The sequence below is a fragment of the Paralimibaculum aggregatum genome (assembly GCF_030270585.1).
GTDB classification, from domain to species: Bacteria; Pseudomonadota; Alphaproteobacteria; order Rhodobacterales; family Rhodobacteraceae; genus Thermohalobaculum; species Thermohalobaculum aggregatum.
The window spans coordinates 1-55,932 of record NZ_BSYI01000033.1 but is presented as its reverse complement, the minus strand read 5'-3'; the positions used below and the strand labels follow the sequence as shown (position 1 = coordinate 55,932).

Sequence of the window (55,932 nt, the reverse complement as noted above, 5' to 3'; positions counted from 1 at the left end):
GTCGCAGCGGAGAGCGTCATGCCATTACCTCACGGGATGGGGAAAGCCGATCCGGCAGCCCATAGCCCCATGACGCGGCGCGCGCAAACCATTTGCCCTCATGGGCCCATGCAATATGGTAATGGATCATGCCCGGCCCGCCCCGACGCCTGCTGCCCTCCACCAGCGCCCTCGCGGCCTTCGAGGCGGTGGTGCGGCTCGGCGGCTTCACCGCGGCGGCGCGGGAGCTCTCGCTGACCCAGGGCGCGGTGAGCCGGCAGGTCGCCGGGCTCGAGGCGCTGCTCGGCACCCGGCTGCTGGAGCGCTCGAGCCGCGGCGTGGCGGCGACCGAGCTCGGCCGCGCCTATGCCGCCGAGATCGCCGCGGCGCTGGAGACCATCCGCAACGCCTCGCTGGCGGCGATGACCGACCGGCACTACCAGACCCTCAACCTGGCGATCCCGCCCACCTTCGGCACGCGCTGGCTGATGCCGCGGCTGCCGCGCTTCGTCGAGCGCCACCCGGAGGTCACGCTCAACTTCATCACCCGGATCGGGCGGGTGGAGTTCGAGCAGGAGCGCATCGACGCGGCGATCCATGTCGGCCGGCCGGACTGGCCCGGCGCCGAGTTCCTCGAGCTGATGCGCGAGACCGTGGTGCCGGTGGCCAGCCCCGGTTTCCTCGCCGAGCACCGGATCGGCGCGGCGGAGGACCTGCTGCCGCTGCTGCGCCTGCACCTGGCCTCGCGCCCGGAGGCCTGGGCGGAGTGGTTCGCCAGCCTCGGCATCGCCGCCGGCCCGGGCGCCGGGCCGCGCTTCGAGCAGTTCGCCATGGTGGCGCAGGCCTGCGGCGCGGGGCTCGGCGTGGCGCTGCTGCCGGAGTTCCTGATCCGCTCCGAACTCGCCTCGGGCCAGCTCGCGGTGGCGCTCGACCACCGCGCCGAGAGCGCCAGCGCCTACTGGCTGGCGACGCCGGCGGCGCCGCGCCTGCGCCCGCAGGTGGTCGCGTTCAGAAACTGGCTGGCGGCCGAGGCCGCGGCGCCGGGCGGGGCTGCCTGAAATTTCGGCCTTGACAATTGCAGGGCATCTCGCAAATCGTTTGTGTGCTAATAAATTCGGCAAACACGGGTGCGGTGCAGCATATTGCATCGCAACGGGAAAACGGAGAGATGCCGCCGCGGCGGCCGGGAGGCGGGACATGAGCTTCATTCGCGATTGCTGGTATTGCGCCGGCTGGTCGGCCGGCTTCGGACAGGCGCTCGAGACGCGGCGGATGCTCGGCGAGGATCTCGTGCTGTTTCGCGGCGAGGACGGCCGGCTGCGCGCGCTGGAGGACACCTGCCCGCACCGCTTCCTGCCGCTGAGCATGGGCCGGCTGGTCGGCAACACGGTGCAATGCGGCTATCACGGCATGACCTTCGACGGCAGCGGCGCCTGCGTGCGGGTGCCGGGGCAGACCAACGTGCCGGCCAGCGCGCGGGTGCGCAGCTATCCGGTGGAGGAGCGCTCCGGCATCGTCTGGGTCTGGATGGGCGACCCGGCGCGGGCCGACACCGCGAAGATCTTCGACCTGCCGGAGATGCACGACCCGGCCTGGGCGATGCATCACGGCGACGCGCTGGACATCCGGGCCAACTACATGGCGGTGGCGGAGAACCTCTGCGACCCGGCGCATGTCAGCTTCGTCCACCCGACCACCCTCGGCAATGCCGCCTCGGAGGACGTGCCGGTCGAGACCCGCCGCGAGCAGGGGCCGACCGGCGAGGTGATCGTGACCTGGCGCTGGATCCGCGACGGCGAGCCGATCGGCTTCTTCAAGCGGTTCGGCGGCTTCACCGGCCATGTCGACCGCTGGCACTACTACTACATGCACTGCCCCAACATCGCCGCCATCGATTTCGGCAGCGCGCCCACCGAGGCGGCGCTGCCGGAGGGCGAGCGCAACCGGGGCGTGCGGATCTGGGCGCTGCATTTCTTGACGCCCGTCGATGCGGACCGCACAGTCGACTACTGGATGCACATTCGCAACGCGGCAACCGATGTCGCGGGCGTCGAGGAGCAGATGGACGCGATGTTCCGGACGGCGTTCGACGAGGACAAGGAGATCCTCGAGGCCGTGCAGGCCCGCGAGACCGCGCTGGCCGCGCGGCCGGGCGGCGCGCCGCGCCCGCTGAGGATCGCGATCGATCTCGGCCCCAACCTCTACCGCAAGGCCATCGACCGGCTGGCGGCGGCGGAGGCGGCGGCAGGTCCGGGCTGACCCCGGGCCGCGACAGATCGGCAACGACACGGCAACGAGATCAGACACAGCAGGGGGTCGCAGATGTTCACACGCAGAGGTTCGATCATGGCCGCGGCAGCGGCGGCGATGCTGGGCGCCACGGCGCTCGGCACCGGCGCGCTGGCCGAGGAGCCGATCAAGGTGGGCGAGCTCAACAGCTATACCCGCATGGCCGCCTTCACCGATCCCTACAAGAAGGGGTGGGAGCTGGCGCTCGAGGAGATCAACGCCGCCGGCGGCGTCAGGGGCCGCCCGCTCGAGGTGATCTCGCGCGACGACGACGGCAAGCCGGCGGATGCGGTGCGCATCGCCGAGGAGCTGGTCTCCGAGGACGAGGTGGTGCTGCTCTGGGGCACCTTCCTCTCCAATATCGGGCTGGCGGTGGCCGATTTCGCGGCGCAGCGCGAGGTGCTGTTCGTCGCCGCCGAGCCGCTCTCGGACGCGGTGACGATGGAGAAGGGCAACCCCTATACCTTCCGGCTGCGGCCCTCGACCGGGATGCAGGCGCGGATGCTCGCCGAGGTTGCTGCGAAGCTGCCGGCCAAGCGCTGGGCCACGGTGGCGCCCAACTATGCCTATGGCCAGGACGCGGTGGCCAAGTTCAAGACGGCGCTGACGGCGCTGCGCCCGGATGTCGAGTTCGTCGGCGAGCAGTGGCCGGGGCTCTTCAAGATCGACGCCGCCGCCACGGTGCGCGCGCTCGACGCGGTGGAGCCCGAGGCGATCTACAACGTCACCTTCGGCGGCGATCTCGCCAAGTTCGTGCGCGAGGGCCAGCTGCGCGGGCTGTTCAAGGGGCGTGACGTGGTCAGCCTGCTGACCGGCGAGCCGGAATACCTGCTGCCGCTGGGCGCCGAGGCGCCGGAGGGCTGGATCGTCACCGGCTACCCGGTCGAGGATCTCGGCGACGACCCCAACCACAAGCCCTTCCTCGAGGCCTACCAGGCGAAATGGGGCGAGCTGCCGCAGCTCGGCTCGATCGTCGGCTATGTCACGCTGAAGGCGGTGGCGGCGGCGATCGAGAAGGCCGAGAGCCTCGAGACCGAGGACCTCGTGGCGGCGATGGAGAACCTCACCTTCGACAGCCCGGTGGGCCCGGTCACCTTCCGCGACATCGACAACCAGGCCACGCTCGGCGCCTGGGTCGGCCGCACCGCGCTGAAGGACGGCCGCGGCGTGATGGTCGACTGGAGCTATGCCGACGGGGCCGACTACATGGCCTCGCCCGAGGAGGTAGCGGCCACCCGCCCGGCGGAGTGAGCCCGGCAGCGGCGCGCCCGGCCCTCCGCCCGGCGCGCCGCCTGCACCCGAACCCGAGACACCGACCTACCCGCGCCGGCACGGCATCCGGCGCCCGGCAGGAGTGCCCGCCTTGACCCTCGACCTCGGTTTCCTGCTCGGCCAGTTCCTCGCCGCGCTGGCCTCTGCATCCGCCCTGTTCCTCGTGGCCTCCGGGCTCTCGATCATCTTCGGCGTGACGCGGATCGTGAACTTCGCGCATGGCTCGTTCTACATGCTGGGCGCCTATCTCGGCTACACGATCACCGAGGCGCTGCCGACCGGCGTGCTCGGCTTCTGGGGCGGCACGCTGGTCGCGGCGCTGGCGGTCGGCGTCATCGGCGCGGCGATCGAGATCGTGGTGCTGCGGCGGATCTACCGCTCGCCGGAGCTGTTCCAGCTCGTCGCCACCTTCGCCATCGTGCTGATTATCCAGGACGCGACGCTCTATGTCTGGGGTCCGGTGGAGCGGCTCGGGCCGCGTGCGCCTGGGCTCGACGGGGCGGTGCAGATCCTCGGCGAATACGTGCCGGAATATGACCTCGCGCTGATCGCCATCGGGCCGGTGGTGCTCGGGCTGATCTGGCTGGTGTTCCACCGCACGCGCTGGGGCGTGCTGGTGCGCGCCGCCACCGAGGACCGCGAGATGGTCGGCGCGCTCGGGGTCAACCAGTCCTGGCTGTTCACCACGGTGTTCTTCCTCGGCTCGGCGCTGGCCGGGCTCGGCGGCGCGCTGCAGGTGCCGCGCGAATCGGTCTCGCTGCTGATGGATCTCAACATCATCGCCGAGGTCTTCGTGGTGGTGGTGATCGGCGGCATGGGCAGCGTGCTCGGGGCCTATGTGGCGGCGCTGCTGATCGCGCTGTTCAACGCCTTCGGCATCCTGATCCTGCCGGAGATCTCGCTGGCGGTGCCGTTCATCGTGATGGCGGTGGTGCTGATCGCGCGGCCCTGGGGCCTGTTCGGGCGCCCCGAGAGCGGCGAGCACCAGCAGGCGCTCTCCGAGGAGCCGCTGCGCCCGCTCGGCCTCGCCCGGCGCGCGGCGATCCTGGCCGGCGTGGCGGGGCTGGCCGGCCTCGCCTTCCTCGGCGGGCGCTACGGCGTGGTGCTGGCGACCGACATCGTCATCGTCTCGCTGTTTGCCGCGAGCCTGCATTTCATGATGGGGCTCGGCGGCATGGCCTCCTTCGGGCACGCCGCCTATTTCGGCATCAGCGCCTATGCGGCGGCCTTCCTGGCCACCTATGCCGGGCTCTCGATGCTGCCGGCGATGCTGCTGGCGCCGGTCGCGGCGATGCTGGCGGCGGCCTTCTTCGGCTGGTTCTGCGTGCGCAGCACCGGGGTCTATCTCGCGATGCTGACGCTGGCGGCGGCGCAGATCGTCTGGTCGGTGGTGTTCCAGGCCAGCGAGATCACCGGCGGCGACGACGGCATCCTCGGGGTCTGGCCGGACAAGTGGGCGAAGTCGCGCGAGGTCTACTTCCTGCTCACCCTGGCGATCGGCGCGATGGCGCTGGTGACGCTGCAGCGCATCGCCCATGCGCCCTTCGGCTACGTGCTGCGGGCGGCGCGCGACAACCGCCTGCGCGCCGAGGCAGTGGGGGTCGATACCCGCAACCACCAGTGGGCGGCCTTCGTGGTCTCCGGCGTCTTCGCCGGCATCGCCGGGGTGCTCTTCGTGTTTGCCAAGGGCAGCATCTTCCCGGACGAGCTGGCGATCCCGCGCTCCTTCGACGCGCTGCTGATGGTGCTGCTCGGCGGCGTGCAGTCGGTCTTCGGGCCGCTGCTGGGCGCGGCGAGCTTCACCTATGTGCGCGACGAGATCAGCCGGCTCGAATACTGGCGCTTCATCTTCGGCATCCTGATCATCCTCGTGGTGATCCTGGCGCCGGACGGCATCGCCGGCGGGCTGCAGCGGCTCTGGCGCTGGATCGCGGCGCGGGCCGGCTTCCGCCGCGTAACCCCTGACAAGGCGGAGGGCGCATGAGCACGACTCCAGCGGACGGCCCGGTGCTCGAGGTCTCCGGGCTCTCGAAATCCTTCGGCGGCAACCATGCGGTGCGCGAGGTCTCCTTCGCGCTGGGCGCCAGCGAGCTGCTGGCGCTGATCGGGCCGAACGGCGCCGGCAAGACCACCTGCTTCAACATGCTGAACGGCCAGCTCCGGCCGGATCGCGGGCGGGTGGTGTTCTGCGGCCGCGACATCACCGGGATGCGCCCGCGCGAGGCCTGGCGCCTCGGCCTCGGGCGCACCTTCCAGATCACCGCCACCTTCCCCTCGATGACGGTGATCGAGAACGTGCAGATCGCGCTGATCTCGCACGAGCGCAAGAGCTACGAGCTGTTCTCCGCCGCCCGCCGGCAGGGCCGCGCCGAGGCCGAGGCGCTGCTCGATCGCGTCGGCATGGCCGGGGCGGCGGACCGGCACTGCGCCGAGCTCGCCTATGGCGACCTGAAGCGGCTCGAGCTCGCGGTGGCGCTGGCCAACCGCCCGCGGCTGCTGCTGATGGACGAGCCGACCGCCGGCATGGCGCCCGCGGCGCGGGTCGAGCTGATGGCGCTGGCCGCCCGCATCGTCGCCGAGGAGGGGGTCAGCATCCTGTTCACCGAGCACGACATGGATGTCGTGTTCCGCCATGCCCACCGCATCCTCGTGCTCAACCGCGGCGAGATCATCGCCGAGGGCTCGGCCGAGGCGATCCGCGCCGATGCCCGCGTGCGCGAGGTCTATCTCGGCGGCGGCACGCAGGAACCCGGTGCCGAGGAGGCGCGCCCCCATGCTTGAGCTTCGCGGGATCCACACCTTCTACGGCGCCGCGCATATCCTGCACGACGTCTCGCTCGAGGTCCGCCCCGGCGAGGTGGTGGCGCTGCTCGGGCGCAACGGCGCCGGCAAGACCACCACGATGAAGTCGGTGATGGGGCTGGCCGAGGCGCGGCGCGGCGAGATCCTCTACGAGGGCCGGCCGATCCGCGGGCTCGCCGCCTTCGCGATCGCCCGGCTCGGCATCGGCTATGTCCCCGAGGAGCGGCGCATCTTCAAGCAGCTCACGGTGATGGAGAACCTCGAGGTCGGCCGGCGCGAGCCGCTCGAGGGCGCCCGGGTCTGGGAGCTCGACGAGCTCTTCACGCTGTTTCCCAACCTCGCCGAGCGGCGGGAGAATCTCGGCGGCCACCTCTCCGGCGGCGAGCAGCAGATGCTGACCATCGCGCGCACCCTGATGGGCGCGCCGAAGACCGTGCTGCTCGACGAGCCCTCGGAGGGCGTGGCGCCGGTGATCGTCGAGCAGATGGCCCATACCATCGAGGCGCTGAAGGCGCAGGGGCTCGCGGTGCTGCTCTCGGAGCAGAACGTGCGCTTCGCCGAGCGGGTCTCGGACCGGGCCTGCATCATCGAGAGCGGGCGCATCCAGTTCGACGGCGCGATGGCCGAGCTGGCGGCGCGGCCCGAGGTGCGGGAGCAGTATCTGGCGCTCTGACGGCGCGCCGCGGCGGGCTATTCCAGCTCGCCGAGGGTGCCGAGAAGGCTCTCCACCTGCTCCATCTGGCGGCGGCTGGCGCCGTCGAGCCGCTGCATGGTGAGGAGCGCCAGCAGCCGCAGCACCGCCAGCGCGCCGGCCGGCGAATCGAGCGCCTGCGGCGTGCCCACGGTGCAGCTCAGCGCATGGTCGGCCAGCGCCGGCGCGGTGCGGATGCTGAGATCGGCGAGCAGCACGATCCGGGCGCCGGTGCCGGAGATCGCCCGCATCACCTCGGCAAAGCCCGCCGGCCGGCGCCGCAGGCCGATCACCAGCACCGCGTCCTCCGGCCGCATCGCGGCGATGCCCTCGGCCAGCGTCTGCCCCGGCATGTTGAGCATCGCGACGCCGGGGCGGAACTGCCCGAGCGTCGAGCAGGCGTATTCGGCGAGGAAGAAGCTGTTGCGGAAGCCGGCGATGCGCAGCTGCCGGGCGCCGGCCAGGGTCTCGGCGACGGCGCCGAGGGCGAGCGGGTTCTGCATCTCCAGCGAGGCCTCGACGACCTGCCGCTCGGCCTCGATCAGCCGCTCGGGGCTGAGCGCCCCGGCGCCGGCGCGCGGCAGGTCGTCGGCGAGATAGAGCGGCGAGCCATGCGCCCGCATCGCCCGCGCCGAGCGCCGCGCCTCGTCATAGGAGCGATAGCCGAGCCGCCGCACGAAGCGGGTGACGGTGGCGTTCGAGATCCCGGCCTTGCCGGCCAGTTCGGAGGCCGACCAGAGCGCCAGCTCGCCGGGCCGGTCGAGCACCAGGTCGGCGGCCTTGCGCTCGCCCTCGGGCAGCTCGTCATAGACCCGGTGGATGCGCTCCGTCGGCGTCTCCGCCTCGGCCTCGCGCACCCGCCTCACCATCGCCGCGCCGTATGCATGCGAAAACCTATTTTTGTACTTGCTGGCAAGATGAAAATCCGCTTTCATCAACCGGGTCAAGCCCCGAGATGCCGAAACGGCAGCGCGGGGCAGCGCGGGGCATCGGGGGCATCCGGGCGGCAGACGGAGACGCGAGGATGAGCGACATCGCAGACCGCGCGCGCGGCTGGAGCAAGCGGGTCAACTGGCTGGTTGAGCGGGTCTGCGTGGCGCTGCTGGCGCTGCTGGTGATCGATGTCTGGCTCGGCGTGGTGGTGCGCTATGCGATCCCGCTGCCGATCACCTTCACCGAGGAGCTGGCGCGCTACCTGATGATCTGGATGGCGCTGCTGGCGGTCTCCTCGGGCATCGCGCATCGCGAGCATATCGGGGTCGGCTTCGTGCTGGAGCGGCTGCCGGCGCCGGTGCGGCGCTGGCTGGCGGTGGGCTTCGACGTGATCGGCTTCGTGTTCTTCGCCGCGCTGTTCTGGTACGGGCTCGGCTTCACCGAGCGCGGCTTCTCGCGGCTGACGATGATCTACGCGATCCCCAAGGGCTATGCCTTTGCCGGGGTGCCGCTGGCGGCCTTCGTCGCCTGCCTGCAGCTCGCGCTGATGGGGGTGCATGACTGGTTCGCCGAGCGCGCGCCGGAGGCGCTGGCCAGCCGCACCATCGATCCGGGGGGCGAGTGATGGGAGAGTGGCTGGTTCCGCTGGCGTTCTTCGGGCTGCTGGTGCTGGGCATGCCGGTGGGCATCTCGATCGGCGTCGCCGGGATGATCGGCATCCTCGATCTCGGCCCGCGCTTCATGACCATGGCGCCGGACCGGGTGTTCGCCGGGCTCGACCTCTTCCCCTTCCTCGCCATGCCGTTCTTCATCCTGGCCGGCGAGATCATGAACCGCTCCGGCATCACCGCGGGGCTGGTCAAGCTGGCCGATGCGCTGGTCGGCTGGATGCGCGGCGGCATGGCGCATTCCAACATGGTGGCCAGCGTGATGTTCGCCGGCATCACCGGCTCGGCCACGGCGGATGCCGCGGCCTTCGGCAACACGCTGGTGCCGGCGATGCAGAAGGCGGGCTATTCGCGGCCCTATGCCTGCGCGGTGACGGCGGCGGGCAGCATCATCGGGCCGACCATCCCGCCCTCGACGCTGATGATCATCTACGGCTCGATCATGGGGGTCTCGATCGCCGGGCTGTTCGCCGCGGGGATCCTGCCGGGGCTGCTGATCTGCGCGGTCTGCATGGCGATGATCGCGCTCACGGCGCGGTCCAAGGGGCTGCCGAAGGGCGAGGGGCGGCCCTCGTTCCGCATCGTGCTGGCGGCGCTGCGCGAGGGGTTCCTGGCGGCGCTGCTGCCGGTCTTCATCCTCGGCTCGATCCTCGGCGGCATCGCGACGCCGACCGAGGCGGCGGCGATCGCGGTGGCCTATGCGCTGCTGGTGGGCGGCGTGGTCTATCGCGCGCTGACCTGGCGCGACCTCTACGAGATCGGCGTGCGCACCACCCGGATCACCGGGGTGATCTTCCTGATCATCGCCTCGGCCACCATCCTCGGCTGGTGGATGACCTTCCGCCAGGTGCCGCAGGCGATCGCCGAGGCGATGCTGACGATCTCCGAGAACCCGGACGTGGTGATCGGGCTGATCGTGCTGCTGCTGCTGGTGATCGGGCTGGTGATGGACATCAACGCCACGCTGATCATCCTCGCCCCGGTGCTGGCGCCGCTCACCGTGAAGCTCGGCATGGACCCGGTGCATGCCGGCATCATGATCATCCTCGCGCTCAACGTCTCGCTGATGACACCGCCGGTGGGGGCCTGCCTCTTCGTGCTGGCCTCGGTGACCGGCGAGCGCATCGAGGCGATCACGCGCGAGCTCTGGCCCTTCATCCTGGCGGAGGTGGCGGTGCTGCTGCTGATCGCCTTCTGGGCCGATCTGACGCTGTTCGTCCCGCGGCTGCTGGGGCTCTGAGATGGCGGAGCGGATGCCAGGCCGGCCCCGGGCCCGGACCAAATCGAAACCACACGCACCAAAAACAGGGAGACTGCAGATGAAGACGGCGATGAAGACACTCGGGATCGGGCTCGCGGCAGCCTGTCTCTCGGCCCAGGCGCTGGCGGCGGACGTGACGATCCGCATCGCCCATCTCAACCCGGAGGACCCCTTCGCGAGCCATTCCGGCGCCATGACGGCGGTGTTCAAGAGCCTCGTGGAGGCCAGCTCGAACGGCGAGATCGAGGTCCAGCTGTTCCCCAACGGGCAGCTCGGCAAGGACAACGAGGTGATCGATCAGGTCCGCGCCGGGCTGGTCGAGAGCGCGATCTCCTCCTCCGGCGGCATGGCGCAGCACTACCCGCTGGTCGGGGTCTTCGACATCCCCTTCGCCTTCCCCAACATCGGCGTGGCCAGCCGGGTGATCTCCAAGGAGAGCGCCTTCGGGGAGAAGTTCGTCGCCGATCTCGAGGGCGCGACCGGGCTCGAGGTGCTCGGCCTGATCGATTCGGGCGGCTTCTTCGCCTTCACCAACTCCGAGCGGCCGATCACCTCGGTGGCCGACATGGAGGGGCTGAAGATCCGCACCATGACCCTGCCGACCCATGAGGCGATCATCTCCTCGCTCGGCGGCCAGCCGACCCCGCTGCCCTGGGCCGAGGTCTATACCGCGCTGCAGACCGGCGTCGCCGACGGCCAGATGAACCCGGTGCCGATCATCGCCTTCGCCAAGTTCGACGAGGTGCAGAAATACCTCAGCGTCACCAACCACATCATCACGCCGTATATCTGGACGATGAACAAGGAGTTCTACGAGGGCCTGTCGCCGGAGCACCGCACACTGGTCAACTGGGCCTCCGAGGTCGCCACCGAAGCCGGCCGCTCGATGTCCCGCGTGATCGAGGCCTCCGAGCGCGGCCTGCCGGCGCTGGCCGCCAAGATGGAGGTCAACGTGGTGCCGCCGGCGGAGCAGGCGAAGTTCGCCGAGGCCGCCCAGCCCGCCGTGCGGGCGCTGATCGAGGAGCAGTACGGTGCCGAGGGCATCGCCATGCTCGACGCGCTGCTGGCCTCGATCGACGAGGAAAACGCCTTCTGAGACCGGCCGTTCCGGCGGTGCGTGCCCCCGCGCCGCCGGCCGACCAGACCGACGACCACTGACCGGAACCGGGGCCGGGGCGTGCTGCTCCGGTCCCTCCATGAGGCCGACATGACCGATCCGATCGACCACCGCGATGCCGCCGCCGAGCGGCCGTTCACGCTTGTCGCCAATGCCGGCGCCCGGCGCGGCGCCGCCTGGACCGAGGCGCAGGACGCGATCCTGAGCGATGCCGCGCTCGCCGAGGCGCGCGCCACCATCACCACCTGGCCGGGCTATGCGCCGACCCCGCTCGAGCCGCTGGCCGGGCTGGCCGCCGAGATCGGCGTCGGCGCGCTGCACTACAAGGACGAGAGCCTGCGTTTCGGGCTCAACAGCTTCAAGGCGCTCGGCGGCGCCTATGCCGTGCTGCGCCTGCTGCGCCGGCAGATCGGTGCGGCGCTCGGCCGCGATGTCGCGGCGGAGGAGATCCTCTCGGGCGCGCTGGCGGCGGAGGCGGCGCGGATCACCGTCTGCTGCGCCACCGACGGCAACCACGGCCGCTCGGTCGCCTGGGGCGCGCGGAATTTCGGCTGCGCCTGCGTGATCTTCATCCACGCCACCGTCTCCGAGGGCCGAAAGGCTGCCATCGCGGCCTATGGCGCCGAGGTCCGCCGCTGCGCCGGCAACTACGACGACAGCGTCCGCGAGGCGCAGGAGACCGCGACGCGCGAGGGCTGGTTCGTGGTCTCCGACACCTCCTATCCGGGCTACATGGAGGTGCCGAAGGACGTGATGCAGGGCTACGAGCTGATGGCCTGGGAGGCCTTCGAGGCGCTGGCCGAGCCGCCCAGCCACATCTTCCTGCAGACCGGCGTCGGCGGCATGGCCGCGGCGGTGGCGGCGCAGGCCAAGCGGCGCTGGGGCGCAGGGCGGCCGCTGATCGTGCTGGCCGACCCGGACCGCTCCGCCTGCTGGGTCGAGAGCTTCCGCGCCGGCCGGCCGACCGCCATCGAGGGCGATCTCGACACGCTGATGGCCGGGCTGGCCTGCGGCGAGGTCTCGGCGCTGGCCTGGGAGATCCTGAAGGACCACGGCGATTTCGCCATGGCGCTGCCCGACGATGCGGCGGTGGCGATGATGCGCCGGCTGGCCGGCCCGCCGGCGCCGGACCGGCCGCTGGTCGCCGGCGAGAGCGCGGTGGCCGGGCTCGCCGGGCTCGCCGCGGCCATGGGCGAGCCGCGGGCGCGGGCGGCGCTCGGCCTCGATGCCGGCGCGCGGGTGCTGGTCTTCGGCAGCGAGGGCGACACCGACCCGGCGCTCTATGCCGAGCTGGTCGGCACCGATGCCGCCACCATCCGGGCGCGCGCGGCATGAGCGGCCCGGCCGGCACCCCCGCGATCGACGGCGCCCGGCTGCTGGGCCGCATCCGCCGGCTCGGCACGGTCGGCGCGCTGCCCGGCGGCGGCGTCTGCCGCCTCGCGCTCGGCGATGCCGACCGCGCGGGGCGCGACCTGCTGGTGCGCTGGATGGAGGAGCTGGGCCTTGCGGTCTCGGTCGATGCCATCGGCAACATCTGGGGCATCCGGGCGGGGCGCGAGGACGGCCCGCCGGTGATGCTCGGCTCGCATATCGACAGCGTCGCCACCGGCGGGCTCTATGACGGCGCGCTCGGCGTGCTGGCCGGGCTCGAGGTCTGCGCCGCGCTCGACGATGCCGGGCGGGTGACCCGCCGGCCGCTGGCGGTGGCCGCCTTCACCAACGAGGAGGGCGCCCGCTTCGCGCCCGACATGATGGGCTCGGGCGTGCACCAAGGCGCGCTGGATCTCGAGGAGATGCTGGCGGTGGTCGGCATCGACGGCGCGGTGCTGGGGGCCGAGCTCGACCGCATCGGCTATCGCGGCGCGGTGCCGGTGCGGAGCCTCACGCCGGCGGCCTTCCTCGAGCTGCATGTCGAGCAGGGCCCGGTGCTGGAGCGCGAGGGGCTGAGGATCGGCGCGGTGACCGGGGTGCAGGGCATCAGCTGGACCGAGTTCACGCTGCACGGGCAGTCGAACCATGCCGGCACCACGCCGATGGCGATGCGCCGCGATGCCGGCTGCGCGGCGGCGCGGATCGCGCTCGAGGCGCGCGCCATCGCCGACGATCTCGGCCCGCCGCAGGTGGCCACCGTCGGCGTCACCGAGCTCTCGCCGGGGCTGGTCAACGTGGTGCCGGAGCGCGCCAAGCTGACCGTCGATCTGCGCAACACCGACGATGCGGTGCTGAAGGCGGCCGAGGCGCGGCTGATGGCGGCGGCCGAGGCCCATGCCGCGGCGGAGGGCTGCCGGCTCGAGAGCCGGCGGCTGGCCCGCTTCGCCCCGGTGGAGTTCGACGCGGCGCTGGTCGCCCGGGTCGAGGCCGCGGCCGCGGCGCGCGGACTGCCGGCGCGGCGGATGCCCTCCGGCGCCGGGCACGACGCACAGATGTTCGCGCCGAACTGCCCGACCGCGATGATCTTCGTTCCCTCCGCCGGGGGGATCAGCCACAACATCGCCGAGCACACCGGGGCGGACGACCTGGTGGCCGGCGCAGGGGTGCTGCTCGACGTGGCGCTCGAGCTTCTGGAGGCTGCCGAATGAGCCGGTCCTTTGTCGTCGCCGGGGCGCAGCTCGGCCCGATCGCCGCGGCGGAGAGCCGCGCCTCCGCCGTCACCCGGATGATCGAGCTGATGCGCGAGGCCGCGGCCCGCGGCGCGCGGCTCGTGGTCTTCCCCGAGCTTGCGCTCACCACCTTCTTCCCGCGCTGGTACACCGAGGCGCCGGCCGAGATCGACCGCTGGTTCGAGACCGAGATGCCCTCGGCCGAGACCCGGCGGCTGTTCGAGGCGGCGGAGACGCTGGGGATCGGCTTCCATCTCGGCTATGCCGAGCTGACGCCGGAAGGGCGGCACTTCAACACCGCGATCCTCGTCGACGCGGCCGGCCGGATCGCCGGGAAATACCGCAAGATCCACCTGCCCGGGCACCGCGAGCACGAGGACTGGCGGCCCTTCCAGCATCTCGAGAAGCGCTATTTCGAGAAGGGCGATCTCGGCTTCCCGGTGTTCGACGCCTTCGGCGGGCGCATCGGCATGTGCATCTGCAACGACCGGCGCTGGCCGGAGACCTGGCGGATGCTCGGCCTCGGCGGCGCCGAGCTGGTCTGCCTCGGCTACAACACGCCGCTGCACTATCCGCCGGCGCCGGAGCACGACCACCTGCAGTATTTCCACAACGCGCTCTCGGTGCAGGCCGGGGCCTACCAGAACGGGCTCTGGGCGGTGGCGGTGGCCAAGGCCGGGCGCGAGGAGGGGTGCGACCTGATCGGCGGCTCGCTGATCGCCGCGCCCACCGGCGAGATCGTCGCCCAGGCCAGCACCACCGGCGACGAGGTGATCTCGGCCCGGATCGACCTCGACCGCTGTGCCGAGATCCGGGCCAACGTGTTCAACTTCGCCCTGCACCGCGAGCCGCAGGACTATGCCCTGATCACGGCGCCGCGCGAATGAGCCAGCCCTCGGCGAGGCGGTGCTCCTCGAGATTGGCGCCGGGTCCGATCCGGTCGACCACCGCGAAGAGCCCCGGCCCGCCGAGCGGCGTCAGCACCGCGTGCCAGACCCCGCGGAGATAGGAGACCCCCTGCGTGCCGGAGGCGCGGAAGGCCCGCGGCCGGCCCGGGCGGCCATCTTCGTCGGGCGCCGCGATGGCGAGCCAGGGCGTGCCGCCCATGGGCAGGAAGCTCTGGCTGCCGAGGGGGTGGCGCTCGAGCAGCGCGAGGGTGAAGGGCAGGGTGCGCGGCTCGGAGCGGAACAGGCTGATCCCGGCGCGGCCATCGGCGAAGTCGAGCCGGGCACGGTCGTGCCAGCGGCCGCAGAGCCCCTCGTTGATGAGCCTGTCCGGCGGACCCTCGGCCTCGATCACGTCGCCGAAGCGGGCGAAGGCGCCGGGCTCCAGCGGCTCGACATCGACCATGCGGCTCATCCGGCGCTCCCGGGCTGCCCGAGATGCCCGAGATGCCCGAGATGCCCGCCGAGCGGCATGTGGCGGTTGACGTCCTTGTAGAGCAGGTAGCGGAACGGCCCCGGCCCGCCGGCATAGCAGGCCTGCGGGCAGAAGGCGCGGAGCCACATGTAGTCCCCCGCCTCGACCTCCACCCAGTCGCGGTTGAGCTTGTAGACCGCCTTGCCCTCGAGCACGTAGAGCCCGTGCTCCATCACATGCGTCTCCTCGAACGGGATGGTGCCGCCGGGGGCGAAGGTGACCACCGTGACCGCCATGTCGTGGCGCAGGTCCTCGGGGTCGGTGAAGCGCGTGGTGGCCCAGACCCCGCCGCAGTCCGGCATCGGCTCGGGCGGGGTGCCGGCATCGCTGGCGAAGACCGGCCCGGGCGGGGCGAGCCCTGCGGCGGGCTGCCAGCGCTTGCGGATCCAGTGGAAGCGGGCCGGCGTGTCGCCCTCGGCCGCGAGCTGCCAGGCGGCGCCGGGCGGCAGCCAGGCGAAATCGCCGGCGCCGAGATGATGCGCCGCGCCCGCCAGATCGAGCCGCAGCCGCCCCGCGGTGACGAAGAGCGCCGCCTGCGCCGCCGGGTCGGGCTCGGGCGCGCTGCTGCCGCCGCCGGGGGCGACCTCCATGAGGTAGTGCGCGAAGGTCTCGGCAAAGCCCGAGAGCGGGCGGGCCAGCACCCAGAGCCGGGTGCCCTGCCAGCCCGGCAGCCGCGAGGTGACGATGGCGGTCTGGGTGCCGCGCGGCAGCACCGCATAGGCCTCGGTGAAGACGGCGCGCCCGGTCATCAGCCGCGATTGCGGCGGCAGGCCATCGGCGGCGAAGGCATAGCTCGGCTCGGACATCGGCATCTCCCGGGGCAGGCGGATGGGTCCTGCCGGTATGCCGGGACGGTGCCGGCCGGGCAAGCGGGCCGGGCCGGAAACGCGCTCCGGGCGCGGCCTGAACCGCGCCCGGGCAGGGGTCGGCACCGGGTGCCAGTGCCTTGTGCCAGCGCCTTTTGCCAGCGCCGGATGTCAGCGCCGGGCGAAGCGCGCGACCACGAGACTCGCCACCGCGATCTTCAGCGCGTCGCCGAGCAGGAAGGGCACCACCCCGGCGGCGAAGGCGGCCGCGGGATCGCCGGTGATCGCCGCCAGCCAGCCCCAGCCGAGCGCATAGATCAGCCCGGTCGCGGCGAGGTTGAGCGCGGCGATGCCGGCGAGGCCGGGGACCCCGCAGCGCTCCCGCCAGGCGCCGAGCGCAGCGGCCGCCAGCACGAAGCCGACGAGGTAGCCGCCGGTCGGCCCGAACAGCGCGCCGCCGGCGAAGAACGGCAGCCCGGCGGCGCCGAGGCCGAGATAGAGCGCGCCGCTGCCGAGCGCGGTGCGCATGCCGCCGAACCAGCCGATCAGCAGCACCGCCAGCACCTGCATGGTCATCGGCACCGGCCAGAACGGGATCCGGATCTGCGCCGCGATGGCGAGCGCCGCCGCGCCGGCGGCGATGGGGAGGAGCCAGGCCGCCTGACCGGCGAGCGTGACGCGAGGGGTGGCTACGAGCTTCATGGTTGTTGACCTTTGTCCCAACATTCTGATCGTCAAAATTGTTGACAATCTGGTTGGCGTAGTCAAGTTTGATTCCAGCGACGCCGGAGCGGGGTGCCTATGGGCGCCTCGGGGAGAGCGGAGACAATGGTGAGGAAAGCCGGGAAGATGGCGAAGTCGGTCAGTGTCGACGACGTGGTGAACGTCCTGCGCGAGCGGATCGTGAACCACGAGCTGCCGCCCGGGGCGAAGCTGCGCGAGGCGCCGCTGGCCGCCGAATACGGGATCTCGCGGGCGCGGCTGCGCGACGCCTTCAGCATCCTCGAGCAGCTCGGCCTGATCGAGCGGGTGCGCAACCAGGGCGCCATCGTCACCCGGCTCAGCGCCGAGCAGGTCGACGAGCTCTTCGCCATGCGCGAGGTGCTGGAGGCGCTCGCGGTGCGCCTTGCCACCGAGAACGCGCCGAAGGGGGCTTGGGACGAGCTGACCGAGCGCTTCGGCCCGCAGGCCGAGCGGGCCATCGCCGAGCACGATCTGGATTACTACATCTCGATCGTCACGGCGTTCCGCGAGCAGACCATCGCCGCGTCGCAGAACGAGATTCTCAGCCAGACGCTGGACGGGCTCTACGACCGCACCAAGGTGCTGATCCGGCGTCTGCTTCTGGTGCCCGGCCGGGCCCAGACCGGCCTCATCGAACACCGAAAGATACTTGCGGCGATGAATGCCGGCGATGCGGTGCTCGCCGAGCAGCTCAAGCGCGAGAACATCCGCGGGGCCTGCGAGTGGTTCCGCAATTACCGCAAGTTCATTCTCTGAAGAGCGAGGAGCAGGGGTGCAGGCAAGTTCAGGAACCGGGAACCGGCCGGAGACGGCCGAACGGCGCGGCCCGCTCGACGGGCGCCGGGTGATCGAGCTCGGCTCGACGGTGGCGGGCCCGTTCTGCGGGCGGCTGCTGGGCGATTTCGGCGCCGACGTCATCAAGATCGAGCAGCGCGAGGGCGATGCCGTGCGTTCGATGGGCAAGCGCAACAGGGGGCGGTCGCTCTATGCCGCCTCGATCTTCCGCAACAAGCGCAACGTCTCGATCGACCTTCGCCGGCCCGAGGGCCGGGCGCTGGCACGCCGGCTCTGCGCCACCGCGGATGTGGTGGTGGAGAATTTCCGCCCCGGCACGCTGGAGCGCTGGGGCCTCGGCTACGAGGATCTGAGCCGCGAGAACCCGGGGCTCGTGCTGGTGCGGATCTCCGGCTACGGCCAGCACGGCCCCTACAGCCAGCGGCCGGGCTATGGCGTGGTCTGCGAGGCGGTGAGCGGGATGCGCGAGATCACCGGCGACCCGGATCGCCCGCCGGCCCGCGTCGCGGTCTCGCTGACCGACTACATCACCGGGCTCTATGCCGCCTTCGGCGCTGCGCTGGCGCTGATCGAGCGGCAGCGGACCGGCCGCGGGCAGGTGGTCGATACCGCGCTCTACGAATCCGCCTTCAGCTTCATGGAGCCGCATATCCCGGCCTTCCAGCAGCTCGGCGAGATCGCCCGCCGCGCCGGCTCGCGGCTGCCCGACAACGTGCCGAACACGCTCTTCGAGACGGCCGACCGGCGCCACATCCACATCACCGCGATCTCGCAGACGCTGTTCGCCAAGCTGATGGCGGTGATCGGGCGGCCCGAGCTTGCCGACGATCCGAGCTTCGCCGCAGGGCCGGCGCGGGCCGAGAACGAGGCGGCGCTGACCGCGATCATCGCCGGCTGGGTCGCGGCGCGGCCGCTCGCCGAGGCCGAGGCGGCGCTCGAGGCGGCGGGGATCCCGCATGCCCGGATCTACGACATGGCCGACATCTTCGCCGATCCGCACTACCGCGCGCGCGGCGCCATCGTGACGCCGGAGGACCCGGTGCTCGGCCCGGTCGCGATGGCCGAGGTGGTGCCGCGGCTCTCCGAGACGCCGGGCGGGGTGCACTGGCCGGGGCGCGACACCGGGGTGGACACGCTGGCGGTGCTGGAGGGCGAGCTCGGGCTCTCCGCCGGCGAGATCGAGGCGCTGCTGCAGTCGGGGATCCTGTTCCCCGGCGAGCGCGAGAAGGACAACGCGGCGGAAGCCGGGCGGAGGGCCGCAGGATGAACCAGGTATCGAAGACGGAGGCGGCGCCGGCGGCCGAGGGCAGCGCGGCGCGCGAGGAGGAGCTGGCCCGCCGGGAGGCCCGCGCGCTGGCGATGGGCGGCCCCGAGAAGCTGGCCCGCCGGGCCGAGCGCGGGCTGCTCGACGCGCGCTCGCGGATCGACCGGCTGATCGACCCGGGCAGCTTCCGCGAGGTCGGCATGCTCGGCGTCTCCAGCGGCAGCGAGGCCGACCGCGAGACCACCCCGGCGGATGGCAAGGTCACCGGCTATGCCCGCGTCGACGGCCGCCCGGTGGCGGTGATCTCCAACGATTTCACCGTGAAGGGCGCCTCCTCGAGCAAGACCAACATGCGCAAGATCGGGCATGTGAAGCGCAACGCCACCGAGCGGCGGATGCCGATCGTGTTCTTCGGCGAATCCTCCGGCGCGCGGATGCCCGACAACATGGGCGCGCGCGGCATGGGCACCATGCTCGGCGAGGACCCGACGCAGTATATCCGCGACCGCCGCACGCCCTGGGTCTCGGCGGTGCTGGGCCAGTGCTTCGGCTCCTCGGCCTGGTATGCCTGCCTCTCCGACTTCACGGTGATGCGCAAGGGCGCGGTGCTGGCGGTGGCCAGCCCGGGGCTCGCCTCGCTGGCGATCGGCCAGACCGTCGGGGCGGAGGAGCTCGGCGGCTGGCGGCTGCACCAGGAGGTGACCGGGCTGGTCGATGCGGTGACCGAGACCGATGCCGAGGCGGTCGCGCTGATCCGGCGCTTCCTCTCCTACATGCCGCAGCATTCCGGCGAGACGCCGCCGCGGGCCGATATGCCCGACGATCCGGAGGCGCTGGCGAAGGCCCGCGCGACGCTCGAGGGCATCGTGCCGGAGAGCCGCCGCCAGGCCTATGACATGCGCCGGGCGGTGGCCGCGCTGGTCGATCCCGGCAGCTTCTTCGAGCTCAAGCCGCGCTTCGGCCGCGTCGCCTGCACCGGCCTCGCCCGCCTCGGCGGGCGGGTCGTCGGCATCGTCGCCAACAACCCGATGTTCAAGGCCGGCGCGCTGGATGTGGATGCCTGCGAGAAGATCACCGGCTTCCTCGCGCTCTGCGACAGCTTCAACATTCCGCTGGTGATGCTGGTCGACACGCCGGGCTTCGTGATCGGGATCGAGGGCGAGCGGCGCAAGGCTCCCGGCAAGATCATGAACTTCATGCAGGCGCTGCAGCTCTGCACGGTACCGAAGCTCTCGGTGATCATGCGCAAGAGCTACGGGCAGGCCTATCTCAACATGGGCGGCGGGCGGAACTCCGACGAGGTCGCCGCCTGGCCGGGCGCCGAGGTCAGCTTCATGGACCCGGCCTATGCGGTGGAGGTCGTCACCTGGGGCCGCGAGACCGGCGAGGCCGAGCGCGCGCGCATCCGCGCCGAGATGGAGCAGGATGCCAGCGTCTGGGGGCTCGCCGAGATCAATGCGGTGCAGGCGGTGATCCGCCCCGGCGCCACCCGCGACTACCTGATCGACATGCTGGAGTTCCACGCGAGCGGCACCCCGATCGGTGCGCATCGCATGGCGACCTGGCCCACCACCTTCTGAAACCGGGCAGCGACCCGGACGAGCAGCGCGGCGGCTCGCCGCACGAGGGGAGACTTATGGCAGACAGCGACGTGATTTCACCGGTGACCGGCACCGTCTGGAAGCAGCAATGCGCCGAGGGGCAGCAGGTCACGGAGGGCGACACGCTCTTCATTCTCGAGTCGATGAAGATGGAGATCCCGGTCGAGGCACCGGCCAGCGGCACCGTCAGCCGCCTCGCGGTGGCCGAGGGGGCCTCCGTGGACGAGGACCAGGTCCTCTGCGTGATCGCGTCATGAGCGGGCAGGCGGCAGGCGTGGCGGCGGCTTCCGCCGCGCCGGCGGACGCGCCGGACGCGCCGGCGGATCCGCTGGACGAGCTGGCCTTCCGGCGCGCCGAGTCGCTCAAGATGGGCGGGCCGGAGGCGATCGAGCGGCAGCACCGCGCCGGCCGGCTCACGGTGCGCGAGCGCATCGAGCGGCTCGGCACCGGGTTCCGCGAGCTCGGCCGGCTGACCGGCACCGGCACCTATGACGCGAACCAGCGGCTGCAATCGGTGACGCCGGCGCCCTATGTCTGCGGCCTGCTCGACATCGAGGGGCGGCCGGCGCTGGTCGGCGGCGAGGATTTCACCGTCCGCGGCGGCACCACCTTCAGCGCCACCCGGCGCAAGGGCGGGCAGGGCGGCCTCGTCGAGGATTTCGCCTATCACTACAAGCTGCCGCTGGTGAACCTGATCGACGGCGCCGGCGGCACCGTCGGCTCCATCGAGAAGCGCGGCCACACCGTGTTTCCGGGCGTGCACGGCTTCGAGCGCTCGGTCTCGCTGCTCGGCCGCTCGCCGGTGGTCTCGGCGGTGCTCGGCACCGCGGCGGGCGGGCCGGCGGGGCGGGCGATCCTCTCGCATTTCTCGGTGATGGTCCGCGGCACCAGCCAGATCTTCGCCGCCGGCCCGCCGGTGGTGAAGCGCTCGCTCGGGCAGGAGATCGACAAGGAGGCGCTCGGCGGCGCGGCGGTGGCGGTCGACAAGGCCGGCACGATCATGAACGCCGCGGCGGACGAGGACGAGGCCTTCGCGCAGATCCGCCGCTTCCTGAGCTTCATGCCGGCCAATGTCTGGGAGCTGCCGCCGGTGGTGCCGACCGACGACCCGGTCGACCGCTGCGAGGACGCGCTGGCCGGCATCGTGCCGGAGAAGCGCACCCGGCCCTTCGACATGCGCAAGCTGATCGGCATGGTGGTCGATCGCGGCTCGGCCTTCGAGATCCAGCCGACCCACGGCAAGTCGGTGGTCACCAGCCTGGCGCGGCTCGACGGCCGGCCGGTCGGCATCGTCGCCAACAACCCGATGGTCTATGGCGGCGCGATGGATGCGAAGGCGGCGCGCAAGCAGATCCGCTTCATGCAGCTCTGCGACACCTTCCACATCCCGCTGGTGTTCCTCGTCGATGTTCCCGGCTTCATGGTCGGGCTGCGCGCCGAGGAGAACGCGACCCTGCTCGAGGGCATGCGCGTGGTGCATGCCGCGGCGCAGGCCAGCGTGCCGACGATCACCCTGGTGATCCGCAAGTGCTACGGCATGGCCGGCATGGCCACCTGCAACAAGAACGATGTCGATCTGAAGCTGGCCTGGCCGTCCGGCGAATGGGGCTCGCTGCCGATCGAGGGCGGCGTGGCCGCGGCGTTCCGCAAGGAGATCCGCGCGGCCAAGGACCCGGTGGCCCGCGAGCGGGAGATCGAGGCGCGGCTCAAGCCCTTCGCCTCGCCCTTCCGCACCGCCGAGGCCTTCGCGGTCGAGGACGTCATCGACCCGCGCGAGACGCGCCCCGTGCTCGCCTCGCTGATCGCGCTCGCCGAGACCCGCCTGAAGCAGGATCTCGGCCCGCGCCAGACCTTCGCCTTCATGCCGTAGCGCGGCGGCGGAGCCAGGCATGGCCCGCCCGGGCCGTGCCGACCACCGGGAGCATCAGACTTCCGGGTCGTCCGACAAAAAGGGAACTTGGGAGGAAAACATGAACAAGGCAGTCACGCTTGCCGCGCTCGGGCTCTGTGCCGTGCTCGGCCTGTCGCAGGAGGCCGGCGCCAAGGACCGGATCGCCTTCGGCACCACGGCGCTCAGCTCGGTCCACTACACCTATTCGGTGGCCGCCGCGAAGGCGATCAACGAGCATGAGAGCGAGGCGCTCGACGTCACCGTGATCTCCACCGGCGGCGCGGTCGACAACCTGCAGCGCATCCGCCGCGACCAGATCGACATGGGCCTCGGCACCTATGCGACGATCTACCAGGCCTACAAGGGCATCGGCAAGTTCGAGGGCAACGCGATGCCCGAGCTGCGCGCGCTCTGGGTCCATGCCCCGGCGCTGCAGGCCTGGGTGGTGCGCGAGGATTCCGGCGTCAGCGACCTGCAGGGCCTCGCCGGGCAGCCCTTCACCCCGGGCCAGCGCGGCTCGGCCACCGAGCAGCTGGTGATCCAGATGCTCGAGGCGCTCGAGATCGAGCCCGACATGCAGCGGCTCAGCCTCGCCGATGCGGTCGACGCGGTGAAGGACAACCGCTCGATCGGCTATGCCAAGGCCGGCGGCACCGCCTCGCTCGACGGCACCACGCTGGAGCTGCAGACCTTCACGCCGATCCGGCTGCTGAGCTTCTCCGAGGCGGAGGTGGAGACGGTGCGCGCGGCGCTGCCCTTCATCGCCTTCCGCAGCTATGCCGATGGCGAGGTCGCGGGCTTCGGCGCCTTCACCGCGCCGGTGCAGGTGATCGGGCAGTTCACCACCGCCAGCGCGATGACAGATGCGCAGGTCGAGGCGGTGCTGACGGCGATCGTCGACGACACCGAGATCCAGGCCAATGCCTTCCCCGGCTTTGCCAAGCTCGACGTCGCGCGCGACAGCGTGGCGCTGGTGAGCATCCCGCTGCATGCCGGCGCGGTGAAGTTCTACCGCTCCCGCGGCATCGAGGTGCCCGAGGCGCTGATCCCGCCCGAGATGCAGTGACGCCGCGCGCCTTCGCCCGGCTCCGGCCGCGGCGAGGGCGCTCCCTGCACCCGCGAAGGCTTGGCCTGTGCAACGGATGGATGAGACTATGCCCAGAGACAATGATGCGGCCGGGGCCGGGGTCGCGCGGCGGGGCACCCTGCGCCCGCTCCTGATCGGCCTCGGCCTCGTCTTCGTGGCCTTCCAGATCTGGACGGCGGGGTTCGGCCAGTTCCCGCCGCTGGTCCAGCGCTCGGCGCATGTCGGCCTCGGCCTCGCCATCGGGTTCCTGTTCGTGCTCTCGGAGGCGGACCGGATCGCCCCGGGGCGGCGGGCCGGATGGCTGCGCGTCGCGGCCGGCCTCGGCGCTGCCGCGGTGCTGGTCGCCTGCGGCTACATCGTCTCGCAGGAGAGCCGGATCACCGAGTCGTTCGGGGTGATCGCGACGCCGACCGAGATGGCGCTGGCGACCCTCCTGGTGGTGCTGGTGCTGGTCTCGGCCTGGCGCACCACCGGCCCGGCGCTGCCGCTGCTGGCCGCCGGGATGATCGCCTACACGGTTCTCGGCGACCGCATCGAGGGCAGCTGGGGGCATACCGGCTTTCCGCCGATCTTCCTGATCGAGCACCTCTACCTCGGCACCGAGGGCCTCTGGGGCACGGTGACCGGGCTCTCGGCCAACCTGATCTCGATCTTCATCATCTTCGGCTCGTTCCTGCTGGCGACCGGGGCGGCGCGCAGCTTCATGGACATCGCGCTCCTGGTCGCCGGCCGCCGGCCGGGCGGGGCGGCCAAGGTCGCCACCGTGGCCAGCGCGATGTTCGGCATGCTGAACGGCGCCGCGGTGGCCAATGTCGCGACCACCGGAAACTTCACCATCCCGGCGATGCGGCGGCTCGGCTACCGGCCGGCCTTTGCCGGCGCGGTGGAGGCGACGGCCTCGTCCGGCGGCCAGCTGACCCCGCCGATCATGGGCGCCGGCGCCTTCGTGATGGCCGAGTTGCTGGGCGTGCCCTATCTGACCATCGTCTATGCCGCGATCATCCCGGCCTTCCTGTTCTTCGCCTGCATCTGGTTCTCGGTCGAGATCGAGGCCCGCCGCGAGGACATGAAGGCCTTCGATGCCGAGGATGTGCCGACGCTGCGCGAGGCGCTGGCGCCCGGCCGGATCGGCCCGCTGCTGGCGACCCTCGGGGTGACCCTCGGCGCGATGTTCAGCGGCAACACGCCGGCGCTCGCGGCCTTCTACGGGATCGTCACCAACATCGCGCTGTTCCTGCTGATCGGGCCCTGGACGGTCGACGGGCTGAAGGCCAAGCTGGCGGCGCTGCTCGAGGGCGCGACCGGCGCCGCACGCAACATCGTCAACATCCTCGCGCTGCTGGTCTGCGCGCAGATCGTGCTGTCGCTGATCGGGCTGACCGGGCTCGGCATCAAGCTCAGCCACAGCATCGTCGCGGTCGAGGCGCATGGCGGCCTGCTGTTCGGCACCGTGCTGGCGATGATCGTGGCGCTGATCCTCGGCATGGGGATGCCGACCACCGCGGCCTATCTGCTGGCCGCCGCGGTCGCCGCGCCGGCGCTGATCTCGCTCGGGGTGGAGCCGCTGGTGGCGCATTTCTTCGTGTTCTACTCGGCGCTGCTCTCGGCGCTGACGCCGCCGGTCTGCACCGCGGTGTTCACCGCGGCGGTGATCGCGGGGACGCACTGGTGGCCGATCTGCCTCTCGGCGATCCGGCTGGCGGCGATGAAATACGTGCTGCCGTTCTTCTTCATCTTCCGCGAGCCGGTGCTGCTGCGCGGCTCCTGGCTGGAGATCGGCTGGACCGTGGTGATCGGCCTCGCCGCCTCGATGGCGCTGGCGATCGGCGCCGGGCGGTTCTACACGGCGCCGGTGCCGGGCGCGGTGGCGGTGGTGCTGGTGCTCTCCGGCATCGCGGTCGCCTCGGGCTGGCTGATCGCCGACATCCTGCTGCTCGTGGTCCTTGCCGGGGTCATCGCCGTCCAGCGCGGCGTGTTCTCCGGCGGGGCGCTGGCCCGCGCCGCACAGCGGAAATAGGCGGCGAGCCCCGAGCCGCCGCCGCCCCCACCCCTGCCGAAACGAAGTGAGATCCCATGCCGATGTTCCCGAAAGTCCTGATCGCCAATCGCGGCGAGATCGCCTGCCGCATCATCCGTGCCTGCCGCGCGCTCGGCATCCGGGCAGTTGCCGTGCATTCCACCGCGGATGCGGACGCGATGCATGTCGCCCTGGCCGACGAGGCGGTCTGCATCGGGCCTGCCCCGGCGCACGAGAGCTATCTCGATGCGGCGGCGCTGATCCGGGCGGCGCGGGAGACCGGCGCTGCGGCGATCCATCCGGGCTATGGCTTCCTCGCCGAATCCTCCGGCTTCGCGGCGCAGGTGGCGGAGGCCGGGCTGGCCTGGATCGGCCCGGCGCCGGAGACCATCGCGGCGATGGGCGACAAGAGCCGGGCCCGCGCCATCGCGGCGGAGGTCGGGGTTCCGGTGCTGCCGGGCAGTCCGGCGGTCGATCCCGGCGATCCGGCGGGGCTCGCGGCGGCGGCGGAGGCGGTGGGCTACCCGCTGCTGGTGAAGGCGGCGAGCGGCGGCGGCGGCATCGGCATGCGCGTCGTCGAGACGCCGGAGCGGCTCGCGGAGGTGGTCGGGGCCACCGCCTCGATGGCGGCGAAATCCTTCGGCGACGGCACCGTGTTCCTCGAGCGCTATGTCGGCCGCGCCCGCCATGTCGAGGTGCAGGTGTTCGGCTGGGGCGACGGCCATGCCGTGCATCTCGGCGACCGCGACTGCTCGCTGCAGCGGCGCTTCCAGAAGGTCGTCGAGGAGGCCCCGGCGCCGGATCTGCCCGAGGCGACGCGGCAGCGGATCCGGGAGACCGCCGTGGCGCTCGCCGCGAGCGTCCGCTATGCCGGCGCCGGCACCGTCGAGTTCGTCTATGACGTCGAGAGCGGCGAGGCCTTCTTCCTCGAGATGAACACCCGCATCCAGGTCGAGCATCCGGTGACCGAGATGGTCACCGGCGTCGATCTCGTCGGCTGGCAGATCCGCCAGGCCGCGGGCATGCTGCCGCCGGTGGCGCAGGAGGAGATCCGCCTTGCCGGGCACGCCGTCGAGGTGCGGCTCTGCGCCGAGCGGCCGGAGAAGAACTTCCTGCCCGCGCCCGGCAGCATCGCGACGCTGGACTGGCCCGAGCCGGCCGAGGGCCTGCGCGTCGATACCGGGGTGCGGGCGGGCGATGCGATCTCGCCGCACTACGATTCGCTCGTCGCCAAGGTGATCGTGCAGGGGCCGGATCGCGCCGCCGCGCTGGCTCGGCTGGCCGCGGCGCTGGACCGGGTGGAGATCGGCGGCATCGCCACCAACCTCGCCTTCCTGCGCCGGGTGGTCGACGCGCCCGAGCTCGTCGAGGCCCGGATGACCACCGGCTCGCTGCTCGAGATCCGGGAACGGGAGCGGGCCGCCGAGCGCGGCGCGGCCTGACGCCTCAGCCGTCGGCGAGGGCGCGGATGCGCTCCGCCAGATGGGCGGCGAAGCCCTCGGCCGCATGGCTCAGCATGCGGCCGCGGCGCTTGGCGAGCATCAGCCGGGCCTCCGGCAGCCAGGGCTCGGCGAGCCGGCGCATCGCGAGCCGCGGATCGACCTCGGGCGTCAGGCCCACCGGGATCTGGAAGCAGACCGCCTCGTCGAACAGCACGTACTGGCGCATCAGCTCGAAGCTGTCGGCCTCCACCGCGGGGGAGACCTGCCGGCCGCTGCGGCGCATCCCCATCTCCAGCACCGAGCGCATGCCGAAGGGTTCGGTCGGGATCACGCAGGTCTCGGCAAAGCACTGCTCCAGCGTCACGGTCTCGGCCGCCGCCAGCCGGTGGCCCGCGGCCATCACCGCATGGATTGCCATCGGCACCTCGGCGATCACCTCGAGCCCGCCGAGATGCACCGGCTCGAGCACCAGCGCCAGCTCGCTGCGGAAATCCGCCAGCTCCTGCTCGGCCGGGGTGCGCCCGGGCATGTAGATGCTGAAGGTGACCTCCGGGTTGCCCCGGCGCCAGGCGGCGATCTCCAGCGGCAGCAGATAGGCCTGCAGCGCCGGCGAGGCGGCGATGGAGACATGGCCCTTCGCGGTGCCGGTCTCGGCGCCGGCCTGCGCGCGGATCCGGTCGAGCTCGGAGAACTGGTCGAGGATGTGGTCGAGCAGCAGCCGCCCCGCCGGGGTCAGCCGCACGCCGCGGGCATGGCGCTCGAACACCGGCGCGCCGAAATCCTCCTCGAACTGGCGGATGCTCCGGTTGAGCGCCGAGGCGGTGATGTTCAGCGGGTCGGCGGCGCGGCGGATCGAGCCGACCGCAGCCACCGTGCGGATGATCCGGTAGATCTCGAGATGGCGCATCGTCGTCTCCCCCCACGTGTGAGTGCACGCATTCCGTCACCGCTCCGCGCGAAACATAGCAGCAGAACGAGACGCTGCGAGCCCCTAGATAGACGGTCGAGCCTCTGTGCCGGTGCGATCGGTCAGGGAACGCAGCCATTTGGAGCGAGGAGAAACGACGGTGCTGAGCGCGCAATATGCCACGGTGAACGACTGGTCGACGGGGTTCCAGGGAGCCATCACGCTGACGAATGATGCCGGCGCGGCGGTGGAGGGCTGGCGCGTGAGCTTTCGCGCCGGTTTCGAGCTGACGCAAATCTGGGGCGCGCGCATCGTGGCGCGCGAGGGCGACCTGATCACGGTGGAGAACCTCTCCTGGAACGCCGCGCTGGCGCCGGGCGAGGCGCTCTCCTTCGGCTTCCTCGGCGCCCCGGGGGGCGAGGCCGCGCTGGTCTCGGAGCTCGAGGCGGCGGCCGGGGAGACCGGCGAGCCGGTGCTGCCGCTGGTCTCGGTGGCGGATGCGGAGGTCTCCGAGACCGACGGCATCGCCGCGCTGACCCTCACCCTCGACCGGCCCTCCGACAGCCCGGTCAGCGTCACGGTGCAGACCCTTGCCGGCAGCGCCGATGCGGCGGATTTCCGCCCCGTCTCCGAGGTGGTCGTCTTCGCGCCCGGCGAGACCGAGGCGGTGGTCTCCGTCGAGATCCTCGACGACGATCTGGTCGAAGGCCCGGAGACGTTCACGCTGGCGCTGAGCGGTGCCGAGGGCGCGACCATCGCCGACGCCTCCGCCACCGTCACCATCCTGAGCGACGATCGCCCCGAGCCGCCGACGATCTCGGTGGCCCCGGTCGAGATCGCCGAGGGCGACCCGCGCACCGTCGCGGCGGCGGGCTGGTTCTCCACCGAGGGTAGCCGCATCGTCGATGCCGCGGGCAACGAGGTCACGCTCACCGGGGTCAACTGGTTCGGCGCCGAGACCACCCGCGGCGCGCCGGACGGGCTGCACACCCGCAACTGGCAGGACATGATGGACCAGATGGCCGAGCTCGGCTTCAACACCATCCGGCTGCCGTTCTCGAATGACGCGCTGCGCGAGGGGGCCGAGGCGCACAGCATCAACTATGCGCTCAACCCCGATCTCCAGGGGCTCTCGCCGCTCGAGATCATCGACCTGATCGTGGACTATGCCGGCGAGATCGGCCTGCGCATCATCCTCGACAACCACCGCAACGCCGCCGGCGACGGGGCCTCTTCCAACGGGCTCTGGTATGGCGAGGGGGTCTCGCAGGCGCAGTGGGTGGCCGACTGGGCGATGCTCGCCGAGCGCTATGCCGACGACCCCACGGTGATCGGGATGGATCTCTCCAACGAGCCGCATGGCGCGGAATGGGGCACCGGCAACCCGGACCGGGACTGGCGGCTCGGCGCCGAGGCGGCGATCGAGGCGATCCACGAGGCGAACCCGGAGGTGCTGGTGCTGGTCGAGGGCATCGGCGGCAACTACTGGTGGGGCGGCAACCTCTCGGGGGTCGGCGCCAACCCGGTGCGCCTCGAGCAGGAGGACAAGCTGGTCTACAGCCCGCATGCCTATCCCAACTCGATCTATTCGCAGCCCTGGTTCTCCGACCCGGACTTCCCGGACAACCTGCCGGAGATCTGGGACCAGTACTGGGGCTACATCGCCCGCGAGGGGATCGCGCCGGTGCTGGTCGGCGAGTTCGGCTCGCGCTTCGAGGACCCCAAGGACGTCGCCTGGATGGAGGCGTTCATCCCCTATCTCGACGAGCTCGGCGCGAGCTGGACCTTCTGGTCCTGGAACCCGAACTCGGGCGATACCGGCGGCATCCTGGCGGATGACTGGCAGACCCCGATCGCCGGGAAGCTGGAGGCGCTGGCCCCGATCCTCGGCGGCGACCTGAGCGCGGAGCCGGGCGAGGGCGGCATCGACACGATCACCGAGGTCGCGGTGCCGGTCACCCTCTCGGCGCCCTACGATGCCGAGGTGCGGGTGGACTGGCAGACCGCCGATGGCACGGCGCGGGCCGGGGTCGACTACGAGGCGGCCTCGGGCACGCTGGTCTTCGCCCCCGGCGAGACCCGGAAGGTGATCACGCTCGAGGTGGTGGCGGATACCGCGGCGGGGCCGGACCGGGCCTTCTCGGTGCTGCTCACGGGCGCCGAGGGCGGGGTGCTGGAGACCGCCGAGGCCACCGTCACGATCCGCGACGACGATGACGCGGCCGCCGAGCTGCCGGCGCTCGCGATCTCGGATGCCGCGGTCGGCGAGGGCGACGGGGAGGTGCTGGTCGAGCTGCATCTCGATGCGCCGTCGGACGAGGCGGTCACCGCCACCGTCACCGCGCGCGCCGGCACCGCGGGGGAGGGCGACTATGCCTTCGCCCCGGTGGAGGTGGCGTTCGCACCGGGGCAGACCGTGGCCAGCGTCGCGGTCTCGGTGATCGACGATGCGCTGGTCGAGGGCGACGAGCATTTCGACCTGGTGCTCGGCGAGGTCGAGGGCGCCGAGCTCGCCGACGGCACCGGCCGCGTCACCATCGCGGACAACGATACCGATGGCGGCCCCGGCGGCGGCACGGGCGGCGGCACGGGCGGCGATGACGGGCTGACCGGCAGCATCGCCATCGACGATGCCTGGAACGGCGGCTTCGTCGCCCGCGGCGAGGTCTCCAATGCGGGCACGGCGGCGCTCGACGGCTGGACCTTCGAGCTCGTCACCGAGGCGCAGATCACCAATATCTGGAACGCCACGATCCTCGGCCACGAGGGCGACACCTACCTGCTCGGCAATGCCGCCTACAACGCCGAGCTGGCGCCGGGGCAGGCGGTCGACTGGGGCTTCCAGGCTGCGGGCCAGGCCGATCTCGGGCCGGACGCGCTGCTGTTCTGACCGCGGGTCCGGTCTCGGGGCGGGGGGAGGCTGGCCTCTCCCCGTCCCGGCCTCTCCCCGCGCCCGGCCTCTGCCCGAAGGCTCAGGCCGCGTCGCCCAGCGCGGCGGCGATCTGGTTGGCGAATTTCAGCGCGGCGACCGGCAGGGTCCGTCCGCGCAGATGCCCGAGATAGAGCTGGCCCCCCGCGACATCCTTGCCCGACAGCGGCACATAGGCGAGATCGGGGCGGGCCAGCTCGTTGAGCCCCACCGGAATCTGGAAGCCGATCGCCTGGCCATAGGCGGCGCAGTGGCGGATCATCTCGAAGGACTCGGTCTCCAGCGCCGGTTCCAGCGGCCGGCCGATGCGGTGCGCGGCGGCATCGAGCAGCACCCGCACGCCATATTGCCGGCCCGGCAGCAGCAGGTCGTAGTCGAGGCATTCCCGCAGCCGCAGCTCGCGGCGCGCGGCCAGCGGATGCGCCCGCGACATCACCGCGAGCACCGGCTGGGCGACGACGTGGAGCACCTCGAAATCCACCATGTGCGCCGGCTCGTAGACCAGCGCGATGTCGCTCTCGAAGTTCACCAGGTCCTGCTCCGCCTGGATCCGGTCGCGGACATTCACCGAGAAGGTCACGGCCGGGAAGTCGCGCCGGTAGATCGAGATCTGCCGGGGCAGGAAATAGGGCAGCAGCGCCTGCGAGCAGGCGATCTTCACATGGCCGCGGCGCACGCCGGATAGATCGGCCACCTGCGAGTGGATGCGCGCGAGGTCCTGCCGCTGCGAGCGGATATGGTGCAGCAGCAGCTCGCCCGCCGGGTTGAGCCGCATGCCCCGGGGCAGCCGCTCGAAGATCTCCGAGCCGAACTCCTGCTCGAAGGCCTGGATGCGCCGGTTGAGCGCCGAGGCGGTGATGTTGGTGTCCTCGGCCGCCTTGCGGATCGAGCCGGCGCGGTGCACCGCCTCGATCATGTCATAGACCATCAGATGCCGCATGATCGCCTCTTGCGCTGCATTTTTTGCACCGATCCTCTGAATTCATAGCACTGGAACGCAGCGGCGGGCCACTCCACGATCATGCGCGACGGTTTCTCGCACCAGTCCGAAAGGTATGCGCGCCATGACACAGACATCCCGCAGAGACTTCCTGAAGCTGAGCGGCGGCACGCTGGGCGCCGCCATGCTGCCCTTCCTCAAGGCGATCCCCGCCCATGCCGCCAGCGGCGAGGTGCTGGTGGCGGTGACCGGGCAGACGATCAACTCGCTCGACCTGCACCGCACCGGCACCAACCGCGCCTCCTACCAGGTGGCGGTGAACTGCTACGACCGGCTGGTGAGCTTCGGCACCAAGCCGGCGCCGGGGGGCGGGCTCTCCTACGACTATTCTGTGATCGAACCCGAGCTCGCCGAGAGCTGGACGATCTCCGACGACGGCCTGACGATGACCTTCAAGCTGAAGCCCGACGCGACCTTCTGGGACGGCAGCAAGGTGACCGCGGCGGATGTGAAATGGTCCTTCGACCGGGCGGTCTCGGTCGGCGGCTTCCCGACCGTGCAGATGAAGGCCGGCGGCCTGCAGCGGCCCGAGCAGTTCGTGGCGGTGGATGCGGAGACCTTCGTGATCCGGCTCGACCGCCCGTCGAAGCTGACGCTGCCGGATCTCGCGGTGCCGGTGCCCTTCATCATCAACTCCGCCGTGGCCAAGGCCAATGCCACCGAGGCCGACCCCTGGGCGATGGAGTATCTGCACACCACGCCGGCGGGCTCCGGCGCCTACAAGGTGGCGGCCTGGCAGCAGGGCCAGCAGCTGGTCTACGAGCGCAACGACGCCTGGGTCGGCGGGCCGCTGCCGGCCTACAAGCGGGTGGTGCTGCGCGAGGTGCCGAGCCCGGCGACCCGGCGCGCGCTGATCGAGCGCGGCGACGTGCAGATGTCCTTCAACATCCCCAACAAGGATGCCGCCGAGCTCTCGGCCAAGGAGGGCGTCACGGTCTATTCGACGCCGATCGAGAACTGCATCCACTGCCTCTGCCCGAACACTGCCTTCGAGCCGTTCCGCGACGCCAATGTCCGCAAGGCGCTGGCCTATGCGATCCCCTACGAGGCGATCTTCCAGACCGCCGCCTATGGCCGCGGCGCGCCGATGTGGGGCGGGCCGGCCGAGATCGCCGACACCGCCTGGCCGCGGCGCTCGCCCTACATGACCGACATGGCGAAGGCGAAGGAGCACATGGCGGCCTCCGGTTTCGCCTCCGGCTTCGAGGTGCCGCTCTCGATCAGCCTCGGCCTCGCCGACTGGATGGAGCCGACCGCGCTGCTGCTGCAGGAATCCTTCGGCGAGCTCGGCATCCGCACCGAGATCGAGAAGATCCCCGGTGCCAACTGGCGCACCGCGGCGCTGGTCGAGAAGCGCCTGCCGCTGCATCTGGAGAATTTCGGCGGCTGGCTGAACACGCCGGACTACTACTTCTTCTGGGCCTACAAGGAGGGGCACCTCTTCAACTCCTCGAACTACCGCAACGAGGAGGTCGAGCGGCTGGTCGACGAGAGCCTGCACATGGCGATGGACGACCCGGCCTATGCGCCGAAGATCAAACGCCTCTTCGAGATCGCCTTCGAGGACCTGCCGCGCATCCCGCTCTGGCAGCCGGCACTCAACGTCGCGATGAACGGCGCGGCGGGCTACGAGTTCTGGTTCCATCGCCAGCTCGATGTGCGTCCGCTCGAGAAGGCCACCTCCTGATGGTGTCGGACCGCGCGAAGATGATCCTGGGCCGCATGGCCCAGGCGCTGCCGGTGGTGGCCGGGGTGGTGGTGATCTCCTTCCTGCTCACCCGCGCGCTGCCTGGCGATCCGGCGGCCTATTTCGCCGGTCCGGCCGCGAGCGAGGCCTCGATCGCCGAGGTGCGCGAGGCGCTCGGTCTCGACAAGCCGCTGGTGCAGCAGTTCTTCCTCTATGTCGGCGATCTGGCGCAGGGCAATCTCGGCACCGCGATCTCCACCGGCCAGCCGGTGGCGGCGGATCTGGCGAGCCGCCTGCCGGCCTCGCTGGAGCTGACGCTGGTGGCGCTGCTGCTGTCCTGCGCGGTGGCGATCCCGCTCGGCGTGCTGGCGGCGACCCGGCCCGGCACCTGGGTCGATCATCTGTGCCGGGTGCTGGTCACGGCCGGGGTCTCGATGCCGACCTTCTTCACCGGCATCGTGCTGATCTACGTCTTCTATTACCTGCTCGGCGTCGCGCCCTCGCCGCTCGGCCGGCTCGACTTCATCTACCTCCCGCCGCCCACCGTCACCGGCTTCCACCTGATCGACGCCGCGCTCGCGGGCGACTGGGAGACCTGGTTCGGCGCGCTGAAGCAGCTGGTGCTGCCGGCGGTCACGCTGGCGCTCTTCACCCTGGCGCCGATCGCGCGGATGACCCGGGCGGCGATGCTGCAGGCGCTGTCGTCGGACTTCATCCGCACGGCGCGTGCCGCCGGGCTCGGCCGCGGCAAGGTGCTCTACGGCTATGCGCTGCGCAACGCGCTGCTGCCGGTGATCACCACGCTCGGCATGGTGTTCTCCTTCACCCTCGGCGCCAACGTGCTGGTGGAGAAGGTCTTCGCCTGGCCCGGCATCGGCTCCTATGCGGTCGAGGCGCTGGTGGTCTCCGACTATGCCGCGGTGCAGGGCTTCGTGCTGGCGATGGCGCTGCTCTTCGTCCTCCTCAACCTGGTGATCGACATCGCCTATGCGCTGATCGACCCGCGGATCGGATTCTCCTGATGGCGAAGGATACCCTCACGGCCGCCGAGGCGCCGCCGCGACGCGACGGCACGCTGGCCCATATCGGCCATGTGCTGCGCGAGAACCCGGTGACGATGCTGGCCTTCGCCATGCTCGGCTTCTTCCTCGGCTGCGCGCTGCTCGGGCCGGTGCTGGTGCCCTATGACCCGCTCGCCACCGAGGCCGCCCGGGCACTCGAGCCGCCCTCGTTCGAGCACTGGTTCGGCACCGACAATCTCGGCCGCGACGTGTTCAGCCGGGTGATCGTCGCGACCCGGCTCGACCTGACGATCTCGGTCGCCGCGGTGGCGCTGAGCTTCGCGTTCGGCTCGGTGCTCGGCGGCATGGCGGGCTACTGGGGCGGCTGGATCGACGCGGTGCTCAACCGCTGCCTCGACACGATCATGGCCTTCCCGCTCTTCGTGCTGGCGATGGGCGTGGTCGCGGCGCTGGGCAACACGGTGGAGAACATCATCTACGCCACCGCGATCATCAACATTCCCTTCTATGCGCGCCTGGTGCGGGCCGAGGTCAACATCCGGCGCAATGCCGGCTTCGCCCGGGCCGCCCGGCTCGCCGGCAACGGCGACCTGCGGGTGCTCGCGGTGCATATCTTCCCCAACGCGCTGCCGCCGATGATGGTGCAGGTCTCGCTCAATCTCGGCTGGGCGATCCTGAACGCGGCGGGGCTCTCCTTCATCGGGCTCGGGGTGCGACCGCCGACGCCGGAATGGGGTATCATGGTGGCCGAGGGCGCGAATTTCATCGTCTCCGGGGAATGGTGGCTCGCGGTCTTTCCGGGGCTCTGGCTGATGCTGGCGGTGTTCACCTTCAACCTTCTGGGAGACGGGCTGCGCGACATCGTCGACCCGCGCAAGAGGACCTGAGCGATGCTGCAGATCGAGGATCTTTCCGTCGCCTTCCGCACCCGCAAGGGCGAGGTCAACCCGGTGCGCGGGATCTCCTTCGAGGTGGCCCGCGGCGAGCAGCTCGGCATCGTCGGCGAGAGCGGCTCGGGCAAGTCGGTCACCTCCTATGCGCTGATGCGCATCCTCGATGCCGGGGGCGAGATCCGCACGGGCACGATCAGCTATGGCGGGATCGACCTGCGCCGCGCCGCCGAGCGCGACATGCGCAGCATCCGCGGCCGGGAGATCTCGATGATCTTCCAGAACCCGCGCGCGGCGCTCAACCCGATCCGCAAGGTCGGCCACCAGATCGAGGACGTGCTGCTGCAGCACGCCCAGGCCACCCGGCAGGACGCCCGGGCGAAGGCCATCGAGGCGCTCGAGGCGGTGCGCATCGCCGATCCGCAGGCGCGCTACGACGCCTATCCCTTCGAGCTCTCGGGCGGCATGTGCCAGCGCGTGGTGATCGCCATCGCGCTGGCCTGCAGCCCGCGGCTGCTGATCGCCGACGAGCCGACCACCGGGCTCGACATCACCACGCAGAAATCGGTGATGGACCTGATCCGCGAGCTGGCCCGCGCCCGCGAGATGGGCTCGATCCTGATCACCCACGATCTCGGCCTGGCGGCGCAGTATTGCGACCGTATCGTGGTGATGAAGGACGGCCGGATCGTCGAGACCGGCGCGCCGCAACGCCTCTTCACCGAGCCGGAGCACCCCTATACCCGGCGCCTGGTCGACGCGACGCCGGTGGTCGGCGCCTCGATCCGCAGCCTGCTGCCGGCGGAGGCGCGCACGCCCGAGCCCGCGCACCGGGTGCAGGACCATCCGGTGCTCGAGGCGGTGGATCTGGTGAAGACCTATCCCTCGAAATCCGGGCCGGTGCAGGCGGTCAAGGGCATCTCCTTCGCGATCCGGGCGGGGCAGTCGCTCGGGCTGGTGGGCGAATCGGGCTGCGGCAAGTCGACCACCTCCGAGATGATCGTGCGCCTGCTCGATCCGAGCTCTGGCAAGATCCTGTTCGACGGGCAGGACATCGCCGCGGTGCCCGCCGCGCGCTTCGCCTGGCACCCATTGCGGCGCGAGATCCAGATGGTGTTCCAGGACGCCACCGACAGCCTCAACCCGCGCGACACCGGGGCCTCGGCCATCGCCGAGCCGCTGGCGCGCATGGGCGGGCTCGGCGGCCGGGCGCTGAAGGCCCGTGTCGCGGAGCTGGCCGATCTCGTCGGCCTGCCGCAGCCACTGCTCAGCCGCTACCCGCACCAGCTCTCGGGCGGGCAGAAGGCCCGCGTCGGCATCGCCCGGGCGATCGCGCTCGAGCCGAAGCTGCTGATCCTCGACGAGCCGACCGCCGCGCTCGACGTCTCGATCCAGGCGGTGGTGCTCAACCTGCTGGTTGACCTGAGAGCCCGGCTCGGGATGTCCTATCTCTTCGTCAGCCACGATCTCAACGTCGTCCGCCTGCTCTGCGACGAGGTGATCGTGATGAAGGGGGGCGAGATCATCGAGCGCGGGCCGACCGCGCAGGTGATGTCCGCCCCCGCCCACCCCTATACGCGCGCGCTGATCGAGGCGGCGCCGCAACCCCCCGTCAAGACCCCGGCATAAGTGGAAGATCCGATGATTGAGACCCTGCCCTTCACTCGCGCTGCGCTGCATGCCGCCTATCGGGAGGGCGTCACTCCCGCCGACGTGGTGGCCGAAACCTATCGCCGCATCGCCGCGGCGGATGATCCCGCGATCTTCATCTGCCTGCGCGACATCGCCGAGGTGCAGGCCGAGGCCGCGGCGCTGCCCGGCGATCCGGCGACGCATCCGCTCTGGGGCCTGCCCTTCGTGGTGAAGGACAACATCGACGTCGGCGGCATGACCACCACCGCCGCCTGTCCGGCCTATGCCTACGAGGCCGAGCGCGACGCCTTCGTGGTGGCGCGGCTGCGCGTGGCCGGCGCGCTGCTGATCGGCAAGACCAATCTCGACCAGTTCGCCACCGGCCTCGTCGGCGTGCGCTCGCCCTATGGCGTGCCGCGGAACGCGCTCGACCCGGAGATCGTGCCGGGCGGCTCCTCCAGCGGCTCGGCGGTGGCGGTGGGGCTCGGCCTCGCGGCGTTCTCGCTCGGTACCGACACCGCGGGCTCGGGCCGGGTGCCGGCGGCGCTGAACGGCATCGTCGGGCTCAAGCCGAGCCTCGGCGCGCTCTCGGCCACCGGCGTCGTGCCCGCCTGCCGCACGCTCGACACGATCTCGGTCTTCGCAGCCTCGGTGGCGGATGCCTATGCCGCCTATGACATCGCCTGCGCCTATGACCCGGCGGATGCCTTCTCGCGCGAGATCGTGGCCGGCGCCCCGGGGCCGGTGCCGGCGGGGCTGCGCATCGGCGTGCCGTCGCGCGAGACCCGGAAGTTCTTCGGCGACGAAGCGCAGGCGGCGATGTTCGAGGCTGCACTGGCCCGGCTCGCCGGGCAGGGGGCGGTGATCCGCGAGATCGACTTCACGCCCTTCTACGATGTCGCGGAAATGCTCTACGAGGGCGCCTGGGTGGCCGAGCGCTATGCCGTGGTCGAGGCGCTGATGGAGGCCGATCCGGAGGCGCTGCTGCCCACCACCGCCGGGATCATCGGCGCGGCGCGGCGGCTCTCCGCGGCGGATGCCTTCCGCGGCATGTACCGGCTGAAGGACCTCGCGCGCACCGCCGGCGCGGCGCTCGGCGCGCTCGACCTGCTCTGCGTACCCAGCATTCCGACCTTCTACACCCGCGCCGATCTCGAGGCCGATCCGGTCACGCCGAACTCCAATCTCGGCACCTATACCAACTTCGTGAACCTGCTCGATCTCTGCGCCATCGCGGTGCCAACCGAACCGCGCGCCGACGGGCGCCCGGGCTCGGTCACGCTGATCGCGCCCTCGGGGCAGGATGCGCTGGCCGCCTCGGTGGCGCAGCTCTTCGAGGCGGCGCCGGCCCTTCCGCTCGGCCCGCGGCCGGCGCCGGAGACCTTCCGCATCGCCGTCTGCGGCGCGCATATGCGGGGCCTGCCGCTGAATCACGAGCTGACCTCGCGCGGCGCACGGTTCCTGCAGACCGCGCGGACCGCGCCGCAATACCGGCTCTATGCCCTGGCCGGCGGCCCGCCGGCGCGCCCCGGCCTTCTGCGCATCGAGAAGGGGGCGGCCATCGATCTCGAGATCTGGGCGCTGCCGGAGACGGCGCTCGGCGGCTTCCTTGCCGGGGTGCCGGCGCCGCTGACCATCGGCACGATCACCCTCGAGAACGGCGCGGAGGTCCACGGCTTCCTCGTCGAGGCGGCCGGGGTGCAGGGCGCCGAGGACATCACCCATCTCGGCGGCTGGCGCCGCTTTCTCGAGGGCAGGGCAGGGGTGGCGGCGCCCTGAGGCGCCGCGCAGGCATCAGGGCGTGGTGACCCTGGCCCGACCGATCGTCGCCTCGTCCGTGCCGAACCAGACCTCGCCCTCGGGCGCGTAATAGTGCATGTGCCGCACGGTTCCGGCGCCGGAGGGGATCGGCGTGACCGAGCTGATCCCGGCGGTTGCCGTGTCGATCCCGACCATGCGGTTCGGCTCCACCCCGGTCTCGACGATCCAGAAGGTGCCCGCCGCATCGAGCGCGGTGCCATAGGGGCGGCTGCCGGAGCCCGCGGGCAGCGCGATCTCCGCAAACGCGCCGGTCGCCGGGCTGAACCGGCCGGCGACGCCGCGGCGATAGTCGGCATACCAGACCTCGCCACTCTCCGTGACCTCGAGCCGCCGCGGCCGGGCATCCGCGGCCGGGATCTCGTGCTCGGTGACCGCGAGGCTCTCCGGATCGACCGAGGCGAGCCGGTTGGTGCCGAGCAGCGCGACCCAGACGGTGCCGTCCGGCCCCACCTTGATGCCATAGGGGCGGGCGCTGCCGCTCTCCACCTCGATCAGGTCGATGCGCTCGTCCGCCAGCGAGAGCCGGCCGATGAAGTTCCCGATCTGCACGGTGAACCAGATGTTCCGCTCGCCCTCGTCGAAGACCAGGGTATGCGGATCGTTGGCCGCGGGGTCGGGCATCTCGATCCGCCGGATCTCGTCGGTCTCCGGATCGTAGCGGCCGATATAGCCCGAGAGATTGCCGGCATACCAGACAATGCCGTCGGCGCCGACGATCAGGTTGTGCGGGCCGGGCTCGTCCTCGAGGGGCCGGATCGCGATCTCGCCGGTCGAGGGGGTGAGCCGGCCGAGATAGTCGCCGGCCTGGCCGACGAACCAGACGGTGTCGGCGGCCGCGGCATAGGGATCGCGCGGGCGGCCGTCGGCCTCCACCGCCCATTCCTCGATGACGACGCCGGAATCGGCGCTGGCGAGGGGCGCGGTCTGGGCAAGGGCGACGACGAGCGCGGTTCCGAGAAGGGCGCGGGCTGGTTCGGGGAGCAGTCGCATTGCATGCCTCCTAGCGTCCAGGGTTCCCGGCAGCGAATCGCGGCGATGCCGCGACCGCCCCGGCGGCGCCGGCACCCGGCCGGCGCGAATGCCGCGATTGACGCTGCAACGATGCGGGAAATCAATCAAACAAATCCTGATGTCATCGACTGCTGCCGCGGCGCCCGCTCCGCGCCATCCGGGCCGGCATCCCGCCCCGCCCGATCCGCGTTCCGCCCCGCGGATCGGCGAGGGCGCCGCCTCAGGCGAGCATCTGCGTGTCGCCGCAGATCGAGATCGCCTGGCCAGAGATCGTGCGGCCGCGCTCGCTGCACAGGAACAGGATCTGGTCGGCGATCTGGCGCGGGGTCACGTATTCCCGGATCGAGGTGTAGGAGAAGGCCGCCGCCTCGATCTCGGCGAAGCTCCGGCCGAGGCGCTGCGCCTTCGCCTCGAGCACCCGGCGCTGCCGGTCGCCGGCCACCAGCCCGGGCAGGATCGCATTGACCCTCACGCCATCGGGCCCGAGCTCGATCGACAGCGACTTGGTGAAGCCGATCACCCCCCATTTCGCCGCGGCATAGGGCGAGCGCAGGGCAAAGCCGCAACGCCCGGCGAGCGAGGAGAGGTTGATCAGGGAGGCGTTGTCGCTCTGTCGCAGCAGCGGCGCGGCCAGCCGGGCGAAGTTGAACTGTCCGGTCAGGCAGACCTCGAGGCAGCGGTCCCATTCCTCCGGCGGCAGGTCGTCGACCTTCGCCGTCGGCCCGGCGATCCCGGCATTGTTCACCATGATGTCAAGCCCGCCGAGATCCGCCGTCGCGGTCTCGAAGAAGGCGGCCACCGCCGCCCGGTCGGCGACATCGCATGGCGCCGAGCGGATCGCCGGGTCGCTGGTGCCGAGCGCCGCGAGCGCCCGGTCGTCGGCGTCGCAGACCCAGACCCGCGCCCCCTCCTCGACGAAGGCGCGCGCGATCTCCAGGCCGATGCCGCCGGCGCCAGCGGTCACGATCACCCGCCGGTCACGAAGGTTGAGGTCCATGCCGTGTCTCTCTTTCCTGTCAGGAGGGCAGCTTGTTCTGCCCCTTGATGAACTCCGCGGCGCTGGCGATGTCGCGGGCGATCGCCTCGCGGGCGCGGGCCGGATCGCGGTCGCGAATCGCCCGTGCCGCCGCCTTGTGGCACTCGACCGCGATACCGGCCTCGAGCCGGCCCGGGTTCTCGCGCAGGTCGAGGTTGAGCACCGGCCCGACCCGTAGCCACAGCGCGAAGACGATCTCGAGCAGCGTCGGCGATCCGGCCGCCGCATAGATTGCGAAATGCAGCTCCTGATTGAGCCGCACCGCATGCACAATATCGGAGGGGCGGGTGCTGCTGAGCGCCGTGAAGGCGCGCTCGGCGCGCTCGATCTCGGCGAGCTGCGCCTCGTCGCGGTTGCGCGCCGCCTCGGCCGCCGCGAAGCCCTCGATCTCCTCGCGCACCCGGGCCAGATCGCGGAACGTCGCGAGATCCATCACCGGCACCATGGCCGCACGGTTGCGCGCGACGGTGAGCGCGCCGGTCGCGGCAAGCCGCGCCACCGCCTCGCGCACCGGGGTCATCGAGACGCCAAAGGTCTCGGCCAGGTCGCGGATCGAGAGCCGCTCGCCCGGCGCCAGCTGGCCCGAGATCAGCAGCTTGCTGAGCTGGCGGAACGTGCGGTCGCCGAGCGTGGGCTCGATCTGCAGCTGGGCTTCCCTGGCGAGTGCGTCGTTCATCGGCATCCAGAATTCTCTCGACATATGAGCGGTCATAGCACAATCTGACTGTGATCACAGATAACAGATCACAAAAAGCACGACGCAGATCGTGTGAAAACCCAGAACGGTCCCCAAGGAGGAAAAAATGGCTGCATACAGACCCATTTCCCGCCGCCGCCTGCTCCAGTCGGGCGCCGGCGCGGCCGCGCTCACGCTTGCCAGCCCGGCGATTCTGCGCGCCCAGTCGGACAAGATCCGATTCGGCCACCTGACCCCGCGCACCGGCTTTCTCGGCCCGCTCGGCGAATACGCGGCGATGGCCTCTCGCCTCGCGGTCGACGAGATCAACGCCGCCGGCGGCGTGATGGGCCGCGAGATCGAGCTCCTGCAGGAGGATTCGGTCAATCCGCAGACCGCGTCCACTAAGGCCGAGCGGATGATCGAGCGCGACGGGGTGGCCTGCATCGTCGGCGAGATCTCGTCGTCCTCCGGCCTGACCATCGGCCAGGTGGCGCAGCGCACCGGAACGCTCTTCGTCAACACCGGCTGCAACTCGGACGCGCTGCGCGGTTCGGACTGCAAGAAGTTCATGTTCCACATCGAGGCGCAGAACTCGATGTACGTGAAGTCGATCGGCCAGTTCTACACCCGCGAGGGGCTGGTCGAGGGCAAGCGCTGGTTCTCGATGACCGCCGACTATGCCTTCGGGCACGACCTCCTGAAGGTGGCGAAGCGCTTCATGACGGCCAATGGCGGCACCTTCGCCGGCGACGAGCTGGTGCCCACCGACGCCACCGACTTCTCGGCCTACATGCTGCAGATCCGCGCCGCCGAGCCGGACCTGGTGATCCTCAACCTCGCCGGCCAGCAGACCACCAACTTCTTCAAGCAGTATGCCGAGTTCGGGCTCGACTATCCGCTCGGCGGCTTCGGCTTCGACATGGCGCTGGCCTGGGCGGCGGGCAAGGGCAACTTCGTCGGCTCCTGGCCCTCGGTCTGGCACCACCGGGTCGAGACCGACGGCTCCCGCGCCTTCGTCAAGGCCTTCACCGACGCCTATGGCAAGCCGCCCGAGAACCAGGCCTGGGGCGACTACAACGCGGTCAAGATCATCGCCCAGTCGATGGAGGAACTCGGCACCACCGACAGCGCCGCCATCGTCGAGCATTTCGAGAGCGAGGCGAGCTTCGACGTGCTGAAGACCCGCGAGGGCTATTTCCGCAAGCGCGACCACCAGTTCATGAACGAGATGTACGGCATCACCGCGCTGCCGCCCGACCAGATCGAGAACCAGTGGGACATCTTCACCTCGAGCGATCCGGTTCCCGGCACCGGCGAGAGCCTCGAGCTGATCGCCGCGACGGAAGAAGAGAACACCTGCACCTTCCCGAGCTGAGTCGGCCCGAGACGGTCCGGACGACCCCGCCGCGCCGGGGTCTCCGGGCTCCCCGGACGACGGGGCGTCCCGGGCGGGCGGGATGACGCGAGGCGGCGCCGGCTGCGGCCGGGGCGGCCCCGCGGCTCCCGCTCGCCCGGGCCTCCGGCCCCGCTCTCACCGAAGCCGCTCCCGAGCGCAATCGAATCGGTCTCCACATGCTCTTCGCAATGCAACTGCTCAACGGCCTGCTGGACGGGGTCTACTACCTGCTGATCGCGCTCGGCCTGTCGCTGATCTTCTCGCTCGGCGGCATCATCAACCTGGCACACGGAGCGTTCTACGCCATCGGCGCCTATCTGACGCTGACGATCGCTCCCTATGTGGGCTTCGGCGGCGCGCTGGTGATCTCGCCGGCGGCCGTGGCGCTGCTCGGGATCACGGTGGAGCGGCTGCTCTTCACCCGGTTCTACCGGATCGACCCGCTCTATTCGCTGCTCCTGACCTTCGGCCTCGCCATGGTGGCGGAGCAGGGCCTGCGGATGATCTACGGCGCGGCGCCGCTTTCCTTCTCGATCCCGGACTATCTGCGCGGCCAGGTGTTCCTCGGAGACTTCATCTACTCGCGCTACCGGGTTTTCCTGATCGCGGTGGCGACGCTCTGTGTCGCGGGGCTGTGGTTCCTGCTCGAGCGCACCTCCTTCGGCCGCGTGGTGCGCGCCGGCGTGCAGGACCCGGACATGGTCGGCGCGCTCGGCATCTCGCTCAGGCCCTACATGGCGGCGGTGGCCGGCATCGGCATCGGGCTGGCCGGCCTCGCGGGCGTGCTGCTGGCGCCGATCTACACCATCCACCCGGCGATGGGGGCGGAGATCCTGACGCCCGCCTTCGTGGTGGTGGTGATCGGCGGGCTCGGCTCGTTCTGGGGCGTGGTGCTGGCCGCGCTTCTGGTCGGCATGGTCAAGGGCGCGATGGTCGGGCTCGGCTTCTCCGCGTTCTCCACCGCCGCGATCTACTTCATGATGCTCGTGATCCTGCTGCTGCGCCCGCGCGGCCTGTTCGGCGAGCGGATCACCAGGTTCGAGTGAGCAAGATGACGCGCTACACCCCCCTCATCACGGCGGCGCTCGGCCTGCTGCTGCTGCCGCCCCTGATGCTCTCGATCGGGCTCACCATGACCTCGGCGGCGGAGGTGGTGATCTTCGCCATCGCCTGCCTCGCGCTCAACGTGCTCACCGGGCATACCGGGCTCGTCTCCTTCGGTCACGGCGCCTGGTTCGGCATGGCCGCCTATGCCGCGGGCATCGCGCAGCGCGAGCTGTTCCCCGAAGGCTTCTTCGGCCCGGTGCTGATCGGGCTCGGCATCACCGCGCTGGCGGCGACGGTCTTCGGCTTCCTGATCCTGCGCCGGCGCGGGGTCTATTTCTCGCTGCTGACGCTGGCGCTCTCGGCGATGCTCTACGTGATCGCCTTCCGCTGGACCGGGGTGACCGGCGGCGAGAACGGGCTTGGCGGGATCACCCGGCCGGCCTTCGCCGGGGCCAGCTTCGAGGACCCGGAGGCGTATTACTATCTCGTCGGCGGCATCGGCTTCGCGGTGGTGTTCCTGCTCTGGCGGCTGCACGGATCGCCGCTCGGCTCGGTGCTGGTGGCGATCCGCGAGAACGAGCAGCGCGCGCGCTTCCTCGGCTACCGCACCGATCGCTACAAGCTCGCGGCCTTCGTGATCTCGGCCACGCTGACCGGGCTCGCCGGCGTCCTGCTGCTCTACAAGAACCGCATGACCTCGGCCGAGCCGATCAGCGTGATCTTCTCGGGCGAGCTGCTCGCCATGGTCGTGATCGGCGGCATGCGCAGCTTCATCGGCCCGATGATCGGCGCGCTCTTCTACGTGCTGTTCCGCGAGTTCCTGTCGATCTACACGCCGAACTGGCTGTTCTGGTTCGGGCTCCTGTTCGTCGGCTTCATCGTGTTCTCGCCGGACGGGCTGGCGGGGATCGGCCGGCGGCTCCTGCGCCTGGTGCGCCCCGATCCGGTGGAGGACGCGGCGATGTCCGGCCGGCGGGTGGCGGAGCGGCCCTTCCCGGCGCATCTGCGCCCCGGGAGCGGGCTCGAGGGGCCGGCGCTCGAGGCCGAGAACGTCGCCAAGTCCTTCGGCGCGCTCAAGGCGGTGGACGGGGTCAGCCTGCAGGTCGCCGATCGCAGCCTGCACGCGCTCATCGGCCCTAACGGCGCTGGCAAGACCACCGCCTTCAACCTGATGTCCGGGATGTTCGCGCCCGACCGCGGCACGGTGAAGGTGGCCGGCAGGCGCCTGCCCGGCGGCTCGCCCGAGGCCGCGGCGGAGGCCGGGATCGGCCGTTCGTTCCAGATCACCAACCTGTTCCCGGAACTCAGCGTCGAGGAGAACATCCGCCTCGCCGCGCAGGCGCAGGACCCCGCCCGCTTCGATCCCTGGCGCTCGACCCGAAGCCTTGCGACCACCCGCGCCGAGACCCGCGAGATGCTCGACTGGCTCGGCCTCGCCGGCATGGAGCGCGCGCCCGCCGGCTCGCTCTCCTATGGCGGGCAGCGGCTTCTCGATCTCGGCCTCGCGCTGGCCGCAAGGCCGCGGATCCTGCTGCTCGACGAGCCGCTGGCCGGCCTCGCCGCGGCCGAGCGCGCCCGCGTCGGAGACCTGATCAAGACGATCTCGCAGGAGATCCCGGTGCTGCTCGTCGAGCACGACATCGACCGGGTGTTCCAGCTTGCCGATCATGTGACGGTGATGAACGAGGGCGTGAAGCTGCTCGACGGCGATGCCGAAACGGTGCGCGGCTCGGCGGTGGTGCAGGAGGTCTATATCGGCGCCGGCAATGCCGCCATCGCCGCCCGCCCGCGCGCCAGCGCCGCGACCTCGGAGCTGCTGCTGCGCGTCTCCGGCCTCAACACCCACTACGGCAAGAGCCACATCCTCGCCGATCTCGGCTTCGAGCTCCGCCAGAACGAGATCATGGCGCTGCTCGGGCGCAATGGCGCCGGCAAGTCGACGCTGCTCAAGTCGCTGATCGGCATCGCGCCGGTCTCCTCGGGCAGCATCGAGCTCGGCGGTGTCGACATCGCCCGCTGGAGCTCCGCCGAGATGGCCCGCGCCGGCATCGGCTACGCACCGCAGGGGCGCGGGCTCTTCGCCGGCATGACGGTGCGCCAGAACCTGGAGCTGGGCCGCCTGCGCCGGCGCACCGGCCAGGGCGCGCACTGGGACGAGGAGCGCATCTTCACCTTCTTCCCGCGCATCCGCGAGCGGCTGGAGACCCCGGCCGACATGCTTTCGGGCGGCGAGCAGCAGATGGTGGCGGTGGCGCGCGCGCTCTCGGGCGACACCCGGCTGCTGCTGCTCGACGAGCCCTTCGAGGGGCTGGCGCCGACGGTTGTCGAGCAGCTCTTCGAGAGCTTCGACCGGCTGCGCCAGGAGGTCTCGATCATCATCGTGGACCACAATCTGGACCTGGCGCTGGCGCTCTCCGATCGCACGGTGGCGCTCGAGCGCGGACGGGTGATACACGAGGGCGCCTCTGCCGCGCTGCGCGACGATCTCGACCTGCGCCGGCAGGTTCTCTGGCTCTAGTTTGGGAGTGACGACAATGGCCAAGGCATCCATCGTGGGATCGGGGCTGATCGGGCGTGCCTGGTCGATCGTGTTCGCGCGCGCCGGATGGGAGGTCTCCGCATGGGACCCCGACGCGGCGACGCGGGACGGCTTTGCCGCGGCGGCACGGGCCGATGCGGAGGTGCTGGCGGCGGCCGGGCTGATCCCCGATGCGGCGGCGCTGACGGCGCGGATCACGGTGGCCGAGACGCTCGCCGACTGCGTCGCGGGCACCGCGTTCGTGCAGGAGAACGGGCCCGAGCGGGTCGAGGTCAAGCAGGCGCTGTTTGCCGAGCTCGACGCGCTGGCGCCGCCCGAGGCCGTGCTCGCCTCCTCGACCTCGGCGATCACCGCCTCGCGCTTCACCGAGGCGCTCCCCGGGCGCGCGCGCTGCCTGGTGGGGCACCCGGTGAACCCGCCGCATCTGGTGCCGCTGGTCGAGCTCTGCGGTGCGCCCTGGACCGCGCCGGAGGTGCTGGAGCGCGCCCGCGAGACCTATCGCGCGGTCGGTCAGACCCCGGTCACCGTCAATGCCGAGGTCGAGGGCTTCGTGCTCAACCGCCTGCAGGGCGCGCTGCTGGCCGAGGCCTTCCGCCTGGTCGAGGACGGGGTGATCTCCGCCGAGGAGCTCGATCTCACGCTGACCGACGGGCTGGCCCGGCGCTGGTCCTTCATCGGACCCTTCGCCACCATTGAGCTCAACGCGCCCGGCGGCATCCCGGACTACTGCGCCCGCTACACCGGCTTCTACAAGCGCCTCGCCGCCGACCCGGCCGGCCCCGGCGTGTTCGACGAGGCCAGCATGGCGCGGCTGCTCGAGAGCTGGCCGCACGCGCCCGAACCCGGCCGCCTGGCCGAGCGCACCGCCTGGCGCAATGCCCGGCTCGCCGCGCTCTCGGCCCATCTCGGCGCCGCAGACTGATCCAGCGAAGAAGGAATGCCCACATGGCACGCAAAGTCATCATCACCTGCGCAGTGACCGGCGCGATCCACACGCCCTCGATGTCGCCATCCCTGCCGGTGACCCCGGCAGAGATCGCCGAGGCGGCGATCGGCGCGGCCGAGGCGGGGGCGGCGATCGTGCACCTGCACGCGCGCAACCCCGATACCGGCCAGCCCGACCAGAGCCCGGAAGGCTTCGAGCCCTTCCTCAAGGTGATCAAGCAGAACACCAATGCGGTGCTCAACCTCACCACCGGCGGCGCGCCCTACATGCGCGTCGAAGAGCGGACCGAGCCGGCCCGGGTCTGGAAGCCCGAGGTCGCCTCGCTCAACATGGGCTCGATGAATTTCGGCCTGTTCCCGATGCTGAACCGCTTCAAGGAATTCGACCACGACTGGGAGCGGGAGCACCTCGCCAACCGCGACATCGTCTTCCGCAACAGCTTCCAGGACATCGCCTATGTCCTCGACACGCTCTCGGATGCCGGCACCCGCTTCGAGTTCGAGTGCTACGACGCCTCGCATCTCTACAACCTCGCGCATTTCCTCGACGAGGGACGGGTGAAGCCGCCGCTCTTCGTGCAGACCGTGTTCGGCCTGCTCGGCGGCATCGGCGCGCATCCCGAGGACGTGCAGCACATGAAGCGCACCGCCGACCGGCTGTTCGGCAAGGATTACGTGTGGTCGGTGCTCGGCGCCGGGCGCAACCAGCTGCCGATCGCCGCGATGTCTGCGGCGATGGGCGGAAACATCCGCGTCGGGCTCGAGGATTCGCTCTGGTCCGGCCCGGGGCGGTTCGCGAAATCCAACGCCGAGCAGGTGGAGAAGGCACGCGAGATCGTCTCCGGCCTCGGGCTGGAGATCGCCACGCCCGACGAGGCACGGGGCATGCTGGCGCTCAAGGGCGGCGACCAGGTCGCGTTCTGAGCCACTGCCGGCGCAGGCCGGATCCGCGCGCCCGGCGACGGGCGCGCGCCGATTGGCCGGGCCTCACCGTGCGCGCCCGGGTTTCCGCTCCGGGCGGCCCGGCCCTCAGGGGTCAGCGCACGACATCGTGGATCGCCGCAGCCATTGCGCCGCCGCCGGATCGTGGCGCTATCCCTCTCCGATGCCCGCGGGGCGCACCATCCCGGAGAGACCGGATCGCGGCGGTCAGGCCGCGCCCTGCCGGTTTCTCGCCCGGCGCAGCGACGAGACGAGGGAGGCGAGGATCAGGATGCCGCAGAGCGCCAGGATGCCGGCGCTGATCGGGGTTTCGAAGAACACCACCGGATCGCCCCGGCCGATCAGCAGGGCGCGCCGGAGATTCTCCTCCATCATCGGCCCCAGGATCAGCCCGAGCAGCAGCGGCGATGCCGGGCAGTCGAGCTTGGCGAGCAGGTAGCCGGCGGCGCCGAGCCCGGCCAGCAGCACCAGCTGGAACGAGCTGTTGGCGACGCTGTAGACGCCGATGCAGAGGAAGATCACGATCATCGGGTAGAGGATCCGGTACGGGATCGACAGGATCTTCACCCAGACGCCGATGAACGGGATGTTGACCCAGAGCAGCAGGAAGTTGCCGATCCACATGCTCGCGATCAGCCCCCAGAACAGCTCGGGATGCGCCGAGATCACCCGCGGCCCCGGCGAGATGCCGTGCATGATCAGCGTGCCGAGGATCAGCGCCCCGACCGCGTCGCCGGGAATGCCGAGGGTCAGGGTCGGGATGTAGCCGGTCTGCGCCGCCGCGTTGTTGGCGGCCTCCGGCGCGGTGACGCCCTCGATGGCGCCCTTGCCGAAGCGCGACGGGTCCGCCGCGACGCGGGTCTCCACCGCATAGGCCATGAAGGAGGAGATCGTCGGCCCGGCACCCGGCAAGGCGCCGAGGAACGCGCCGAGGCCGGTTCCGCGCAGGATCGCGCCGACCGAGCGCCGGGCCTCGTCTCGGGTCGGCATCATCGAACGCCAGCCGCCGCCATGGTCGGGCAGCGCGCGGTCGACATGCGGCTCGAGGTTCCGCATCACCTCCGACAGGCCGAACATCGCCATGGCGACGACGATGAAGCTGATCCCCTCGGCCATGATCGGCACGCCGAAGGTGAAGCGCATCATGCCCGAGACGATGTCGGTGCCGACCAGGCCGAGCAGCAGCCCGACCACCACCATGCCGACCGAGCGCAGGAACGAGCGCGACGCCGCCGCGGCGGCCGCCAGGAGCCCGAGCAGCATCATGCTGAAATACTCGGCCGGGCCGAATTCCAGCGCGATGCTGACGATTGCCGGAGCCGCCACCGCGACCAGCATCAGCCCGGCACAGCCGCCGGCGAAGGAGGCGATCGCGGTCATGAAGAGCGGCACTCCGGCCCGGCCCTGCTGCGCCATCGGGTAGCCGTCCATCGCCGCGACGGCGGAGGCCGGCGTGCCCGGCAGGTTGAGCAGGATCGAGGCGGTCGAGCCGCCATAGAGCCCGCCGTAGAAGATGCCCGAGAGCATGATCAGCGCGCCCAGGGGCTCCAGCCCGAAGGTGAAGGGCAGCAGCATCGAGATCGCCGTCACCGCGCCGAGCCCGGGCAGCACGCCGACGAAGGTGCCGAGGACGACGCCGACCAGGCAGTAGAGCAGGTTGCTCCAGGAGAAGGCGACGTCGAAGCCGAAGGCCAGGTTGCCGAAGGTCTCCATCAGAATACCCAGAGCCGGAAGGGCAGGCCGAGCAGCGCCTTGAACACCAGCGCCGAGAACGCCGCCATGCCGACCGCAATCAGCGCCGCCTCGCGCCATCGGGTCTCGCTGCTGGCGATCCCGGCGACCACCACGCAGGCGATGCAGGCGGCGACCAGGCCGGCCCGCTCGACCAGCGCCGCGAAGACCAGGATCGCCGCGGTGAGGCCGAGGACGGGCCGGATGTGCAGGCGGTCGATCGGTTCGGGGAGGCGCCGCACGACCGACTTGATCGCGAGCACCGTGCCGATGATCACCAGCAGGCTGCCGAGCACCACCGGGAAGTATCCCGGCCCCATGCGCCGCATCGTGCCCATGGCATAGTCCTGCGCGCCGATCGCGAAGAATGCGCCGATGGCGATGAACAGCAGGCCTGTCAGGACATCCTTGTCAGTGAGCATTCCGCGCATTTCGCTGGTTCCTCCCCTTTGTTGCCGCGCCGCTCTGCCGGCCCGCCTCAGACGTAGCAGGGCCCGTCGATCAGCGGATACCGGGCGATGAAGCCCTCATCGACCTCGACACCGAGCCCCGGCGCATCGGGCGCAGCGATGCAGCCATCCGCGTCGATCTCGAGCTTGCCGTCGACCAGATCGGTGCGGAACGGGTTCACCGCGGTCGCGTCCGCCTCGAAATACCCGGCATTGTCGATGGCCGAGAGGAGGTGGAGCGAGGCGAACATGTTGAGCGCCGTCATCGAGGAATGCGGATGGATCTTCTGCCTGCGGGCCGAGGCCATCGCGGCGATGCGCAGGAGCTCGGTGATGCCGCCGCTCTTCGACAGGTCGGGCTGGAGGATGGTCACCGCATCCTGCTCCAGCAGGCGCTTGAACTCGTAGCGGGTATAGTGGTTCTCGCCCGCGGCGAGCGGTGTCCGGCCGAGCCCGGTCGCCTTGCCATAGGCATGGTCGTCATAGGGCGGGAAGGGCTCTTCCAGCCAGGCGGCCCGGCAGGCATCGAGCGCCGGCATCAGCCGGCGGATCTCGTCGAGCCCGTAGGCGGCGTTGACGTCGGTCATGATCTCGATCCCGTCGCCGAGCGCATCGCGCACCGCCTCGACCCGGGCGGCATCGCGCTCCGGCGTGTCGCCGAGGCGCAGCTTCAGCGCCTTGTAGCCCATGGCGACATAGCCCTGCGCTTCCTCGATCAGCGCGGGGGCGTCCTTGAAGCCCAGCGTCAGGCCGCCGGCATAGGCCGGCAGCCGGCGCTGCCCGCCACCGATCAGCCTGTAGATCGGCCAGCCCGCCGCCTTGCCGCGGATGTCCCAGAGCGCGAGGTCGATGCCGCTCATCGCGATCGAGGTGCCGGCGCCGAAGCCGTGGGTCGCCAGGTGCCCGAGATAGAGCCGGTGCCAGACGCCGACTGTGTCGCAGGCATCCATCCCCAGCACCATCGGCTTCAGGGTGTTCTCGATCAGCATCGCGATCGCGCCGGGCGAGCGGCCGTGATGCGCCTCGCCCCAGCCCACCAGCCCCTCGTCGGTGAGCACCTTCACCAGCACAGCGTCACGCTTGACCATCCGGCCGACGCCCATGCGGTGGTTGTGCCCTTCCGGCACACGATAGGAAATCGGATAAACCCTGATATCCTGAATCTTCATCGTTCCATCTCCCGTGTTTCCCTTCGTGTGCCGGCGTGCGAATGCGAGGCGTTCCGTGCCGCACGATTCGAGTGGATTGCACATATGTGTAATATCGTATTACAGGTTTGTGCAATGACCTGAAGCCAGTGCCTCGCCACGCGATCCGGAGAGACCCAGCGATGACATCCACCACCCCGCTCCGCGCCAGCATCGAAGACCCGCTCTGGGTGCCGGTCCTGACCCACTACACGCCCGATGGAGGCATCGACGCGCCGCGCATGCGCGCCCATCTCGCCAGCCTCGCGCCGCATGTCCGCCAGATCATGCTGGCCGGCTCCACCGGCGATGGCTGGGAACTCGACGACGCCCGGTTCGACGCGCTGATCGACCTCGCCGAAGGGGAGTTTCCCGACGGGGCGGCCATCCTCTTCGGCGTGCTGCGCCCGACGACGGAAGCGGTGGTCGCGCGGCTGCGGCACCTCGAGGCGCGGCTGGCGGCCAGCCCCGCGCTCCGGTCCCGTTTCCGCGGCGCGGTGCTCTGCCCGCCGGTCGAGCCGGAGGCCGGCCAGCCCCGGATCATCGAGCATTTCGAGGCGGCGCTGGCGGCCAGCACCTGCCCGGTCGCGGTCTACCAGCTGCCGCAGGTCACCGGCTGCCGGATCTCGCCCGAGACGATGGTGCATCTCGCCGGCAGCGACCGGGTGACCATGTTCAAGGACAGCAGCGGCGAGGACCGGATCGCCGGGGCGGCCGACTATGCCGGCGTCGTGCTGGTGCGCGGCGCGGAGGGCGGCTACGCCGAGGCGCTGCAGCCCGAGGGCGCCTATCACGGCTGGCTGCTCAGCACGGGCAATGCGCTGGCCGCGCCGCTGAAGCGCATCTGGGAGCTCGGGCAGGGCGGCGAGAAGGATGCAGCAAGGGCACTGTCGGACCAGGTGTCCGCGGTGGTCTCGACTGTCTTCGCTGCCGCCGCATCCGAGGGCGGGGCGAATGCCTTCTCCAACGCCAACCGGGCGATGGATCACCTCCGGGCATGGGGCAGCGCATGGAAATCCGCCCCGGCGGCCCTGAAGGTGGATGGCAGCCCGCTCTCCGAAGCGCTGCTGGACAAGGTGGCGGACCAGGCCGGCGCACTTCTGGAGATCGGCGAAACGGGGTATCTTTCCCGGAATGCGTGAGGACCGATGAGCGAGGATTCGGCATCAGCCGCGCGCCGGCAGGCTACCGGGGCGCTGGAACAGGCGATCCGGCCGGCCCGGAACCGGAGCCTCGGCGACGAGGTCTATGATGCGCTGGCGCGGCTGATCGGCTCCGGCGAGCTGGGGAGCGGCAGCCGCCTGCCGTCGGAGGGCGAGCTCTGCCGGCTGTTCGCGGTGTCCCGCCCGGTGGTGCGCAAGGCGCTCACCCAGTTGCGCGAGGACGGGATGATCGTCTCGCGCAAGGGCGCCGGCTCCTTCGTCTCGGCCAGGGCGGCAGGCGGCCCCCGCGGGCTGGAGGACCCCGAGAAGCAGCTCGGCACCATGCTGCAGGCGCTCGAGTTCCGCTGCAGCATCGAGCCCGACGCGGCCTACTACGCGGCGATCCGGCGCGGGCCGCGGGAGCTTGCCGGCATCGCCGCGGCGCTCGACGATTTCGACAGGCTCGAGCATGAGCCGGCCCGGCGGCGGGTGGACATGGCCTTCCACCGCTCGATCGCCGAGGCCGCGCGCAACGATCACTACGCGCGGGCGCTCGACGTCATCGACTACGACATCGAGATCGGCATCACCCTCGCCCGGCATCTCTCGCAGCTCGGACAGGAGGAGCGCCGCACGGCGATCTTCGCCGAGCACAGGGCGATCTATCTCGGCATCGAGGCGCAGGATCCCGCGGCCGCTCGGGAGGCGATGCTGCGCCATCTCGAATATTCCCGGGTCCGCGTGACGGCGCGCGGCGAGGAGATCCTGCGCCGGGTCCGCGGCGGCGACTGAGCCCCGGAAGCCGGCTCCGCATGGCGTTTCCTGCCCCGCTCAAGAATCTCTTTGACCGCAAAAGATGTAATACTCTATGACAGATTAGCGTGTTGCGCTGATCGGGTTTCTCCCTGCCAGAGAGCGGACGCGCCCAGAAATCGAGGAGGAAGCACCGTGAACATCTCTAGATTTGCCGCTGGCGCCGCGCTCGCCGGCGCCCTGATCGCGGCGGGTCTCTCGGCGCCGGCCCGGGCCGGGGACTATCCGGACCAGACCATCACCATCGCCGTGGCCTATCCGCCGGGCGGCTTCAACGACCAGGTCGCCCGGATGATCGCCGAGGATTTCAGCGCCCGCTGGGACGTGACCGTGGTCGTCGCCAACCGCCCGGGCGGCGGCACCGTCGTCGGCACCGACTATGTCGCCAAGGCCGACCCCGACGGCTACACGATCGGCATCTCGCCCTTCGCCTTCGGCGTCAATCCGGGGCTGTTCCCGGAGCTTCCCTATGATGCCGAGACCGATTTCCGCCATGTCATCGTGCTCGGCGACGCCTTCAACGTGCTGGTCGCGCATCCCGATTTCCCGGCCGATACGGTGGCGGAGCTGGTCGACTATGCCAAGGCGCATCCCGGCGAGATCAACTACGCCTCCGCCGGCAACGGCTCCTCGAACCACCTCTCGGGCGAGCTGTTCAAGTCGCTGACCGGGGTTGATGCGGTGCACATCCCCTATGGCGGCAGCGCGCCGGCGCGGACCGACCTGATCGCCGGCCGGGTCGACATCCTGTTCGACAACTACACCAACGTGAAGGAGCTGGTCGAGACCGGCAAGCTCAAGGCTCTCGGCGTGACCCTGCAGCAGGAGACCGCGCTGATGCCGGGCGTCCCGCCGGTGTCCGACACCGTGGCGGGCTACGAGGTCACCACCTGGTGGGGCGTCATCGCGCCGGCTGGCACCCCGGACGACGTGATCGAGACGCTCAACGCCGCGCTCAACGATTTCCTGACCAAGGGCTCGACCCTCGAGGTCTTCGCGGCCCGCGGCATCACCGAGATCGGCGGCAGCACCGCCGAGGCCGAAGCCTATGTCCAGAGGCAGATGGCGCAGTGGATCCCGGTGGCCAAGCAGGCCCAGATGAAGGTCGACTGACCGCCGGCCACATCGCCCCGCCTCCCGAGGCGGGGCATCTTCATCGAGGGAGGCCCGCTGGTGCCGCGCAAGCCCGTTGTTCTGCTGACCGACCCCATCGACCCCGGCGAGACCGAACGGCTCCGCCGCGCCGCCGATGTCCGCCTGCTGACCGATGGCGGTGCCCTCGCGCGCGAGATGGCGGCGGCGGATATCGTCGTCGTGCGCCGGAGCATTCCCGAAGCGGCGATCGCTGCCGCCCCCCGCCTGCGGGCGCTGATCCGCCATGGTGCGGGGCTCGATTTCATTCCGGTGGAGGCGGCCAGCGCCGCCGGCATCGCCGTCGTCAACACGCCGGACACCAACGCCGTGAGCGTTGCCGAGCATGTCTTCGGCATGATCCTCGCGCTGCGCCGCGCCATCGCCGCCAACGACCGCGGGATCCGGGAGGGCGAATGGCAGGGCCTTCGCGCCGGGGCGCTGCGGAGCCGGGAGATCTCCGGCAGCACGCTCGGCCTCGTCGGCTTCGGCAGCATCGGTCAGGCGGTCGGGCGCATCGCGGCCGAGGGCTTCGGCATGACCGTGCTGGCCGCGCGTCGCCGGGCCGCCGGGGGGCCGGACTGGGTGCGCTTCCTGTCGCTGGACGAGATGATCCCGGCCGCGGATATCCTGGTTCTCGCCTGCCCGCTCACGCCGGAGACGGCCGGGCTGCTCTCGGCCGAGCGGATCGGGGCGATGCGCCCCGGGAGCCTTCTGGTCAACATCGCCCGCGGGCCGGTTGCCGATGAGACGGCGCTGGCCGCAGCCCTCGCCGAGGGGCGGATCGGCGGCGCTGCGCTCGATGTCTTCGCGGCGCAGCCGCTGCGCGAATCGTCGCCGCTCCGGGAGGCTCCGAACACTTTGCTCTCGCCACATGTCGCCGGCCTCACGGTCGAGAGCATGCGCCGGATGAGCGCCGCCGCGGTGGAGGACGCGCTCCGGGTTCTGGATGGGCAACGCCCGCGGCATCTGGTCAACGACCGCGCCTGGCCGGAGATTGCCGAACGCTGGCGCCGCTTCGAGGCGGAACCGGATACCTCGCGATGAGCATCGAGGGGCGGTCACCGCTCCAGAAGACGGGGCCTCATTCCCGAGATTTCCTCGATCTGCTGCTGGAGTCGGGTCTGATGAGAACCGGACGAAGAAGCGACGGAGGTGCAGCTAGGGGCAGGTCATCGTGACCCTGCGGGAGCAGGAAGCAGGCGCAAAGGCCGCGCACCGGTACCGGCAGCAAGGTATCCCGAGCGCGGCCTTTGTCGATCTGCGCGCAAGCATGCCCCCGATCGGCGTGCAATCCAGATCGCCCTGGAGGGGAGCC

The 55,932-nt window shown here is 70.9% G+C and carries 47 protein-coding genes; 35 read left to right on the top strand and 12 right to left on the bottom strand.

The genetic code is table 11. The annotated features are described in order from the left end of the window. Positions 1-128: 128 nt before the first annotated feature. The 6 genes from QSJ97_RS17615 (at position 129) to QSJ97_RS17590 (ending at position 7,015) form a co-directional block, all read left to right on the top strand. Positions 129-1,037 (top strand): LysR family transcriptional regulator, encoded by a 909-nt coding sequence (locus QSJ97_RS17615; protein ID WP_285673343.1) that lies wholly within the window; start codon positions 129-131, stop codon positions 1,035-1,037. A gap of 139 nt (positions 1,038-1,176) precedes the next feature. Beyond that, positions 1,177-2,238: an aromatic ring-hydroxylating dioxygenase subunit alpha gene (locus QSJ97_RS17610; protein ID WP_285673341.1), complete on the top strand. Its 1,062-nt coding sequence runs from the start codon at positions 1,177-1,179 to the stop codon at positions 2,236-2,238. A 63-nt stretch (positions 2,239-2,301) separates the two neighbouring features. Further along, a complete protein-coding gene (locus QSJ97_RS17605) occupies positions 2,302-3,519 on the top strand; it encodes an ABC transporter substrate-binding protein (protein ID WP_434220929.1) in 1,218 nt (405 codons plus the stop codon). A gap of 112 nt (positions 3,520-3,631) precedes the next feature. Next, the gene (locus tag QSJ97_RS17600) at positions 3,632-5,524 is read left to right on the top strand and encodes an ABC transporter permease (protein WP_285673339.1); all 1,893 of its coding nucleotides are present in this window, start codon (positions 3,632-3,634) and stop codon (positions 5,522-5,524) included. Beyond that, positions 5,521-6,321, top strand: a complete 801-nt coding sequence (locus tag QSJ97_RS17595; RefSeq protein WP_285673337.1) for an ABC transporter ATP-binding protein — start codon at positions 5,521-5,523, stop codon at positions 6,319-6,321. Before QSJ97_RS17600 ends, QSJ97_RS17595 begins: the two co-directional genes overlap by 4 nt. Further along, positions 6,314-7,015 carry an ABC transporter ATP-binding protein gene (locus tag QSJ97_RS17590; protein ID WP_285673336.1) on the top strand — a complete coding sequence of 234 codons (702 nt, stop codon included), beginning with the start codon at positions 6,314-6,316 and terminating at the stop codon, positions 7,013-7,015. The genes QSJ97_RS17595 and QSJ97_RS17590 overlap by 8 nt, the downstream gene beginning before the upstream one ends. A gap of 17 nt (positions 7,016-7,032) precedes the next feature. Here QSJ97_RS17590 and QSJ97_RS17585 read toward each other — a convergent pair whose 3' ends face one another. Then, a complete protein-coding gene (locus QSJ97_RS17585; protein WP_285673334.1) occupies positions 7,033-7,902 on the bottom strand; it encodes a MurR/RpiR family transcriptional regulator in 870 nt (289 codons plus the stop codon). A gap of 155 nt (positions 7,903-8,057) precedes the next feature. On the opposite strand from QSJ97_RS17585, the gene QSJ97_RS17580 reads away from it, so the two are divergent. From QSJ97_RS17580 to QSJ97_RS17555, 6 genes are all read left to right on the top strand, one after another. After that, positions 8,058-8,591, top strand: a complete 534-nt coding sequence (locus tag QSJ97_RS17580; RefSeq protein WP_285673332.1) for a TRAP transporter small permease — start codon at positions 8,058-8,060, stop codon at positions 8,589-8,591. Continuing rightward, complete coding sequence (locus tag QSJ97_RS17575; protein WP_285673331.1) at positions 8,591-9,874, top strand: TRAP transporter large permease; 1,284 nt, start codon at positions 8,591-8,593, stop codon at positions 9,872-9,874. Before QSJ97_RS17580 ends, QSJ97_RS17575 begins: the two co-directional genes overlap by 1 nt. A gap of 79 nt (positions 9,875-9,953) precedes the next feature. Then, positions 9,954-10,991: a TRAP transporter substrate-binding protein gene (locus tag QSJ97_RS17570; protein ID WP_285673329.1), complete on the top strand. Its 1,038-nt coding sequence runs from the start codon at positions 9,954-9,956 to the stop codon at positions 10,989-10,991. 111 nt (positions 10,992-11,102) lie between these two features. After that, positions 11,103-12,347, top strand: coding sequence for a diaminopropionate ammonia-lyase (locus tag QSJ97_RS17565; protein ID WP_285673327.1), 1,245 nt, complete (start codon positions 11,103-11,105; stop codon positions 12,345-12,347). Then, a complete protein-coding gene (locus QSJ97_RS17560; RefSeq protein WP_285673325.1) occupies positions 12,344-13,591 on the top strand; it encodes a Zn-dependent hydrolase in 1,248 nt (415 codons plus the stop codon). The genes QSJ97_RS17565 and QSJ97_RS17560 overlap by 4 nt, the downstream gene beginning before the upstream one ends. Continuing rightward, the gene (locus tag QSJ97_RS17555; RefSeq protein ID WP_285673323.1) at positions 13,588-14,499 is read left to right on the top strand and encodes an N-carbamoyl-D-amino-acid hydrolase; all 912 of its coding nucleotides are present in this window, start codon (positions 13,588-13,590) and stop codon (positions 14,497-14,499) included. The genes QSJ97_RS17560 and QSJ97_RS17555 overlap by 4 nt, the downstream gene beginning before the upstream one ends. On the opposite strand, the gene QSJ97_RS17550 is transcribed toward QSJ97_RS17555, so the two are convergent. The 3 genes from QSJ97_RS17550 to QSJ97_RS17540 all read right to left on the bottom strand — a co-directional run bounded on the left by QSJ97_RS17550 (position 14,480) and on the right by QSJ97_RS17540 (position 16,539). Beyond that, positions 14,480-14,971: an ureidoglycolate lyase gene (locus QSJ97_RS17550; RefSeq protein ID WP_285673321.1), complete on the bottom strand. Its 492-nt coding sequence runs from the start codon at positions 14,969-14,971 to the stop codon at positions 14,480-14,482. The genes QSJ97_RS17555 and QSJ97_RS17550 overlap by 20 nt on opposite strands. Next, a complete protein-coding gene (locus QSJ97_RS17545) occupies positions 14,968-15,837 on the bottom strand; it encodes a bifunctional allantoicase/(S)-ureidoglycine aminohydrolase (RefSeq protein WP_285673320.1) in 870 nt (289 codons plus the stop codon). The genes QSJ97_RS17550 and QSJ97_RS17545 overlap by 4 nt, the downstream gene beginning before the upstream one ends. 171 nt (positions 15,838-16,008) lie before the next feature. Beyond that, complete coding sequence (locus QSJ97_RS17540; RefSeq protein WP_285673319.1) at positions 16,009-16,539, bottom strand: biotin transporter BioY; 531 nt, start codon at positions 16,537-16,539, stop codon at positions 16,009-16,011. 147 nt (positions 16,540-16,686) lie between these two features. Here QSJ97_RS17540 and QSJ97_RS17535 point away from each other — a divergent pair, with 147 nt between their 5' ends. The 8 genes from QSJ97_RS17535 to QSJ97_RS17500 all read left to right on the top strand — a co-directional run bounded on the left by QSJ97_RS17535 (position 16,687) and on the right by QSJ97_RS17500 (position 26,678). Continuing rightward, a complete protein-coding gene (locus QSJ97_RS17535) occupies positions 16,687-17,337 on the top strand; it encodes a GntR family transcriptional regulator (protein ID WP_285673318.1) in 651 nt (216 codons plus the stop codon). 16 nt (positions 17,338-17,353) lie between these two features. After that, positions 17,354-18,643, top strand: coding sequence for a CaiB/BaiF CoA transferase family protein (locus QSJ97_RS17530; RefSeq protein ID WP_285673316.1), 1,290 nt, complete (start codon positions 17,354-17,356; stop codon positions 18,641-18,643). After that, complete coding sequence (locus tag QSJ97_RS17525; protein ID WP_285673314.1) at positions 18,640-20,220, top strand: acyl-CoA carboxylase subunit beta; 1,581 nt, start codon at positions 18,640-18,642, stop codon at positions 20,218-20,220. The genes QSJ97_RS17530 and QSJ97_RS17525 overlap by 4 nt, the downstream gene beginning before the upstream one ends. A gap of 56 nt (positions 20,221-20,276) precedes the next feature. Further along, entirely contained in the window at positions 20,277-20,498 is a 222-nt protein-coding gene (locus QSJ97_RS17520; protein WP_285673313.1) for an acyl-CoA carboxylase biotin carboxyl carrier protein subunit, read from the top strand. Next, positions 20,495-22,111, top strand: coding sequence for an acyl-CoA carboxylase subunit beta (locus QSJ97_RS17515; RefSeq protein WP_285673312.1), 1,617 nt, complete (start codon positions 20,495-20,497; stop codon positions 22,109-22,111). The genes QSJ97_RS17520 and QSJ97_RS17515 overlap by 4 nt, the downstream gene beginning before the upstream one ends. Before the next feature lie 100 nt (positions 22,112-22,211). Then, on the top strand, positions 22,212-23,198 hold the full coding sequence (locus tag QSJ97_RS17510) for a TAXI family TRAP transporter solute-binding subunit (protein ID WP_285673311.1): 987 nt from the start codon (positions 22,212-22,214) through the stop codon (positions 23,196-23,198). 88 nt (positions 23,199-23,286) lie between these two features. Next, positions 23,287-25,236 carry a TRAP transporter permease gene (locus QSJ97_RS17505; RefSeq protein ID WP_285673310.1) on the top strand — a complete coding sequence of 650 codons (1,950 nt, stop codon included), beginning with the start codon at positions 23,287-23,289 and terminating at the stop codon, positions 25,234-25,236. Between the two features lie 62 nt (positions 25,237-25,298). Then, positions 25,299-26,678, top strand: a complete 1,380-nt coding sequence (locus QSJ97_RS17500) for an acetyl-CoA carboxylase biotin carboxylase subunit (RefSeq protein ID WP_285673308.1) — start codon at positions 25,299-25,301, stop codon at positions 26,676-26,678. A gap of 4 nt (positions 26,679-26,682) precedes the next feature. Here the strand turns inward: QSJ97_RS17500 and QSJ97_RS17495 are convergent, their stop codons facing one another. Beyond that, a complete protein-coding gene (locus QSJ97_RS17495; protein WP_285673307.1) occupies positions 26,683-27,585 on the bottom strand; it encodes a LysR family transcriptional regulator in 903 nt (300 codons plus the stop codon). Positions 27,586-27,745: 160 nt separating this feature from the next. Between QSJ97_RS17495 and QSJ97_RS17490 the strand changes: the two genes are divergently transcribed. After that, positions 27,746-30,475 carry a cellulase family glycosylhydrolase gene (locus tag QSJ97_RS17490; protein WP_285673306.1) on the top strand — a complete coding sequence of 910 codons (2,730 nt, stop codon included), beginning with the start codon at positions 27,746-27,748 and terminating at the stop codon, positions 30,473-30,475. Between the two features lie 82 nt (positions 30,476-30,557). Here the strand turns inward: QSJ97_RS17490 and QSJ97_RS17485 are convergent, their stop codons facing one another. Next, positions 30,558-31,454 carry a LysR family transcriptional regulator gene (locus QSJ97_RS17485; RefSeq protein ID WP_285673305.1) on the bottom strand — a complete coding sequence of 299 codons (897 nt, stop codon included), beginning with the start codon at positions 31,452-31,454 and terminating at the stop codon, positions 30,558-30,560. 124 nt (positions 31,455-31,578) lie between these two features. Here QSJ97_RS17485 and QSJ97_RS17480 point away from each other — a divergent pair, with 124 nt between their 5' ends. Genes QSJ97_RS17480 through atzF form a run of 5 tightly spaced genes read left to right on the top strand, consistent with a single transcriptional unit; the run spans position 31,579 to position 38,524 of the window. Beyond that, positions 31,579-33,201, top strand: a complete 1,623-nt coding sequence (locus tag QSJ97_RS17480) for an ABC transporter substrate-binding protein (protein WP_285673303.1) — start codon at positions 31,579-31,581, stop codon at positions 33,199-33,201. Continuing rightward, on the top strand, positions 33,201-34,223 hold the full coding sequence (locus QSJ97_RS17475) for an ABC transporter permease (protein ID WP_285673301.1): 1,023 nt from the start codon (positions 33,201-33,203) through the stop codon (positions 34,221-34,223). Before QSJ97_RS17480 ends, QSJ97_RS17475 begins: the two co-directional genes overlap by 1 nt. Further along, positions 34,223-35,110 (top strand): ABC transporter permease, encoded by an 888-nt coding sequence (locus tag QSJ97_RS17470; protein ID WP_285673300.1) that lies wholly within the window; start codon positions 34,223-34,225, stop codon positions 35,108-35,110. Before QSJ97_RS17475 ends, QSJ97_RS17470 begins: the two co-directional genes overlap by 1 nt. A 3-nt stretch (positions 35,111-35,113) precedes the next feature. Then, on the top strand, positions 35,114-36,742 hold the full coding sequence (locus tag QSJ97_RS17465) for a dipeptide ABC transporter ATP-binding protein (RefSeq protein ID WP_285673298.1): 1,629 nt from the start codon (positions 35,114-35,116) through the stop codon (positions 36,740-36,742). A 12-nt stretch (positions 36,743-36,754) separates the two neighbouring features. Continuing rightward, positions 36,755-38,524, top strand: coding sequence for an allophanate hydrolase (gene atzF / locus QSJ97_RS17460; RefSeq protein WP_285673297.1), 1,770 nt, complete (start codon positions 36,755-36,757; stop codon positions 38,522-38,524). A gap of 15 nt (positions 38,525-38,539) precedes the next feature. Here atzF and QSJ97_RS17455 read toward each other — a convergent pair whose 3' ends face one another. The 3 genes from QSJ97_RS17455 to QSJ97_RS17445 all read right to left on the bottom strand — a co-directional run bounded on the left by QSJ97_RS17455 (position 38,540) and on the right by QSJ97_RS17445 (position 41,295). Next, complete coding sequence (locus QSJ97_RS17455; protein ID WP_285673296.1) at positions 38,540-39,556, bottom strand: Vgb family protein; 1,017 nt, start codon at positions 39,554-39,556, stop codon at positions 38,540-38,542. Positions 39,557-39,797: 241 nt separating this feature from the next. After that, on the bottom strand, positions 39,798-40,574 hold the full coding sequence (locus QSJ97_RS17450; protein ID WP_285673294.1) for an SDR family oxidoreductase: 777 nt from the start codon (positions 40,572-40,574) through the stop codon (positions 39,798-39,800). A 19-nt stretch (positions 40,575-40,593) separates the two neighbouring features. Then, complete coding sequence (locus QSJ97_RS17445) at positions 40,594-41,295, bottom strand: GntR family transcriptional regulator (protein WP_285673292.1); 702 nt, start codon at positions 41,293-41,295, stop codon at positions 40,594-40,596. A gap of 121 nt (positions 41,296-41,416) precedes the next feature. Here QSJ97_RS17445 and QSJ97_RS17440 point away from each other — a divergent pair, with 121 nt between their 5' ends. The 5 genes from QSJ97_RS17440 to kce all read left to right on the top strand — a co-directional run bounded on the left by QSJ97_RS17440 (position 41,417) and on the right by kce (position 48,143). Beyond that, on the top strand, positions 41,417-42,667 hold the full coding sequence (locus tag QSJ97_RS17440; protein ID WP_285673290.1) for an ABC transporter substrate-binding protein: 1,251 nt from the start codon (positions 41,417-41,419) through the stop codon (positions 42,665-42,667). 197 nt (positions 42,668-42,864) lie between these two features. Next, positions 42,865-43,734 (top strand): branched-chain amino acid ABC transporter permease, encoded by an 870-nt coding sequence (locus QSJ97_RS17435; protein ID WP_285673288.1) that lies wholly within the window; start codon positions 42,865-42,867, stop codon positions 43,732-43,734. Positions 43,735-43,739: 5 nt separating this feature from the next. Further along, entirely contained in the window at positions 43,740-46,253 is a 2,514-nt protein-coding gene (locus tag QSJ97_RS17430) for a branched-chain amino acid ABC transporter ATP-binding protein/permease (RefSeq protein WP_285673344.1), read from the top strand. Positions 46,254-46,269: 16 nt separating this feature from the next. Beyond that, a complete protein-coding gene (locus QSJ97_RS17425; RefSeq protein WP_285673286.1) occupies positions 46,270-47,196 on the top strand; it encodes a 3-hydroxyacyl-CoA dehydrogenase in 927 nt (308 codons plus the stop codon). Between the two features lie 23 nt (positions 47,197-47,219). Beyond that, positions 47,220-48,143, top strand: coding sequence for a 3,5-dioxohexanoate:acetyl-CoA acetone transferase (kce, locus tag QSJ97_RS17420; RefSeq protein WP_285673285.1), 924 nt, complete (start codon positions 47,220-47,222; stop codon positions 48,141-48,143). Between the two features lie 225 nt (positions 48,144-48,368). Here kce and QSJ97_RS17415 read toward each other — a convergent pair whose 3' ends face one another. From QSJ97_RS17415 to QSJ97_RS17405, 3 genes are read right to left on the bottom strand one after another with little or no spacing between them, the layout of a single operon-like run. Next, a complete protein-coding gene (locus tag QSJ97_RS17415; RefSeq protein WP_285673284.1) occupies positions 48,369-49,874 on the bottom strand; it encodes a tripartite tricarboxylate transporter permease in 1,506 nt (501 codons plus the stop codon). Next, the gene (locus tag QSJ97_RS17410) at positions 49,874-50,314 is read right to left on the bottom strand and encodes a tripartite tricarboxylate transporter TctB family protein (RefSeq protein WP_285673283.1); all 441 of its coding nucleotides are present in this window, start codon (positions 50,312-50,314) and stop codon (positions 49,874-49,876) included. Before QSJ97_RS17410 ends, QSJ97_RS17415 begins: the two co-directional genes overlap by 1 nt. A 56-nt stretch (positions 50,315-50,370) precedes the next feature. Next, positions 50,371-51,510, bottom strand: coding sequence for a mandelate racemase/muconate lactonizing enzyme family protein (locus tag QSJ97_RS17405; RefSeq protein ID WP_285673282.1), 1,140 nt, complete (start codon positions 51,508-51,510; stop codon positions 50,371-50,373). Between the two features lie 161 nt (positions 51,511-51,671). Here QSJ97_RS17405 and QSJ97_RS17400 point away from each other — a divergent pair, with 161 nt between their 5' ends. The 4 genes from QSJ97_RS17400 (at position 51,672) to QSJ97_RS17385 (ending at position 55,661) form a co-directional block, all read left to right on the top strand. Beyond that, entirely contained in the window at positions 51,672-52,670 is a 999-nt protein-coding gene (locus QSJ97_RS17400) for a dihydrodipicolinate synthase family protein (RefSeq protein ID WP_285673280.1), read from the top strand. 6 nt (positions 52,671-52,676) lie between these two features. Then, entirely contained in the window at positions 52,677-53,462 is a 786-nt protein-coding gene (locus QSJ97_RS17395) for a FadR/GntR family transcriptional regulator (RefSeq protein WP_285673278.1), read from the top strand. Positions 53,463-53,618: 156 nt separating this feature from the next. Next, on the top strand, positions 53,619-54,596 hold the full coding sequence (locus tag QSJ97_RS17390) for a tripartite tricarboxylate transporter substrate binding protein (protein ID WP_285673275.1): 978 nt from the start codon (positions 53,619-53,621) through the stop codon (positions 54,594-54,596). A gap of 60 nt (positions 54,597-54,656) precedes the next feature. Continuing rightward, on the top strand, positions 54,657-55,661 hold the full coding sequence (locus QSJ97_RS17385) for an NAD(P)-dependent oxidoreductase (RefSeq protein ID WP_285673273.1): 1,005 nt from the start codon (positions 54,657-54,659) through the stop codon (positions 55,659-55,661). Positions 55,662-55,932: the final 271 nt, after the last annotated feature.

Coding starts and splice junctions, on each gene's coding strand:
- QSJ97_RS17510 (WP_285673311.1), top strand. CDS start 22,212: ATGAACAAGGCAGTCACGCTTGCCGCGCTCGGGCTCTGTGCCGTGCTC.
- QSJ97_RS17440 (WP_285673290.1), top strand. CDS start 41,417: ATGGCTGCATACAGACCCATTTCCCGCCGCCGCCTGCTCCAGTCGGGC.
- kce (WP_285673285.1), top strand. CDS start 47,220: ATGGCACGCAAAGTCATCATCACCTGCGCAGTGACCGGCGCGATCCAC.
- QSJ97_RS17425 (WP_285673286.1), top strand. CDS start 46,270: ATGGCCAAGGCATCCATCGTGGGATCGGGGCTGATCGGGCGTGCCTGG.
- QSJ97_RS17455 (WP_285673296.1), bottom strand. CDS start 39,556: ATGCGACTGCTCCCCGAACCAGCCCGCGCCCTTCTCGGAACCGCGCTC.
- QSJ97_RS17545 (WP_285673320.1), bottom strand. CDS start 15,837: ATGTCCGAGCCGAGCTATGCCTTCGCCGCCGATGGCCTGCCGCCGCAA.
- QSJ97_RS17570 (WP_285673329.1), top strand. CDS start 9,954: ATGAAGACGGCGATGAAGACACTCGGGATCGGGCTCGCGGCAGCCTGT.
- QSJ97_RS17445 (WP_285673292.1), bottom strand. CDS start 41,295: ATGCCGATGAACGACGCACTCGCCAGGGAAGCCCAGCTGCAGATCGAG.
- QSJ97_RS17525 (WP_285673314.1), top strand. CDS start 18,640: ATGAACCAGGTATCGAAGACGGAGGCGGCGCCGGCGGCCGAGGGCAGC.
- QSJ97_RS17405 (WP_285673282.1), bottom strand. CDS start 51,510: ATGAAGATTCAGGATATCAGGGTTTATCCGATTTCCTATCGTGTGCCG.
- QSJ97_RS17480 (WP_285673303.1), top strand. CDS start 31,579: ATGACACAGACATCCCGCAGAGACTTCCTGAAGCTGAGCGGCGGCACG.
- QSJ97_RS17505 (WP_285673310.1), top strand. CDS start 23,287: ATGCCCAGAGACAATGATGCGGCCGGGGCCGGGGTCGCGCGGCGGGGC.
- QSJ97_RS17465 (WP_285673298.1), top strand. CDS start 35,114: ATGCTGCAGATCGAGGATCTTTCCGTCGCCTTCCGCACCCGCAAGGGC.
- QSJ97_RS17555 (WP_285673323.1), top strand. CDS start 13,588: ATGAGCCGGTCCTTTGTCGTCGCCGGGGCGCAGCTCGGCCCGATCGCC.
- QSJ97_RS17415 (WP_285673284.1), bottom strand. CDS start 49,874: ATGGAGACCTTCGGCAACCTGGCCTTCGGCTTCGACGTCGCCTTCTCC.
- QSJ97_RS17520 (WP_285673313.1), top strand. CDS start 20,277: ATGGCAGACAGCGACGTGATTTCACCGGTGACCGGCACCGTCTGGAAG.
- QSJ97_RS17450 (WP_285673294.1), bottom strand. CDS start 40,574: ATGGACCTCAACCTTCGTGACCGGCGGGTGATCGTGACCGCTGGCGCC.
- QSJ97_RS17610 (WP_285673341.1), top strand. CDS start 1,177: ATGAGCTTCATTCGCGATTGCTGGTATTGCGCCGGCTGGTCGGCCGGC.
- QSJ97_RS17605 (WP_434220929.1), top strand. CDS start 2,302: ATGTTCACACGCAGAGGTTCGATCATGGCCGCGGCAGCGGCGGCGATG.
- QSJ97_RS17535 (WP_285673318.1), top strand. CDS start 16,687: ATGGCGAAGTCGGTCAGTGTCGACGACGTGGTGAACGTCCTGCGCGAG.
- QSJ97_RS17435 (WP_285673288.1), top strand. CDS start 42,865: ATGCTCTTCGCAATGCAACTGCTCAACGGCCTGCTGGACGGGGTCTAC.
- QSJ97_RS17550 (WP_285673321.1), bottom strand. CDS start 14,971: ATGAGCCGCATGGTCGATGTCGAGCCGCTGGAGCCCGGCGCCTTCGCC.
- QSJ97_RS17565 (WP_285673327.1), top strand. CDS start 11,103: ATGACCGATCCGATCGACCACCGCGATGCCGCCGCCGAGCGGCCGTTC.
- QSJ97_RS17430 (WP_285673344.1), top strand. CDS start 43,740: ATGACGCGCTACACCCCCCTCATCACGGCGGCGCTCGGCCTGCTGCTG.
- QSJ97_RS17475 (WP_285673301.1), top strand. CDS start 33,201: ATGGTGTCGGACCGCGCGAAGATGATCCTGGGCCGCATGGCCCAGGCG.
- QSJ97_RS17615 (WP_285673343.1), top strand. CDS start 129: ATGCCCGGCCCGCCCCGACGCCTGCTGCCCTCCACCAGCGCCCTCGCG.
- QSJ97_RS17410 (WP_285673283.1), bottom strand. CDS start 50,314: ATGCTCACTGACAAGGATGTCCTGACAGGCCTGCTGTTCATCGCCATC.
- QSJ97_RS17580 (WP_285673332.1), top strand. CDS start 8,058: ATGAGCGACATCGCAGACCGCGCGCGCGGCTGGAGCAAGCGGGTCAAC.
- QSJ97_RS17595 (WP_285673337.1), top strand. CDS start 5,521: ATGAGCACGACTCCAGCGGACGGCCCGGTGCTCGAGGTCTCCGGGCTC.
- QSJ97_RS17400 (WP_285673280.1), top strand. CDS start 51,672: ATGACATCCACCACCCCGCTCCGCGCCAGCATCGAAGACCCGCTCTGG.
- QSJ97_RS17585 (WP_285673334.1), bottom strand. CDS start 7,902: ATGGTGAGGCGGGTGCGCGAGGCCGAGGCGGAGACGCCGACGGAGCGC.
- QSJ97_RS17485 (WP_285673305.1), bottom strand. CDS start 31,454: ATGCGGCATCTGATGGTCTATGACATGATCGAGGCGGTGCACCGCGCC.
- QSJ97_RS17395 (WP_285673278.1), top strand. CDS start 52,677: ATGAGCGAGGATTCGGCATCAGCCGCGCGCCGGCAGGCTACCGGGGCG.
- QSJ97_RS17590 (WP_285673336.1), top strand. CDS start 6,314: ATGCTTGAGCTTCGCGGGATCCACACCTTCTACGGCGCCGCGCATATC.
- QSJ97_RS17495 (WP_285673307.1), bottom strand. CDS start 27,585: ATGCGCCATCTCGAGATCTACCGGATCATCCGCACGGTGGCTGCGGTC.
- QSJ97_RS17575 (WP_285673331.1), top strand. CDS start 8,591: ATGGGAGAGTGGCTGGTTCCGCTGGCGTTCTTCGGGCTGCTGGTGCTG.
- QSJ97_RS17515 (WP_285673312.1), top strand. CDS start 20,495: ATGAGCGGGCAGGCGGCAGGCGTGGCGGCGGCTTCCGCCGCGCCGGCG.
- QSJ97_RS17540 (WP_285673319.1), bottom strand. CDS start 16,539: ATGAAGCTCGTAGCCACCCCTCGCGTCACGCTCGCCGGTCAGGCGGCC.
- QSJ97_RS17500 (WP_285673308.1), top strand. CDS start 25,299: ATGTTCCCGAAAGTCCTGATCGCCAATCGCGGCGAGATCGCCTGCCGC.
- QSJ97_RS17560 (WP_285673325.1), top strand. CDS start 12,344: ATGAGCGGCCCGGCCGGCACCCCCGCGATCGACGGCGCCCGGCTGCTG.
- atzF (WP_285673297.1), top strand. CDS start 36,755: ATGATTGAGACCCTGCCCTTCACTCGCGCTGCGCTGCATGCCGCCTAT.
- QSJ97_RS17470 (WP_285673300.1), top strand. CDS start 34,223: ATGGCGAAGGATACCCTCACGGCCGCCGAGGCGCCGCCGCGACGCGAC.